Source organism: Mesorhizobium sp. M0047 (assembly GCF_040323315.1).
Taxonomy (GTDB): Bacteria; Pseudomonadota; Alphaproteobacteria; order Rhizobiales; family Rhizobiaceae; genus Mesorhizobium.
In genome coordinates, this window is record NZ_JAMYUW010000027.1 from 1 (window position 1) to 55,730 (window position 55,730).

At 63.5% G+C, this 55,730-nt stretch carries 52 protein-coding genes and 1 pseudogene (1 of these 53 running past the window's edge); 29 read left to right on the forward strand and 24 right to left on the reverse strand.

Annotated features, from left to right (window positions below; translation table 11 throughout):
* Nucleotides 1–177 (forward strand): annotated as a pseudogene (locus NKJ89_RS22995) (ISAs1 family transposase); the annotation flags it as partial.
* Nucleotides 178–519: 342 nt separating this feature from the next.
* Here NKJ89_RS22995 and NKJ89_RS23000 read toward each other — a convergent pair.
* The 5 genes from NKJ89_RS23000 to mnmE all read right to left on the reverse strand — a co-directional run bounded on the left by NKJ89_RS23000 (nt 520) and on the right by mnmE (nt 6,511).
* Nucleotides 520–1,410: a ParB/RepB/Spo0J family partition protein gene (locus NKJ89_RS23000; RefSeq protein WP_352605855.1), complete on the reverse strand. Its 891-nt coding sequence runs from the start codon at nt 1,408–1,410 to the stop codon at nt 520–522.
* Between the two features lie 78 nt (nt 1,411–1,488).
* Entirely contained in the window at nt 1,489–2,289 is an 801-nt protein-coding gene (locus tag NKJ89_RS23005; protein WP_352605857.1) for a ParA family protein, read from the reverse strand.
* A gap of 53 nt (nt 2,290–2,342) precedes the next feature.
* Nucleotides 2,343–2,975 (reverse strand): 16S rRNA (guanine(527)-N(7))-methyltransferase RsmG, encoded by a 633-nt coding sequence (gene rsmG / locus NKJ89_RS23010; protein WP_352605859.1) that lies wholly within the window; start codon nt 2,973–2,975, stop codon nt 2,343–2,345.
* Nucleotides 2,972–4,852 carry a tRNA uridine-5-carboxymethylaminomethyl(34) synthesis enzyme MnmG gene (mnmG, locus tag NKJ89_RS23015; RefSeq protein WP_352605861.1) on the reverse strand — a complete coding sequence of 627 codons (1,881 nt, stop codon included), beginning with the start codon at nt 4,850–4,852 and terminating at the stop codon, nt 2,972–2,974. Before mnmG ends, rsmG begins: the two co-directional genes overlap by 4 nt.
* Before the next feature lie 327 nt (nt 4,853–5,179).
* Complete coding sequence (gene mnmE / locus NKJ89_RS23020; protein ID WP_352605863.1) at nt 5,180–6,511, reverse strand: tRNA uridine-5-carboxymethylaminomethyl(34) synthesis GTPase MnmE; 1,332 nt, start codon at nt 6,509–6,511, stop codon at nt 5,180–5,182.
* A 61-nt stretch (nt 6,512–6,572) separates the two neighbouring features.
* Here mnmE and NKJ89_RS23025 point away from each other — a divergent pair, with 61 nt between their 5' ends.
* Nucleotides 6,573–8,585, forward strand: a complete 2,013-nt coding sequence (locus NKJ89_RS23025; protein WP_352605865.1) for a thioredoxin domain-containing protein — start codon at nt 6,573–6,575, stop codon at nt 8,583–8,585.
* A 150-nt stretch (nt 8,586–8,735) separates the two neighbouring features.
* Here the strand turns inward: NKJ89_RS23025 and rho are convergent, their stop codons facing one another.
* From rho to hemE, 3 genes are all read right to left on the reverse strand, one after another.
* A complete protein-coding gene (gene rho / locus NKJ89_RS23030; protein WP_031261426.1) occupies nt 8,736–10,001 on the reverse strand; it encodes a transcription termination factor Rho in 1,266 nt (421 codons plus the stop codon).
* A gap of 235 nt (nt 10,002–10,236) precedes the next feature.
* Nucleotides 10,237–10,773, reverse strand: coding sequence for a protoporphyrinogen oxidase HemJ (hemJ, locus tag NKJ89_RS23035; RefSeq protein ID WP_352605867.1), 537 nt, complete (start codon nt 10,771–10,773; stop codon nt 10,237–10,239).
* The gene (gene hemE / locus NKJ89_RS23040) at nt 10,773–11,804 is read right to left on the reverse strand and encodes a uroporphyrinogen decarboxylase (protein ID WP_352605869.1); all 1,032 of its coding nucleotides are present in this window, start codon (nt 11,802–11,804) and stop codon (nt 10,773–10,775) included. The genes hemJ and hemE overlap by 1 nt, the downstream gene beginning before the upstream one ends.
* 406 nt (nt 11,805–12,210) lie before the next feature.
* Between hemE and NKJ89_RS23045 the strand changes: the two genes are divergently transcribed.
* The 5 genes from NKJ89_RS23045 (at nt 12,211) to dnaQ (ending at nt 15,957) form a co-directional block, all read left to right on the forward strand.
* Nucleotides 12,211–13,032, forward strand: coding sequence for a pyruvate, water dikinase regulatory protein (locus tag NKJ89_RS23045; RefSeq protein WP_352605870.1), 822 nt, complete (start codon nt 12,211–12,213; stop codon nt 13,030–13,032).
* 117 nt (nt 13,033–13,149) lie between these two features.
* Nucleotides 13,150–13,749: a Maf-like protein gene (locus NKJ89_RS23050; RefSeq protein ID WP_352605872.1), complete on the forward strand. Its 600-nt coding sequence runs from the start codon at nt 13,150–13,152 to the stop codon at nt 13,747–13,749.
* A complete protein-coding gene (locus tag NKJ89_RS23055) occupies nt 13,742–14,584 on the forward strand; it encodes a shikimate dehydrogenase (RefSeq protein ID WP_352605874.1) in 843 nt (280 codons plus the stop codon). The genes NKJ89_RS23050 and NKJ89_RS23055 overlap by 8 nt, the downstream gene beginning before the upstream one ends.
* On the forward strand, nt 14,581–15,177 hold the full coding sequence (gene coaE / locus NKJ89_RS23060) for a dephospho-CoA kinase (RefSeq protein ID WP_352605876.1): 597 nt from the start codon (nt 14,581–14,583) through the stop codon (nt 15,175–15,177). The genes NKJ89_RS23055 and coaE overlap by 4 nt, the downstream gene beginning before the upstream one ends.
* Nucleotides 15,178–15,252: 75 nt before the next feature.
* Nucleotides 15,253–15,957 (forward strand): DNA polymerase III subunit epsilon, encoded by a 705-nt coding sequence (gene dnaQ, locus NKJ89_RS23065; protein WP_352605878.1) that lies wholly within the window; start codon nt 15,253–15,255, stop codon nt 15,955–15,957.
* Between the two features lie 285 nt (nt 15,958–16,242).
* On the opposite strand, the gene secB is transcribed toward dnaQ, so the two are convergent.
* Nucleotides 16,243–16,743, reverse strand: a complete 501-nt coding sequence (gene secB, locus NKJ89_RS23070) for a protein-export chaperone SecB (protein ID WP_023763101.1) — start codon at nt 16,741–16,743, stop codon at nt 16,243–16,245.
* A 131-nt stretch (nt 16,744–16,874) separates the two neighbouring features.
* Nucleotides 16,875–17,375 carry an FxsA family protein gene (locus tag NKJ89_RS23075; protein ID WP_352605880.1) on the reverse strand — a complete coding sequence of 167 codons (501 nt, stop codon included), beginning with the start codon at nt 17,373–17,375 and terminating at the stop codon, nt 16,875–16,877.
* A 211-nt stretch (nt 17,376–17,586) separates the two neighbouring features.
* On the opposite strand from NKJ89_RS23075, the gene NKJ89_RS23080 reads away from it, so the two are divergent.
* The 4 genes from NKJ89_RS23080 to NKJ89_RS23095 are packed head-to-tail and all read left to right on the forward strand — an operon-like array spanning nt 17,587 to nt 20,332.
* Complete coding sequence (locus tag NKJ89_RS23080) at nt 17,587–18,294, forward strand: Tim44/TimA family putative adaptor protein (RefSeq protein WP_352605882.1); 708 nt, start codon at nt 17,587–17,589, stop codon at nt 18,292–18,294.
* 21 nt (nt 18,295–18,315) lie between these two features.
* Nucleotides 18,316–19,440, forward strand: coding sequence for a murein transglycosylase A (mltA, locus tag NKJ89_RS23085; protein WP_352605884.1), 1,125 nt, complete (start codon nt 18,316–18,318; stop codon nt 19,438–19,440).
* A complete protein-coding gene (locus NKJ89_RS23090) occupies nt 19,437–19,967 on the forward strand; it encodes a Smr/MutS family protein (protein WP_352605886.1) in 531 nt (176 codons plus the stop codon). Before mltA ends, NKJ89_RS23090 begins: the two co-directional genes overlap by 4 nt.
* Nucleotides 19,964–20,332 (forward strand): helix-turn-helix domain-containing protein, encoded by a 369-nt coding sequence (locus tag NKJ89_RS23095; protein WP_352605888.1) that lies wholly within the window; start codon nt 19,964–19,966, stop codon nt 20,330–20,332. Before NKJ89_RS23090 ends, NKJ89_RS23095 begins: the two co-directional genes overlap by 4 nt.
* Nucleotides 20,333–20,418: 86 nt before the next feature.
* Here the strand turns inward: NKJ89_RS23095 and NKJ89_RS23100 are convergent, their stop codons facing one another.
* The 4 genes from NKJ89_RS23100 to NKJ89_RS23115 all read right to left on the reverse strand — a co-directional run bounded on the left by NKJ89_RS23100 (nt 20,419) and on the right by NKJ89_RS23115 (nt 23,779).
* Nucleotides 20,419–20,655 carry a hypothetical protein gene (locus NKJ89_RS23100; RefSeq protein WP_023763095.1) on the reverse strand — a complete coding sequence of 79 codons (237 nt, stop codon included), beginning with the start codon at nt 20,653–20,655 and terminating at the stop codon, nt 20,419–20,421.
* Nucleotides 20,656–21,036: 381 nt separating this feature from the next.
* A complete protein-coding gene (locus NKJ89_RS23105) occupies nt 21,037–21,654 on the reverse strand; it encodes a transglutaminase-like cysteine peptidase (protein WP_031261456.1) in 618 nt (205 codons plus the stop codon).
* Between the two features lie 255 nt (nt 21,655–21,909).
* Nucleotides 21,910–23,187 carry a polyhydroxyalkanoate depolymerase gene (locus NKJ89_RS23110; protein WP_352605890.1) on the reverse strand — a complete coding sequence of 426 codons (1,278 nt, stop codon included), beginning with the start codon at nt 23,185–23,187 and terminating at the stop codon, nt 21,910–21,912.
* 232 nt (nt 23,188–23,419) lie between these two features.
* Nucleotides 23,420–23,779 carry a septal ring lytic transglycosylase RlpA family protein gene (locus NKJ89_RS23115; protein ID WP_023763092.1) on the reverse strand — a complete coding sequence of 120 codons (360 nt, stop codon included), beginning with the start codon at nt 23,777–23,779 and terminating at the stop codon, nt 23,420–23,422.
* 310 nt (nt 23,780–24,089) lie between these two features.
* On the opposite strand from NKJ89_RS23115, the gene NKJ89_RS23120 reads away from it, so the two are divergent.
* The gene (locus NKJ89_RS23120; protein WP_352487685.1) at nt 24,090–24,275 is read left to right on the forward strand and encodes a hypothetical protein; all 186 of its coding nucleotides are present in this window, start codon (nt 24,090–24,092) and stop codon (nt 24,273–24,275) included.
* Between the two features lie 233 nt (nt 24,276–24,508).
* Here the strand turns inward: NKJ89_RS23120 and NKJ89_RS23125 are convergent, their stop codons facing one another.
* From NKJ89_RS23125 to tauA, 4 genes are all read right to left on the reverse strand, one after another.
* Nucleotides 24,509–24,694, reverse strand: a complete 186-nt coding sequence (locus NKJ89_RS23125) for a hypothetical protein (RefSeq protein ID WP_352605892.1) — start codon at nt 24,692–24,694, stop codon at nt 24,509–24,511.
* Nucleotides 24,695–24,721: 27 nt separating this feature from the next.
* Nucleotides 24,722–25,582, reverse strand: coding sequence for an ABC transporter permease subunit (locus NKJ89_RS23130; RefSeq protein ID WP_352605894.1), 861 nt, complete (start codon nt 25,580–25,582; stop codon nt 24,722–24,724).
* On the reverse strand, nt 25,579–26,370 hold the full coding sequence (locus tag NKJ89_RS23135) for a taurine ABC transporter ATP-binding protein (RefSeq protein WP_352605896.1): 792 nt from the start codon (nt 26,368–26,370) through the stop codon (nt 25,579–25,581). Before NKJ89_RS23135 ends, NKJ89_RS23130 begins: the two co-directional genes overlap by 4 nt.
* A 124-nt stretch (nt 26,371–26,494) precedes the next feature.
* Nucleotides 26,495–27,508 carry a taurine ABC transporter substrate-binding protein gene (tauA, locus tag NKJ89_RS23140; RefSeq protein ID WP_352605898.1) on the reverse strand — a complete coding sequence of 338 codons (1,014 nt, stop codon included), beginning with the start codon at nt 27,506–27,508 and terminating at the stop codon, nt 26,495–26,497.
* A gap of 440 nt (nt 27,509–27,948) precedes the next feature.
* Between tauA and NKJ89_RS23145 the strand changes: the two genes are divergently transcribed.
* From NKJ89_RS23145 to NKJ89_RS23190, 10 genes are all read left to right on the forward strand, one after another.
* Nucleotides 27,949–28,188: a hypothetical protein gene (locus NKJ89_RS23145; RefSeq protein ID WP_352605900.1), complete on the forward strand. Its 240-nt coding sequence runs from the start codon at nt 27,949–27,951 to the stop codon at nt 28,186–28,188.
* Nucleotides 28,189–28,335: 147 nt separating this feature from the next.
* Nucleotides 28,336–28,809 (forward strand): RrF2 family transcriptional regulator, encoded by a 474-nt coding sequence (locus NKJ89_RS23150; protein ID WP_023763085.1) that lies wholly within the window; start codon nt 28,336–28,338, stop codon nt 28,807–28,809.
* Nucleotides 28,810–28,840: 31 nt separating this feature from the next.
* Complete coding sequence (locus NKJ89_RS23155; protein ID WP_352605902.1) at nt 28,841–30,175, forward strand: FAD/NAD(P)-binding protein; 1,335 nt, start codon at nt 28,841–28,843, stop codon at nt 30,173–30,175.
* Nucleotides 30,176–30,507: 332 nt separating this feature from the next.
* Nucleotides 30,508–31,929: a pyridoxal-phosphate dependent enzyme gene (locus NKJ89_RS23160; RefSeq protein ID WP_352605904.1), complete on the forward strand. Its 1,422-nt coding sequence runs from the start codon at nt 30,508–30,510 to the stop codon at nt 31,927–31,929.
* Nucleotides 31,926–33,107, forward strand: a complete 1,182-nt coding sequence (locus NKJ89_RS23165) for a trans-sulfuration enzyme family protein (protein ID WP_352605906.1) — start codon at nt 31,926–31,928, stop codon at nt 33,105–33,107. Before NKJ89_RS23160 ends, NKJ89_RS23165 begins: the two co-directional genes overlap by 4 nt.
* Before the next feature lie 292 nt (nt 33,108–33,399).
* Nucleotides 33,400–34,371, forward strand: a complete 972-nt coding sequence (locus tag NKJ89_RS23170; RefSeq protein WP_352605908.1) for a GlxA family transcriptional regulator — start codon at nt 33,400–33,402, stop codon at nt 34,369–34,371.
* 193 nt (nt 34,372–34,564) lie between these two features.
* Nucleotides 34,565–35,869: a M24 family metallopeptidase gene (locus NKJ89_RS23175; protein ID WP_352605910.1), complete on the forward strand. Its 1,305-nt coding sequence runs from the start codon at nt 34,565–34,567 to the stop codon at nt 35,867–35,869.
* Between the two features lie 253 nt (nt 35,870–36,122).
* Complete coding sequence (locus NKJ89_RS23180) at nt 36,123–36,803, forward strand: isochorismatase family protein (protein ID WP_352605912.1); 681 nt, start codon at nt 36,123–36,125, stop codon at nt 36,801–36,803.
* Nucleotides 36,804–36,814: 11 nt separating this feature from the next.
* The gene (locus tag NKJ89_RS23185) at nt 36,815–37,762 is read left to right on the forward strand and encodes an alpha/beta hydrolase (protein WP_352605914.1); all 948 of its coding nucleotides are present in this window, start codon (nt 36,815–36,817) and stop codon (nt 37,760–37,762) included.
* A 356-nt stretch (nt 37,763–38,118) separates the two neighbouring features.
* Complete coding sequence (locus tag NKJ89_RS23190) at nt 38,119–39,759, forward strand: ABC transporter substrate-binding protein (RefSeq protein WP_352605916.1); 1,641 nt, start codon at nt 38,119–38,121, stop codon at nt 39,757–39,759.
* Nucleotides 39,760–40,277: 518 nt separating this feature from the next.
* Here NKJ89_RS23190 and NKJ89_RS23195 read toward each other — a convergent pair.
* Complete coding sequence (locus tag NKJ89_RS23195) at nt 40,278–40,793, reverse strand: hypothetical protein (protein ID WP_352605918.1); 516 nt, start codon at nt 40,791–40,793, stop codon at nt 40,278–40,280.
* Nucleotides 40,794–41,307: 514 nt separating this feature from the next.
* The gene (gene lepA, locus NKJ89_RS23200; protein WP_352605920.1) at nt 41,308–43,113 is read right to left on the reverse strand and encodes a translation elongation factor 4; all 1,806 of its coding nucleotides are present in this window, start codon (nt 43,111–43,113) and stop codon (nt 41,308–41,310) included.
* Between the two features lie 211 nt (nt 43,114–43,324).
* Between lepA and NKJ89_RS23205 the strand changes: the two genes are divergently transcribed.
* The 4 genes from NKJ89_RS23205 (at nt 43,325) to msrA (ending at nt 46,668) form a co-directional block, all read left to right on the forward strand.
* Complete coding sequence (locus NKJ89_RS23205) at nt 43,325–44,377, forward strand: TadE/TadG family type IV pilus assembly protein (protein ID WP_352605922.1); 1,053 nt, start codon at nt 43,325–43,327, stop codon at nt 44,375–44,377.
* Nucleotides 44,378–44,721: 344 nt separating this feature from the next.
* Complete coding sequence (locus tag NKJ89_RS23210; protein ID WP_352605924.1) at nt 44,722–45,420, forward strand: DUF1223 domain-containing protein; 699 nt, start codon at nt 44,722–44,724, stop codon at nt 45,418–45,420.
* A 103-nt stretch (nt 45,421–45,523) separates the two neighbouring features.
* Complete coding sequence (locus NKJ89_RS23215) at nt 45,524–45,826, forward strand: hypothetical protein (RefSeq protein WP_352605926.1); 303 nt, start codon at nt 45,524–45,526, stop codon at nt 45,824–45,826.
* Nucleotides 45,827–45,936: 110 nt separating this feature from the next.
* Nucleotides 45,937–46,668 carry a peptide-methionine (S)-S-oxide reductase MsrA gene (gene msrA / locus NKJ89_RS23220; RefSeq protein WP_352605928.1) on the forward strand — a complete coding sequence of 244 codons (732 nt, stop codon included), beginning with the start codon at nt 45,937–45,939 and terminating at the stop codon, nt 46,666–46,668.
* A gap of 209 nt (nt 46,669–46,877) precedes the next feature.
* On the opposite strand, the gene NKJ89_RS23225 is transcribed toward msrA, so the two are convergent.
* Together NKJ89_RS23225 and NKJ89_RS23230 are read right to left on the reverse strand one after the other, a co-directional pair.
* Complete coding sequence (locus NKJ89_RS23225; protein WP_352486105.1) at nt 46,878–47,882, reverse strand: cytochrome d ubiquinol oxidase subunit II; 1,005 nt, start codon at nt 47,880–47,882, stop codon at nt 46,878–46,880.
* Nucleotides 47,883–47,886: 4 nt separating this feature from the next.
* Nucleotides 47,887–49,248 carry a cytochrome ubiquinol oxidase subunit I gene (locus NKJ89_RS23230; RefSeq protein WP_352605930.1) on the reverse strand — a complete coding sequence of 454 codons (1,362 nt, stop codon included), beginning with the start codon at nt 49,246–49,248 and terminating at the stop codon, nt 47,887–47,889.
* A 237-nt stretch (nt 49,249–49,485) separates the two neighbouring features.
* Here NKJ89_RS23230 and NKJ89_RS23235 point away from each other — a divergent pair, with 237 nt between their 5' ends.
* On the forward strand, nt 49,486–50,412 hold the full coding sequence (locus NKJ89_RS23235; protein WP_352605932.1) for an ABC transporter ATP-binding protein: 927 nt from the start codon (nt 49,486–49,488) through the stop codon (nt 50,410–50,412).
* 14 nt (nt 50,413–50,426) lie between these two features.
* Nucleotides 50,427–51,188: an ABC transporter permease gene (locus NKJ89_RS23240; RefSeq protein ID WP_352605982.1), complete on the forward strand. Its 762-nt coding sequence runs from the start codon at nt 50,427–50,429 to the stop codon at nt 51,186–51,188.
* Between the two features lie 31 nt (nt 51,189–51,219).
* Here NKJ89_RS23240 and NKJ89_RS23245 read toward each other — a convergent pair whose 3' ends face one another.
* Nucleotides 51,220–52,257 carry a phosphatidylglycerol lysyltransferase domain-containing protein gene (locus NKJ89_RS23245; protein ID WP_352605934.1) on the reverse strand — a complete coding sequence of 346 codons (1,038 nt, stop codon included), beginning with the start codon at nt 52,255–52,257 and terminating at the stop codon, nt 51,220–51,222.
* A 356-nt stretch (nt 52,258–52,613) separates the two neighbouring features.
* Here NKJ89_RS23245 and NKJ89_RS23250 point away from each other — a divergent pair, with 356 nt between their 5' ends.
* A complete protein-coding gene (locus tag NKJ89_RS23250) occupies nt 52,614–53,804 on the forward strand; it encodes a flavin-containing monooxygenase (protein WP_352605936.1) in 1,191 nt (396 codons plus the stop codon).
* A gap of 130 nt (nt 53,805–53,934) precedes the next feature.
* On the opposite strand, the gene NKJ89_RS23255 is transcribed toward NKJ89_RS23250, so the two are convergent.
* On the reverse strand, nt 53,935–55,730 hold the 3' portion of the coding sequence (locus NKJ89_RS23255; protein WP_352605938.1) for a PhoX family protein. Its footprint extends 208 nt past the window's final position; the window shows 1,796 of its 2,004 coding nt (coding positions 209–2,004); the start codon falls outside the window, past its right edge; its stop codon occupies nt 53,935–53,937.

Sequence of the window (55,730 nt, forward strand, 5' to 3'; positions counted from 1 at the left end):
CCAAAGTGCTCATGCCCAAAAGACTGGCCGAGACCGTCAGAGCACATTGGACCATCGAGAACCAGTTGCACTGGAGCCTCGATGTCGTCTTCCATGAGGACGATGCCCGAACCCGCAAGGATAACGGGCCGCAAAACCTGGCCATCATCAGACGCCTCGCCCAAAACATCTTGCAAGCCCATCCTCTCGACAAACCCATCGCCAGCAAGATGCGAAGAGCCAGATGGAACAGAGACTTCCTCTTCAAGCTCTTTACTCATATGCGATAGCCCTGCCCGCAAGGGGGAGATGTCGCCGAAGGCGACAGAGGGGGTCGCCGGACGTGAGGCGCTGACCTCTTCTTTGCTTCCGCAAGGGCGTCGGCGCTTAATGTGAGGCGACCCCCTCTGGCCTACCGGCCATCTCCCCCTCAAGGAGGGAGATTCGCGGCTTCGCGGATTTCGCCAATCACCAACGCTGCAAAGAGAGAAGACCGGCAATCGCCAGTCATACTCGTGCCGCTGACAATGCGCCGGCTAACTACCGCTCCTGCTTCAGCCGTCTGCACAGCTCATCAAGCTGCTCCAGAGACCGATATGCGATGCGCAGCACGCCACCCTTGCCCTTGTGTTCCACGGACACGATCATGCCGATCGTATCCGTCAACAGCTTTTCCAACGCCAGCGTGTCGGGGTCTTTCTGCTCCGGACTCGGCGCCGGCCTGGCCTCCTTCGGGCTGCTGCTGCCGGCCGGCATCTGCGCCAGCGCTTCGGCCTGGCGCACCGACAGCCCCTCTTCGACGATGCGCTTGGCAAGGCCGGCCGGATCTTCCGCCGTCACCAGCGTGCGGGCGTGCCCTGCCGACAGCGCGCCGTCGACCAGCATGTCGCGGATCACCTCCGGCAGCTTGAGCAGCCGCAGCGTGTTGGCGACATGGCTGCGGCTCTTGCCGATCACCTGACCGAGATCGGCCTGGGTGTAGCCGTGCTCGTCGATCAGCTGCTGATAACCAAGCGCTTCCTCGACCGCATTGAGGTCGGTGCGCTGGACATTCTCGATGATTGCCAGTTCCAGCGCCGTGCGGTCGTTGACCTCGCGGATGATGACCGGGATCTCGGACAGGCCGGCGCGCTGCGCGGCGCGCCACCGCCGCTCGCCGGCGATGATCTCGTAGCGGCCGGCCTGCGTCGGCGAAGGCCGCGCCACCACCGGCTGGACGACACCATGCTCTCGGATCGACTGGGCAAGGTCCGTCAGTTCGGCGTCGCCGAAATGCCGGCGCGGATTTTTCGGGTTGGGGGTCAGGAACTCGATCGGCACCTTGCCGTCGGCGCTCATGCCGGGCTTTTCCGGCGCTGCCGGACGATCGATCTCGCCGATCAGCGCCGCCAGCCCACGGCCCAGTCTCTTTCTCGAAAGGTCGTCGCTCATCTTTGTTCCAAAGTCCCGTATATTCCAAGAAGCGATCGTTTCGGCCTCGAACCGACTTTAACTATGCATCCGATCTTATCAAGCGGCGCGCAATTTACGCTCGCGGCGGATCACTTCCGATGCCAATTGCAGATAGGCTTGGCTGCCCGAGCATTTGAGGTCGTAGAGGATGGCCGGCTTGCCGTAGGACGGCGCCTCGGACACCCGCACGTTGCGCGGAATGATGGTCTCGTAGACCTTGTCGCCCATATGCGCGCGAACGTCCTGCACCACCTGGTTGGCGAGATTGTTGCGGCCGTCATACATGGTCAGCACGATGCCTTGGATAATAAGCTCTGGATTGATCGAGCGGCGCACCTGCTCGACCGTCTCCAGCAACTGGCTGAGGCCTTCCAGCGCGAAGAACTCGCACTGCAGCGGCACAAGAACGGAATCGGCTGCCGCCATTGAATTCAACGTCAAAAGGTTGAGGGAAGGCGGGCAGTCGATCAGCACATAGCCAAACGGTGCCCCGCGCTCGGTCGCGGCGCGCAGCGCATTGCGCAGCTTGAGCACCCGGTCCGGCGCCGAGGCTATTTCCATTTCGATGCCAAGCAGGTCGAGCGTCGACGGCACGATCGACAGGCCGGGCACGGCTGTCGGGATGGCCGCGGCTTCCAGATCCAGCTCGCCTGTCAGCACATCATAGGACGAGACCGTCCGATCCTTGCGGTCGATGCCGAGGCCGGTGCTGGCATTGCCTTGCGGATCGAGATCGACGATCAGCACCTTTTCGCCGATCGCGGCCAGCGCGGTCGCCAGGTTGATGGCGGTAGTGGTCTTGCCGACGCCGCCCTTCTGATTGGCTACGGTGATGATTCGGGGGCCATTCTTCATCATGGGTCTATGCCAGAAATTCATTTTTCAGGTCGCTTCGGGTCGCCTGGAGCAGATCAGACAGGTCGCAAGTTCGACAATTCGAGAATGACGCCGCTAGCGTCGGTCACACTTGGATGTTCTACCAGATCGAAGGACCATCGGTGAACGCTTTCTTCCACTTCGGCGCGGTAATCCCGGCCTTTGTGAAACAGGCCACGCGCACCTGAAATCAGCCATGGCGCTGACAGGTCCAGCAGGGTCGAAAGCGCGGCGAGTGCCCGTGCCGTGACGATTTGCGGTGCCGAAACAAGCAGATGGCTATCATCGATGCGGCGCGCCACAACCCGCGCAGGCAGGCTGAACTGCCCAACGACCGCCTGCAGGAAGGATGCTTTTTTGCGATTGCTTTCAACCAGGTCGATGCTGGCGCCGTCACGCTCGGCAAGCAGGAAGGCCATTACTAGGCCCGGAAATCCACCGCCAGACCCGAGATCTACCCAGCGCGTCGCCCGGGGCTCGATTCGCGCCAGCTGGGCGCTGTCAAGGATGTGGCGCTGCCAGACATCGCCAGCCGTCGATTGTGCAACCAGATTGATGCTGCGGTTCCATTTCTGGAACATCTGCTCGAACGCCACCAGCCGATCGAATGTTTCACGTGAAACCGGGCCTGCTGCGTCCTGCAGGCTCTTCCATGAAGAAGAAGTCACGCAACATCCCTTTGTAGGCGCTGGGCGCTCTCCGCGTGGCGAACATGAGCGACGATGATCGCCAGCGCAGCCGGAGTCATGCCTTCCATGCGCTGGGCGTCGGCGATAGAGCGCGGCCGTCGCGCCTGGATCTTCTGCTTCAACTCGTTGGACAGGCCCGGTACGCCCGCGAAATCGACCGTCTCCGGGATCAGCCGGCCCTCCTCATGTCTGATCTGCGCCACATCCGTCTTCTGGCGATCCAGGTAAACCGAATATTTGGCTTCTGTTTCGAGGCGTTCCGCCGTCTTGCCGTCGATTTCTGCAAACCGCGAATCGATACCGGCCAGCCAGGTCACATCGACATCGGGATAGGACAGCAATTCATAGCCTGAACGACGCACGCCGTCCCGGTTGATCTCAAGCCCGTGCCGCGCCGCTTCATTGGGGGTCAGGGTGAGCGACTTCGCCAGCTCCCGCGCCCCATCGAGGCGATGCATGACAGCCCCATAGCGCTGCATCCGCCGCGTCGACGCGATGCCCAGTTTCGCAGCCAGGGGCGTCAGCCGCTCATCGGCATTGTCGGCGCGCAGCGACAGCCGGAACTCGGCCCGCGAGGTGAACATCCGGTAGGGTTCGCTGATGCCGCGGCTGGTCAAATCGTCGACCATCACGCCGATATAGGCTTCGGTGCGGCTGAGCACGATCTGCTCGCTGCCTGACGCGCGCCGCGCCGCGTTGAGGCCGGCGAGCAAGCCTTGCCCGGCTGCCTCTTCATAACCGGTGGTGCCGTTGATCTGGCCGGCGAGGAAGAGGCCACCGATGCGCTTTGTCTCCAGCGTCTGGTGCAGCTCGCGCGGATCGACATGATCATATTCGATGGCATAGCCGGGCTGCAGCATGGTGGCGCGCTCCAACCCCGGAATGGTTTTCAACAGGTCGAGCTGCACATCTTCAGGCAGAGAAGTCGAAATCCCATTGGGGTAGACGGTATCGTCGTCGAGCCCTTCCGGCTCGAGGAAGATCTGGTGCCCGTCCCTGTCGCCGAACTTGACGATCTTGTCCTCGATCGACGGGCAATAGCGCGGCCCAACGCCTTCGATCGAACCGGAATACATGGCGGAGCGCCTGAGATTGAGGCGAATCAGCTCATGTGTGGCCGTCGTCGTGCGCGTGATGCCGCAATCGATCTGCGGCGTCTCGATGCGGTCCGTCAGCAGCGAGAACGGCACCGGATACTCGTCCGCGGCTTGGCTATCCAGCGACGCCCAATCGATCGTCCGGCCATCGAGCCGCGGCGGCGTACCGGTCTTCAGACGTCCGAGCTTGAAACCAGCCCGGTTCATCGTCGCAGACAGGCCAAGACTCGCCTGCTCGTTCATCCGGCCGGCGACGATCTTCTTCTCGCCGATATGGATGAGCCCGCGCAGGAAGGTACCGGTGGTCAGAACGACCGCGCCACAGGCAAGACGCCGGCCGTCGGCCAGGAGGACCGCCGCTATCTGCCCGCCGGCGATTTCGAAATCCAAAACCTCGCCTTCGACCACGTCGAGATCGTTCTGCTGCCGAATCGCTTCCTGCATGGCAAGGCGATAGAGCTTTCTGTCGGCCTGCGTGCGGGGTCCGCGCACCGCAGGACCCTTGCGGCGATTGAGCAGCCGGAACTGAATCCCGGCAGCATCCGCAACCTGGCCCATCAGGCCGTCCAGGGCATCGATCTCGCGAACCAGGTGACCCTTACCGAGCCCGCCGATGGCCGGATTGCATGACATGACACCGATCGTGTCGAAGCGCAGCGTGACCAGGGCAGTTCTGGCACCGGCGCGCGCGGCCGCGCCCGCCGCCTCGCACCCCGCGTGGCCGCCGCCCACCACAACCACATCATAGTGATTGGTCATAACAAACTTCCCAGACTCGATTGAATGAGGGACACATGTCCCCGTAGGGCGGTGCTGTCAAGAAAACTCGGCAGCGAGTTTCACGTGAAACAAGGTGGAGGGGAGTTGCAGCGGTGTTTCACGTGAGTCATTTGCAGTGAGGCCGTTCGCTGCAGCCCTGCCAACTTTCGTCATCCACGGGCGGAGCGGGAGCGAAGCGGACGCGCAGACCCGAGGATGACGAGACGTTAAGCGTTTCCGCCAATTGGCAACGCGTGCAGTCCGCAGCGCCGTCAGGCCTCTGCGCCAGAAACCAACTCCTGTTCGAGGCCCACGGTTTCACGTGAGTCATTTCCCAATGCAGAACTGCGAGAAAATCACGTCCAGCATGTCCTCGACGTCGATGGCGCCGACGATCCGGCCGAGGCGATCGGCGGCGAGCCGCAGTTCCTCGGCACGCAATTCCTGTCCGACAGCCAGACTGTCTGTGGCGCGACGCAGATGGCGGTTGGTCTCGCCAAGCAATTCGACATGGCGCAGGCGCGACGGGAGGATATCGCCGGCGCCGCCGGCCGCCTCGGCGGCGCGACGGCCGATTTCCGCCAGCAATGCGTCCACGCCGGTCCCGGCCTTCACCGAGATGACAAGATCATAGTTCGCGGCCGCGTCGCTTGCCGCGCGACTATCCAGCAGATCGAGCTTTGTGCCGACCCGCAAGCTCGGCGCACCGGTCGGCAACGAACCGATGGGCCTGGGGTCCGCGACGTCCTGCAGCAGCAGCAGCAGATCGGCGCCATGTGCCTTGGCCCTGGCCTTCTCGATGCCGATGGCCTCGACCTTGCCCGGCGCATCGCGCAAGCCGGCCGTATCGACCAACCGGACGCGAATCCCCTCCAGGTCGAGCACCACCTCGAGCAGATCGCGCGTCGTGCCGGGTTCATCCGTTACTATAGCGGCATCCCGCCGTGCCAGGGCGTTGAACAGACTCGACTTACCGGCGTTGGGCGCACCAAGGATAACCACCTCGAAGCCTTCACGGATGATTTCGGCGGCGCGAAATCCGGCGCTATGCCGGTAGATTTCTTCGATCATTGCTCGGACATCGGACCAGACCATATCCGAAACGGAACCGGGGACATCGTCTTCGTCGGCAAAATCGATCTCCGCCTCGATCATGGCGCGAGCGTGGGTCAGCCGGCGCCTCCAGCCAAGATAGAGCTCGCTCTGGGCGCCCTCGGCATTTTGCACCGCGAAGCGCCGCTGCGCCTCGGTCTCGGCATTGACGAGATCGGCCAGCGCCTCGGTCTCGACCAGGTCGACTTTGCCGTTAAGAAAGGCGCGGCGCGTGAATTCGCCTGGTTCGGCATGCCTGACGCCGTCGAAACTGGTGATCACCTCCAGCATCCTGGCCACCACGGCGCGTCCGCCGTGAACGTGGAATTCAGCGACATCCTCGCCGGTAAAACTGGCCGGTCCGGGAAAGAACACGACCAGGCCGTTGTCGAGCACGGTTCCATCGGGCGCCCGCAGCCTGCGCAAAACCGCCGAGCGGTCCTTAACCGTGGCGCCGGCAATCGTTTCGACCACGAATCGAGTCTGCGAGCCGGAAATGCGGATGACGGCGACGCCCGCCGGCAGTCGACCGCTTGATAACGCAACGATGGATTCGCCTGAAATCATTTGCCCGCTTTGCTGAACCGCCCTACGTCCATATGACTACTCCCAACCGAGTTTGCCCATCGTGACGCTACCCACACAAAACCTGCTTGCCGAAGAAGCCAGCCCCTACCTGCAGCAGCACAGCGGCAATCCCGTGCACTGGCGCGCCTGGTCGCCGGCTTCGCTTGAAGAGGCAAAGGCTCTGGACAGGCCGATCCTGCTCTCGGTCGGCTATGCCGCCTGCCATTGGTGCCATGTCATGGCGCATGAAAGTTTCGAAGACGACGACGTCGCCGCCGTCATGAACCGTCTGTTCGTCAATATCAAGGTCGACCGCGAAGAGCGCCCGGACATCGACCAGATCTATATGGCCGCACTCTCCTCGATGGGCGAGCAAGGCGGCTGGCCGCTGACCATGTTCCTGACCCCGGACGGCAAGCCATTCTGGGGCGGCACCTATTTCCCGCGCGAGCCGCGCTATGGCCGCTCTGGTTTCATCCAGGTGATGGAGGCGGTGGACAAGGCGTGGCGCGAGAAGAGGGCAAGCCTTAACCAGAGCGCCGACGGCCTGACGGCCCATGTCGAAGCCCGGCTCGCCGGTTCGCATGCAAGGACGGCACTCGACCGCGATGCGCTGGCGGAGCTTGCCAAGGGCATCGACAGCATGGTCGACCGCGATCTCGGCGGCCTTCGCGGCGCGCCGAAATTCCCCAATGCCCCGTTCATGCTCACGCTCTGGCTGTCCTGGCTACGCGACGGCAACGCCAGCCATCGCGACGACGTCCTGCTCAGCCTCGAACAGATGCTAAGCGGCGGCATCTACGACCATATTGGCGGTGGGCTCAGCCGCTACTCGACCGATGCCGAATGGCTGGTGCCGCATTTTGAAAAAATGCTCTACGACAACGCCCAGTCCATCCGGTTCTGCAATTGGGCCTATGCGGCGAGCGGCAACGAACTGTTCCGGCTACGAATCGAAGAGACGGTCGACTGGCTGCTGCGCGAAATGCGCGTCGAAGGGGGCGCCTTTGCCACCAGTCTCGACGCCGACAGCGACGGCGAGGAAGGATTGTTCTACACTTGGAGCAGGGACGAAATAAAAGCCGCCCTCGGCGACGATTCCGCCTTGTTTTTCAACCACTTCACCCTGTCCAGCCCGCATGGATGGGAAGGCAAGCCAATTGTCCACCAAACCCGCTCCCAGCAGGCGCAAAGTGTGGTCGATCGGGAAGCCCTTAGGCCGCTCAAGACGAAACTTCTCACTGTGCGGGAAGAGCGTGTCAGGCCCGGCCTGGATGCAAAGACGCTCACCGACTGGAACGGCCTGATGATTGCAGCGCTTGCGGAGGCCGGCCGGGCGCTGGCCCGGCCTGACTGGATCGGCGCGGCGGCAAAGGCCTTTGCCCACATCAATTCCGCCAGCCGCGACGGCCGCTTGCCGCATTCGATGCTCGGCGCCAGGAAATTGTTCCCTGCTCTGTCCAGCGACTACGCCGCCATGACCAATGCGGCGATCTCGCTGTTCGAAGCGTCCGGCGATTGGAGTTATGTCGAGCAAGCCAGCCAGTTCATTGAGCAGTTGGACCTGTGGCATGCCGACACCGAAGGAACAGGCTATTACCTGACCGCTTCGGACAGCGCCGACGTGCCGATCCGCATCCGGGGCGATGTCGACGAGGCCATTCCGTCAGCGACGGGCCAGATCATCGAGGCACTGGTTCGGCTGGCCTCCGTCACCGGCGATCTCGACCTGCAGGAGAAAGCCTGGAAGATCGCCGAGCACGCTGCCGGCCGCGCTGCGCATCAGGCCTATGGCCAGGCCGGCATCGTCAATGCCTGCGCGCTGGCCATCGAGCCGCTCAAGCTGGTCATCATCGATGCATTGGACGACCCGAAGCTCGTTCCGGTTGCGAATCGAAGCCCGGATCCACGTCGCGTGGATATTGTCGCGGCGATCGGTACGGCTGCGAATCGACCCATGTTGCCCGGCGGAATCCTGCCGCCGACCGACAAGGCGGGTGCGTGGTTTTGTACGGGACAGGTTTGCCTGCCGGCGGTTACGGATGCTGGGGAGTTGGAGAAGCTGTTGAGATGACACCCTCCCCCTTGTGGGGAGGGTCGGCTCGCGATCGTAGCGAAGCGTAGATCGTGAGACGGGGCGGGGGTGAATCGCCAACCTCGGTGCTGACCCCCACCCCGCTCCGCTGCGCGGATCGACCCTCCCCACAAGGGGGAGGGTAAGCTCCTACGTATTCATCGAATCGAAGAAGTCCGCGTTGGTCTTGGTCTGCTTGAGTTTGTCGATCAGGAACTCGATCGCATCGGTGGTTCCCATCGGCGCCAGGATGCGGCGCAGCACGAAAATCTTCTGCAGGTCCTGCTTGGAAACCAGCAAATCTTCCTTGCGGGTGCCGGACTTCAATATGTCCATGGCCGGATAGATGCGCTTGTCGGCCACCTTGCGGTCGAGCTGGATTTCGCAGTTGCCGGTGCCCTTGAACTCTTCGAAGATGACTTCGTCCATGCGGCTGCCGGTATCGATCAGCGCGGTGGCGATGATGGTCAGCGAACCGCCTTCCTCGATGTTTCGCGCCGCACCGAAAAAGCGCTTCGGCCGCTGCAGCGCGTTGGCGTCGACACCGCCGGTCAGCACTTTGCCGGATGACGGCACCACGGTGTTGTAGGCGCGACCGAGGCGGGTGATGGAATCAAGCAGAATGACGACGTCGCGGCCATGTTCGACAAGGCGCTTGGCCTTTTCGATGACCATTTCGGCGACCTGCACGTGGCGAACAGCCGGCTCGTCGAAGGTCGAGGAGATCACCTCACCCTTCACCGAGCGCTGCATGTCGGTCACTTCTTCAGGCCGCTCGTCGATCAGAAGCACGATCAGATAGCATTCCGGATGGTTGGCAGTGATCGAGTGGGCGATGTTCTGCATGAGCACCGTCTTGCCGGTACGCGGCTGCGCATTGATCAACGCACGCTGGCCCTTGCCGATCGGCGCGACCAGGTCGATCACGCGCGCCGAGATATCCTTGGTGGTCGGATTGTCGATCTCCATCTTCAGCCGCTTGGTCGGATAGAGCGGCGTCAGATTGTCGAAGTGGATCTTGTGGCGGATCTTTTCGGGATCGTCGAAATTGATCGTGTTGACCTTGAGCAGCGCGAAATAGCGCTCGCCCTCTTTCGGGCTGCGGATCGGCCCTTCGACCGTATCGCCGGTCTTCAGCGAAAAGCGCCGGATCTGCGACGGTGAAATATAGATATCGTCGGGACCTGGCAGATAATTGGCGTTGGCCGAGCGCAGGAAGCCAAAACCGTCCTGCAGCACCTCGACCACGCCGTCGCCGATGATCTCGACGTCCTGGGCAGCCAGCTTTTTCAGGATCGCGAACATCAGCTCCTGCTTGCGCATGACGCTGGCGTTCTCGACCTCGAGCGATTCGGCATAAGCGATCAGCTCTGGCGGTTTCTTGTTCTTGAACTCGGCGAGTTTCATTTCTTGCATAGACGGACCTTGAATAGATGGAGTCTGGGTAAGCTTTGGGAAAATATCGGCGGGATGCGACAAATGCCGGGCGCGGCCGAAGACACTGAGGGGCGGCGCATGACGGGAAGGAAGACCCGTCTTTTATCGTCGGTCGGTTGAAAGAGCAAGCTGCGTTTTGCGAGGCCCGATAAAGGCCCGCAGCGCATCATGCAGCCGTCACCCCAATCAGGAGACCACCCTTGCGCGACAAGCGTCAGAACGGCTTGACGACGACCAAAATGACGATGGCGATCATCAGCAATGTGGGGATCTCGTTGACGATTCGCCAGTGCCTGGCGGGCTTTTCGTTGCGGTCCTCGGCGAATTTGCGTACCGCGCCGGCCAGGTAGCCATGAACGGCGGACAGCAAAAGCACCGCCCCGATCTTGGCGTGCAGCCAGCCGCCCTCGAAACCGAAGCCTTTCCAGGCGAGCCAGAGACCGAACACCCAAGTGACGATCATCGCCGGATTGACAATGCCGCGCAGCAGGCGCCGCTCCATCACCTTGAAGGTCTCCGACTGCACGGAACCCTTCTCGGCATCGGCGTGGTAGACCAGCAGCCGCGGCAGATAGAGCATGCCGGCCATCCACGAGATGACGGCGAGGATATGGATCGCCTTGGCCCACGGATAAAAACTGTCCGGCGCCGCGAAATACAAAAGCCCGGTGAGAACGACCAGCACGCCGATGCTGATCGTCATGCGCATCATCGCCTGCCCGGTGCTGTTCGCGTTCTTCATCTCGGCCATCAGCGTGTCGCGCTCCGCACTTGTCTCACCATCGCCTCGACATGGGCGATCGGCGTCTCCGGCGTGATGCCGTGGCCGAGATTGAAGATCAGCGGCCCCTCTCCCAGCGCTTCCAAGATCGCTTCGACGCCGTCGGACAGTGCCTTGCCGCCTGCCACGAGCCGCAAGGGATCGAGATTGCCTTGAACCGCACCTAGGCGCTGCAAATCCTTCGCCGCCTCCAGGGGCACCGTCCAGTCGATCCCCAGCCCCGTTACGCCGGTCTTCTGGCGGTAGGTCTGGTAGCGGGCGCCGGCGCCCTTGGGAAAACCGATGATAGGAACATCGGGATGAACGGCCCGAATTTGCCTGACGATCTCGGTCACCGGCTGCACGCAGAACCGTTCAAAGGAGGCGTCATCGAGCACCCCTGACCAGGAATCGAAAATCTGCACCACATCGGCGCCGGCCTCGATCTGACGGATGAGATAGGCGGCCGAATGATCGGCGAGCACTTCCAGCAGTCGTTGAAAGGCCGCCGGCTCGCGGTAAGCAAAAAGCCGGGCCGGCGCCTGGTCGGGCGTGCCATGGCCGGCGATCATATAGGTCGCCACCGTCCACGGTGCACCGCAGAAGCCGATCAGGGTCGTCTCGTCCGGCAGTCTGGCCCGCAGCCGGCGAACCGTCTCGTAGACCGGTTCGAGATTCACGTGAAACAGCTTGCTTTCCAGAGCCGCAATCTCCGGCGCCGTAATCGGCGTCAGCAACGGTCCTCGCCCCTCTTCGAAGCGGACGTCGCGGCCAAGCGCATGCGGAACGACGAGGATGTCCGAGAACAGGATCGATGCATCGAAACCAAAACGCTCGATCGGCTGCAAGGTCACTTCGACGGCAAGGTCGGGGTCATAGCAGAGATCCAGGAACGAACCGGCCCGTCTGCGTGTCTCCCGATACTCCGGCAGATAGCGCCCGGCCTGACGCATCATCCAGAGCGGAGGCGGAAAGTGAGCCTTGCCCTTCAGCACGTCCAGCATGATCCGGTTCGGGGGCATCGAGCGCTCGCTTCTCCCAGCCTCTTCTATAATCAAAGATTCTTATATCTAAGATTCTTCTGATTCTAAGAGTCTGTTGGTTCTGGTGGTTGTCACCTGTCCCGCTTTGCCCCGGAAAACACCAGCCAACATATTGTCGCGTGCTTCTTTTTCCAAACTGCAGGGTTCTGGGGACGAACAGGAATCCGCCTCTGGAGTCAAAGCGTTACGAGACGTGGGGAAAAGCCCGCCCTGTGGACAGGCGAGAGGCAGGGAAAGCCGTCCCCGGATTTGTCCCCAGCCGCCCGGCGAAGCTGACAGAGCAACGAATTGTGGACAAACCACCTTCTGATACAGTCGCGTCCGATCGGCCCGTCTTTTCATCCCGCTCTATCCACAGATGCCCACAGCCCCAGGTGACCCCCCTGTGAACAAACCCCAAAGCTTCTTCCATCTGCACCTGATTTCCGACGCGACCGGCGAAACGCTGCTCGCCGCCGGCCGGGCGGCTTCGGCGCAATACAAGGATGCGCGCGCCATCGAGCATATCTATCCGCTCATCCGCACCGAAAAGCAGGTAGCGAAAGTGTTCGAGGACATCGAGGAAGAGCCCGGCATCATTCTCTATACGGTCGTCGACCAGAAGCTGGCGCGCGGCATCGACGAGCGCTGCGCGACGATGGGGCTGCCCTGTGTGTCGGTGCTGGAGCCGGTACTGACCGTGTTCCAGTCCTATCTCGGCACGCCGGCCGGCCGCCGCGTCGGCGCCCAGCATGTTCTCGATGCCGAATATTTTCGCCGCATCGACGCACTGAATTTCACCATGGACCATGATGACGGCCAGCTGCCGCTCAACATGGACGATGCCGATGTCGTGCTGATCGGCATCTCGCGCACCTCGAAGACGCCGACCAGCATCTATCTCGCCAACCGCGGCATCAAGACCGCCAACATCCCGATCGTGCTCGGCGTGCCGGTGCCGGAAAGCCTGGTCAACGCCAAAACACCGCTGATCGTCGGGCTGGTCGCCACCGCCGAGCGCATCTCGCATGTCCGGCAAAACCGCCTCCTCGGCACCAGCAGTTCTTACGAGGCATCGGACTATGTCGACCGCGCAGCCATCGCCGAAGAGCTCGCTTATGCCCGCCAGATCTGCACGCGCCACGGCTGGCCGATGATCGACGTCAGCCGCCGCTCGATCGAGGAAACGGCGGCGGCGATCGTTGCCCTGAGGGGGAAGAATAGATAGTTGGAGCCGTGCGCAACCCCAGGCTTGAGATAGTGTCTGAAACGTCGCGCTGTCCCGCCAACCTATGGCAACCCTCTGTATTGCGGCGGTCAACGACAATTAATCAGGCGAAAAATCATGACCGAGAAAATCATCCTCGCTTCAGGCAGTCCGTTCCGCAAGGCGATGCTGGTCAATGCCGGTGTCGACGTCGAGGCGATTCCGGCTGAAATCGACGAGCGGGCGCTCGAGGCGCCTTTGCAGGACAGCGGGGTCTCGCCCGAGGATGTCGCCCTGGTGCTGGCCGAGGCCAAGGCCACCGAAGTCAGCGAGCGCAGGCCGGGCGCCCTGGTGCTGGGCTGCGACCAGACGCTGTCGCTCGGCGACGAGGTGTTCCACAAGCCGGCCGATAGGGAAGGCGCGCGCCGTCATTTACTGGCGCTGTCTGGCAAGACCCATCAGTTGAACAGCGCCGCCGTGCTGGTCCGCGACGGCGCGGTGCTGTGGCGACATGTCGGCATCGCCTCGATGACCATGCGCAAGCTCGACCCAGCCTTCATCGGCCGCCATCTCGCCCGCGTCGGTGCCAAGGCGCTGGGAAGCGTCGGCGCCTACCAGATCGAAGGCGAAGCCATCCAGCTGTTCGACAAGATCGAGGGCGACCATTTCACCATTGTCGGCCTGCCGCTGCTGCCGCTGCTGGCCGAACTGCGCACGCTCGGAGCGATCGATGGTTGAGGCGACAAGGAAGGCCTTCGTTACCGGTCACCCGATCAAGCATTCGCGCTCGCCGAAGATCCACGGATATTGGCTGGCCAAGCATGGCATCGGCGGCAGCTATGAGGCGATCGATGTCGCGCCGGAAAACTTTGCCGCGTTCGTGAAGACGCTGCAGGCCAACGGCTATAGCGGCGGCAACGTCACCATCCCGCATAAGGAGGCGGCTTTCGCGCTGGCCGACAACCGCGACCAGGCGGCGCAAGAGATCGGCGCCGTCAACACGCTGTGGTTCGAGGACGGCATCTTGTGGGGCGGCAACACCGATGCGCACGGCTTTGCCGCTAACCTCGACGAACATGCGCCGGGCTGGGCGAGCAACGGCCCGGCAGTCGTGCTCGGTGCCGGCGGCGCGTCCCGCGCCGTCATCCATGCACTGAAGCAGCGTGGCGTTGCCGACATCCGCATCGTCAACCGCACGCTCGGCCGGGCTATGGAATTGCGCGATCGTTTCGGCGCCGGCGTTTCGGCGCATGGCATGGCGGCGACCGGTGAACTGCTTGCCGATGCCGGGCTGCTGGTCAACACAACCGCACTCGGCATGCACGGCAATGAAGGCCTGTCCGCCGATCCCGCTTTGCTGCCCGACCACGCCATCGTCACCGACATCGTCTATGTGCCGCTGGAGACGCCGCTGCTTGCGGCGGCCCGCGCGAGAAACCTCAAGGCCGTCGACGGCCTCGGCATGCTGCTGCATCAGGCGGTGCCCGGCTTCGAGCGCTGGTTCGGCATCAGGCCGCAGGTGACGGCTGAGCTGCGCGCGCTCATCGTTGCCGATCTGGTACCGAAGCCATGATCGTGCTCGGCCTCACCGGCTCGATCGGCATGGGCAAGTCGACCACGGCCAAGATGTTCGTCGAGGCCGGCGTGCCGGTCCATGATTCCGACGCGGCGGTGCATCGCCTCTATGCCGGCAAGGCCGCGCCCCTTGTCGAGGCGGCCTTTCCCGGCACCACATCCGCCGGCGTAGTCGATCGGGCAAAGCTTGGCGCGCGTGTTCTCGGTGACGCCGCCGCACTGAAGCGGCTGGAAGCGATCATCCATCCACTGGTGCGCGCAGACGCCGACGCTTTTCTGGCGCGTCATCGTGCCGCCGGCGCGCCGATTGCCGTCCTCGACATTCCGCTGCTGTTCGAAACCGGCGGCCGCGACCGCGTCGACAAGGTCGTCGTCGTCACCGCGCCACCCGAAATCCAGCGAGAACGCGTTCTGGCGCGGCCTGATATGACCGAGGAAAAACTGGATTCGATCCTGGCCAGGCAGGTGCCAGATGCGGAAAAACGCAAGCTGGCCGACTTCGTCGTCGATACCGGCCAGGGATTGGGCTCCGCCCGCGCCGCCGTGGCTGCCATCATTGCCGAACTCTCCGGGGATAAGCTGCACTCCTGACACCACCGCGTCAGCATTGCCCATTGCCATTTTGTTCCGGTCTCACGATCCTGCTTCTTTGGAGCGACTGATTCGATGCGTGAGATTATTTTCGACACCGAAACCACCGGCCTCGATTCGCGCGACGACCGCGTGATCGAGCTTGGCGGCGTCGAGCTGGTCAATCGCTTTCCGACCGGAAAGACCTTCCACCACTATATCAACCCGCAAGGACGCGCGATCCACGCCGACGCGCAGGCCGTGCACGGCATCAGCGCCGCGGACCTCGCGGGCAAGCCGACCTTTGCCGAAATTGCGCAGGAGTGGCTGGACTTCACCGAAGGCGCCAAGCTGGTCGCCCACAACGCCACCTTCGATGTCGGCTTCCTCAATGTCGAATTCGGCCGTCTCGGTCATCCCCTCATCGACAACGGTGTTGTCGTCGACACGCTGGCGCTGGCGCGCCGCAAGCACCCGATGGGCCCCAATTCGCTCGACGCGCTCTGCCGGCGCTATGGCATCGACAACACGAAGCGTACCAAGCACGGCGCCCTGCTCGATTCCGAATTGCTGGCCGAGGTCTATATCGAGCTGATCGGCGGCAAGCAGGCAGCCCTCATCCTCGACAGCGCCACCGCGCCGGCGCAAGGCCGCGAGAATGTCCGCCAGATCGAGATCATCATCAGCCAGCGCCCGGCATCCTTGCCGCTCCGCCTGACCGAAGCCGAGCGCGCCGCGCACGCCGGCATGGTCGCGACGTTGGGCGAGAAGGCGCTGTGGCTGAAGGTTGCGGCTGGCTAAGCAAGACGGGACCAATGCCGTTCGCGGCGATCCTTCACACCCCCCTCTGTCCTGCCGGACATCTCCCCCGCAAGGGGGGAGATCGGATGTCGCTTCTGCTTTCGCCAATCATTGACGTTGTAAAGTGAGCACCGATGCTGAAGCTGCCAATCTCCCCCCTTGCGGGGGAGATGTCCGGCAGGACAGAGGGGGGTGCTGTCCCTCCGACGCCTCGGTTGTCCCGCCAGCCTTCAACAAAAAACCCGGCGCGAGGCCGGGCTTTTCACAATCGGTGGCAGGCAGGCCTCAGCTCACCTTGACCTTGGAAGCGGCCTGATCCTCGGCCAGCTTCTGCTGGAACATCTGCGCGAAGTCGATCGGGTCGAGCATCAGCGGCGGGAAGCCGCCATTGCGGGTTGCCTCGGCGATGATCTGGCGGGCGAACGGGAACAGGAGGCGCGGGCATTCGATGAACAGGATCGGCAGCATGTGTTCCTGAGGGAAGCCTGCGATGGCGAACACGCCGCCATAGACCAGCTCGACATTGAACAGGACTTCCTGGTCGAAGGACGCCTTGGCGTTCAGCGTCAAATTGACGTCGAACTGCTTGTCGGAGAGCGGGTTGGCGTTGACGTTGACGTTGATGGCGATGCCGGGCGCCTTGTCGCGGCCGCGCAGCGAATTCGGCGCGCCGGGGCTCTCGAAGGAAAGGTCCTTCACATACTGCGCCAGAACGTTGAGCGACGGCTGCGCCGCATTGCCGTTTCCGTTGGCTGCGCCGACCGGCGCGTCATCTTTGCTGGCCATAAGCCTTCGTCCTCTTGCCTGGGCAGCGTCGCTGACCGAATTGAAATCGGGCGTTCGCTACCATGGCAGGGATGACAAGACAAGGTTTGCCGCCTTGCTTCTCCGTTCCGGGGATAACGCCAGGGGCGGCTTCAATCGTCCTTGAGCCGGCGCCAGGGCGAGTTGTGGTCCGGTCCGCGCTTGAAGTCGTCTTCGCGCGAATAATCGCCATCCTCGAGGTCGATGGTCTTGTCGCGCTGCCGGCCGCGGAAACCGCCGGTCGAGAAACTGGTGGCCAGCACGACGCGGCCTTTCAACGCTCGCCAGGCAAGGTCTCGGACCGGCGGCAGGAACAGCAGCAGGCCGATAATGTCGGTGATGAAGCCGGGGATGATCAACAGGATCGCCGCCAGCATGATCATCGCGCCATGCGCGAGTTGCCGGCTCGGATCGCGGCCGGCGTCCATTTCGGCGCGGATACGCGTCATGACGCCGAAACCCTGATGCCTGAGCAGCAGCGCGCCGGCAACGCTCGACGCCAGCACCAGGCCGACCGTCGCCAAAGCGCCGACCTGGCGACCGACGACCACGAAGCCGGCGATTTCCAGCAGCGGAAGCGCCAGGACAAAAAGCGGAAGGAATGAAATGCGCAAGTCTTGGCAACCTTTTGGATCGTTTTGACCGTTCGATTGTTTCGGCGGCGAGCAATCGCCGCTGGCACTGAGGCCGTTAGATAGGTATGCCTGCCTTTGATTTGAATGATTGCGCCTTGCGTTCTATATGCTTTGAATGTTGAACGCTATGCGACCGCGGCCATTGGGCCTGACGGTCCGGCCACAGGGCAGGGATTGATTGGCGGAAGATATGGGTTTCTTCGACTTCGGCACGATTTTCTTCCTGATTGCGGCGGTGGTCATCTTTTTCCAGCTGCGCAATGTGCTGGGCCGTCGCACCGGCAGCGAACGGCCGCCCTTCGATCCCTATACGGCGGCCCGCGGCGGCGACAAGGATGCCGCCCAGAAATCCGAGAACGTCGTCTCGCTGCCGCGCAAGCGTCTGCCGGGCGAGCCCGCGGGCGATACCTATGCGGCGATCGACGCCTTTGCCAAGCCCGACACCGACTTGAACAAGGGTCTGCGCTCCATCAAGGACAATGATCCGTCCTTCGAGCCGAAGAGTTTCGTCGACGGTGCCAAGATGGCCTATGAGATGATCGTCATGGCCTATGCCGACGGCGACCGCAAAACGCTGAAGAACCTGTTGTCGCGCGAGGTCTTTGACGGCTTTGTCTCTGCCATCGGCGAGCGCGAGGCCAAGGCGGAAAAGATCCAGTCGTCTTTCGTCGGGATCGACAAGGCCGACATCGTCTCGGCCGAGATGAAGGGCGGTGAGGCGCATGTCACGCTGCGCATCATCAGCGAATTGATTTCGGCGACTCGCGACAAGGCGGGCGCCGTTATCGACGGCGACCCCGAAACCGTGGCCGAGGTCAAGGACGTCTGGACCTTCGCCCGCGACACCCGCTCGCGCGATCCCAACTGGAAGCTCGTCGCCACCGAGGAAGAAGACTAGGGAACACGCGGCGAGGCTCCGGTGTCGCTATCGCCCCTCTTTGTCGAAAAATCTTTTGCCGACCTCCCCGGCTGGAACGATGACGACCATCTGGCGGCCTTCGCCGCCTTTCGCCGCTCGGCCTTTCACGTCCTGACCAAACCGTATCGCAGCGGTGCGCTCGGCATCAATTTTGATGCCTTCACCAATGCCTACGCCGAGGCTCGCACCATTTCGCCGGCGAATCGGTCGCCATTTCTGGATCGAAAGGAAGCCCGGGCTTTCTTCGAGCGCCATTTCTTGCCCATGCATATCCCCGCCCAGAACGGTGGCGCCGGCCTCGTCACCGGCTTTTACGAGCCCGTGGTCGAAGCGTCGCCGGTGCGAACCCGGCGATTTTCGGTGCCATTGCTCAGCCGTCCGGCCGATCTCGTCGATATCGACGACAGCAACCGGCCGCCCGGACTGGATTCCTACCTCGCCTTCGCCCGCCGGACGCCGGACGGGCCGGTCGAGTATTTCGATCGCGGCGAGATCGAGCGCGGGGCGCTTGATGGCAGGGGCCTGGAAATCGCCTGGCTGGCCGACAAGGTCGATGCCTTCTTCATTCACGTGCAAGGCGCGGCCCGACTGAACATGACCGACGGCCGGCTTGCCCGCGTCACCTATGCCGCCAAATCCGGCCAGCGCTTCACCGGACCCGGCAAGCTGTTGAGCGAACTGGGAGAAATCCCGCCGGCGGAGGTGACGATGCAGTCGATCCGCGCCTGGTTCAAGGCGCATCCGGACCGCGTCGACGAGATCCTGTGGCAGAACCGCTCCTACATCTTCTTCCGCGAGGCCGATGTCGATGACGCGTCGCTGGGTCCGATCGCCGCCGGCAAGGTGCCGCTGACGCCGGGACGATCGATTGCCGTCGACCGCCTGCTGCACACTTTCGGCACGCCGTTCTACATCGACGCACCGTCGCTCACGGCGTTCGACGCAAGACCGTTCCGGCGCCTGATGATCGCGCAGGACACCGGTTCGGCAATCACCGGGCCCGCGCGCGGTGACCTGTTCGCCGGTTCGGGCGACGCGGCCGGCGAGATCGCGGGCGTGGTCCGCAATGCGGCGGATTTTTACGCGCTGGTGCCGCGCGCGCTTGTTTCGGGGTCGAATCGATGATCCGCCGGCCGGACAAACTCAGCGAAGACGACCGCGTTCTGTGGAACCTGGTGGCGCGGACGGCCAAACCGCTAAAGGGCAGGATCGCCGTCGATATTCCCGACATCGCCAATGAGGCCAGATCGACACCGCCGCAAGCTGCGCCGGCCGCTGCCAATCCGCCCGGCGCGGCAAAGCCGAAGACCCAGCATGTCGCGCATGCGCTCGACGAGCCGACGCTGGACAAGCTGTCGAAGGGCCGGCTGCCGATCGAGGGCCGCGTCGATCTGCACGGCCTGACCCAGGACGAGGCCTATTCGCTGCTGTTTTCGTTCCTGCACCGGGCGCACGCCGGCGGCATCCGCTATGTCCTCGTGATCACCGGCAAGGGATCATCCTCCGGCGGCGACGGCGTGTTGCGGCGCGCCGTGCCGGCCTGGCTGTCGACGCCTGCTTTCCGCCCGCTGGTCTCCAGCCACGACCACGCCGCCCGCAACCATGGCGGTTCGGGCGCGCTTTATATCCGACTGCGGAGGGCGCGTTCATGACCCCGTTCGGCGAGAAGCTACGGGCGCTGAGAAGCGAACGCGGCGTCAGCCAGAAGGACATGGCGGCGGCGATCGGCGTCAGTGCCGCCTATCTGTCGGCGCTCGAGCATGGCAGGCGCGGGGCGCCGACCTGGACGCTGATCCAGAAGATCATCGGCTATTTCAACGTCATCTGGGACGACGCCGAGGAACTGGCGCGGCTGGCCGAAGCCTCGCATCCGCGCGTGAAGCTCGATACATCCGGTCTTTCCCCCGCCGCCACCGAACTGGCCAATCTGCTGGCCGAGAACATCGAGAAAATCGACGAAGCGGAGCTTCGCCGCATCACCGCATCGATCCGCGCGGCGCTGGGCCGGCGGGTGTGACCTGTTTCAGCCGGATCTTGCGACGGGCGTCGGCCTGATCGCAAAGAGTGCCCGCCGGCGAACCGCCAGCGGGCAACTGTCTGAGATCATTTCTTGCCGGCCGTGCCGCCATTGTTTCCCCGGCCACCTTTGTCGTGATGCTCGTGGTTACCTTTTTCGCCGCCTAGGCAGTCCGATGTGCCGATGCCGCAACAGCGGCCGCTCCACAGGTTATTGAGTTTGCTGTTGGCGCAGCCTGGAATGGTCTGATCGGCCAAAGCGGATCCGGCCAGGCCCGACACGGCGATGGCGGCGAGAAAGGTGTTGCGCAGAAAGGCAGTCATTTGAAGTCTCCATGGTTGGGTTCGGTTCACGGCTGTGTGTCGTCGGCCGGGACGGAATGGTTCACGGAGGGATGTGAAAATTTGCTCGGCGGTCTCCCCCGTGTTCGTCATCCACGGGCGGAGCGGGAGCGAAGCGGACGCGCAGACCCCTGGAGCTGCTCCGCAGCCCAAGGGACATGCCGCGAGTTACGAGCGCCGCGGCAGTGCGGAACCTTGCTCATACAGGTGGTTGGGAAGGATCGCTACGGAACAGAGCCTTTATTCTACGCGGCTTGTTCTTCATCGGCCTCACGGCATGTATCCTAGGGTCTGCGCCGCTTCGCTTCGCTCCTTGCTTCGCCCTAGGATGACGAAGCGGGGAGGCTGCGTCACGACTGTCGGCTACTGGACCGCGCCGACAAGCACCTGCTGGCCACCGCGGATCGAGACCCAGCGGCCGGTGTTATCGATCGCCTGTCGTTTGAGGAAGCGGTAACCGGTCGCGTCCCATGGCTTGACCTTGTCGGTCAGATTGTCGAGCACGTAGTCGCCCATGTCGGTGCGCACCGTCAGCACCGCGTGGCCCTCGCCGTCGGGCTTGCGCACGACGGTGATCAGCAGATCGGCAAGCGAGATGCTCATGCGCGAAAGCTGGCGCCGCTTCTCCAGCACGTAGTCTTCGCAATCGCCGACGCCCTTGTCAGGATAGGCCCAGACCTCGTCCTTGCCGTAAATGTCCATGTCGCTCATCGGCTTGACGGCAGCGTTGACCCTGGCGGTGACGTTGAGAAGCTTGCGCATCAGCCCGTCGGTCATCGGGGCCGGCGCGAGATCGGTCGGGTGGATCGAGCATTCGCTCGGATGCAGCTTGCAGAAATCATAGTGGCCGATCGGCTGCGAGGTGAGGCCCCCGGTCGCCATCGCTCCGGCCGCCAAAGCCGGTGCCATCCAGCATCCCGTTACTGCCAGACCGGCCGCCGCGTACACGCGCAGCCTTCGCGCCACTGATGAGGAAATCATTGTCCCCGCTCACCCTTTGTTATTAACGAAAGGTTAAGGGGGATTTACAGTCCATGTCAATTACGACGACGGTCGGATTGTCGGCATGGTTACCCGAGGGGCTGGACGGCGGCACTTGTGCAACAGAATCGCCTGCGGTTTTTGCCCGCCGAATCGCCCGAATGGTCGCCTCCAAGCCTTGTTTTATGTATGTCGTGGCCCAAAACCACTGCGACCTCGGGTCACGCCCATGGGCATGCCTTTGTGCGACATGGATTATCTTTTGGCGGTACGAACCAGCTTCGGCTTCGCCGCAACGCGGTTCTGGCGTCCATAGCTGGTGATGAAATCGACGATGCGCGGCACGATTTCGGAGCGGAAGCGCGAGCCGTTGAACACGCCGTAATGGCCGACCGCCGGCTGCATATAGTGGGCATGCCGTTCAGCGGGGATGTTGGGGCACAAATCATGCGCCGCCTTGGTCTGGCCAAGGCCGGAAATATCATCGTTCTCGCCCTCGACAGTGAACAGCGCGACATTGCGGATATCAGACGGGTCGATCCTGGTGCCGCGATGCGTCATCTCGCCCTTGGGCAAGGCCTGTCGCACGAAGACGGTGTCGACGGTCTGCAGGTAGAACTCCGCCGTCAGGTCCATGACTGCCAGATATTCGTCGTAGAAGTCGCGGTGCTTCTCGGCATTGTCGCCGTCATGCTTCACCAGGTGCATGAAGAAGTCCTTGTGGGCGATGATGTGGCGGTCGAGGTTCATGCTCATGAAGCCGGACAGCTGCAGGAAGCCCGGATAGACCTCGCGGCCGAAGGCCGGCACCGGCCAAGGCGCGGTCATTATGACGTTGTCGCGGAACCAGTCGATGCCCTTTTCCTGCGCCAGCAGATTGACCGCCGTCGGATTGCGGCGGGTGTCGATCGGCCCGCCCATCAGGGTCATCGTCGACGGCACGAAGGGATCGCCCTTGGTTTCCATCAGCGCCACGGCGGCCAGCACCGGCACTGAGGGCTGGCAAACCGCCATCACATGCGTGTCGGGGCCCAGCGCATGCAGCATGTCGATGATGTAGTCGATATAATCGTCGAGATCGAAGCTGCCGTCGGCCAGCGGCACCATGCGGGCATCGACCCAGTCGGTGATGTGCACGTCGGCATGGGGCAACATGGCTTCCACGGTGCCGCGCAGCAGTGTCGCATAGTGGCCCGACATCGGCGCCACGATAAGAAGCTTTGGATCGGGCTTGCGCCCGGCGGGAACGGAGCGTTCGAAGCGAACGAGATTGCAGAACGGCCGAGACCAGACCGTCTTCTCGCTAACATCGACGCTCTTCCAGTCGACCACGGTCTTGTCCAGGCCGAAGGTCGGCTTGCCGTAGCGGCGCGTGGTGCGCTCGAACAGTTCGGCGGTCGCCGCGACCGAACGGCCCCAGGACGTGTGGGAAAACGGATTGAGCGGATTGGTGTAGAGCAGGCGCACCGCATCGGCATAGAGGCGCGCCGGCTGCATGGCGGCGTGGTTCATTTCATAGAGCTGGTAGAACATCGAGAACCCCGCTGCTGCTGCGACCGAAGGAACGACGAGCAGCGCCGAGCCTTAAATGTCCCGTGGCGAAGTTAACAACTAATTGCTGCGATGCAATACGTCACGTGGCGTGATGAATGCTTCTTTGGTTCAAGGCTTTGAAAATCGGCCCTGAACGGCGCGAGCCGGCTCAGTGTGCGGCTGCGAAGACGCCGGTATCAGCGGGTCCGATCCGAGCCGGACCCGAGCCTGATCAGACGCGCGCCATGCACACGGCGGTATGACCGGAGCCGATGAAGCCAAGTTCGCCGGCCGCACCCTTCGACAGGTCGAGCACGCGACCTCTGATGAACGGTCCGCGATCGTTGATGCGCACGATGACGCTGCGGCCGTTGTTCTTGTTGGTGACCCTGAGCTTGGTGCCGAAGGGCAAAGTGCGGTGCGCGGCGGTCATTGCCGACGGGTTCATCCGCTCTCCCGAGGCGGTCTTCGAGTGCAGGGCGTACCAGGAGGCGCGTCCGCACTGTGCCGCGGCGGTTGCCGAAGACGCGCCGACCATCAGGCCAGCAACGACCGTTACCGCGACAAGCGCGGTCTGTTTCGAGTTCTTCATATTTGGGGGATGGCTCCGTTTTCTTGCAGACCCCAGCCGTTAGGAGCCAAATAAGGCAGGAAATGCGGCAATCATCTGTCGGTTCCGTGGCGAGATCACACGTTTGGAGTCGCTGGGTAACAGTCTGTCAGGGATTTTCCGGCGCGAGATGATCAATTCCTGATGATCTTCGTGCCGGTATCCGGGATTTGTTTGACAAGATCGAGCATAAATATCCAAGTAGAAGTTGACGCGATCGGGCCACTTCCTTTGGCTCGTCCATCGCGGCCGTAGCGGCGTACTCGATCGACTTCAAAAGGGAGATCCGGCAATGAGACTAGCCAAAAATCTGCTGGCGTTGATTGTGCTTGCCATCGGCGCGCTGTGGGCACTGCAAGGCATCGGCGCGATCGGCGGCAGCTTCATGACCGGCCAGTCGCAATGGCTCTATGTCGGCCTCGTCACCGTGCTGGTCGGACTGGTGGGGCTGGTCTGGGCGAACCGGTCGCGGGGGTGAGCTGCAGAACCAGCCCTGGCGATCTGTGGCGCCCCCCTCTGTCCTGCCGGACATCTCCCCCTCTAGTGGGGAGATTGGCCGTCATCACTGCTTTCGCCAATCTCCATCATCGAAAGAAGGCAGCGAGGCTGAAGCTGCTAATCTCCCCCCTTGAGGGGGAGATGCCCGGCAGGGCAGAGGGGGGCGCGAAGGATCGCCGCTCATCTCCATCGCTGCGTTGGTGCCCCGCCCCTTCACTGCGACCAATACTGCCAGGCCCAGTAAAAACTCTCGTCGCGCGGCGGCAGCCGGTCGCGCTCGGCGTCCCAGCGCACCGGCGCCGGCGATTTCGGTTGCTGGTCAAGCGACGGTTTGTCCCTGGTCAAGGCGAGAAGCCGGTTGCGGACCTGGGCGAACAGCACGGCGGTGGAATGCGTCATCACTCTCTCCTGCTCTTCCGGTTCCAGTCACTCCCGTCCCGCCCACGGGACAAGCACGCGCTCGATCCTGCGGATGGTGAATTCGAGCACGAAGGCGATGGCCGCGATCACCAATATGCCCATCACCACCACGTCGGTGACGAGGAACTGGGCGGCCGACTGGATCATGAAGCCGAGGCCGCGCGTCGCCGCGACCAGTTCGGCGGCGACCAGCGTCGACCAGCCGGCGCCGAGCGCGATGCGCAGTCCGGTCAGGATCGCGGGCAGCGCGCTGGGCAGGATGACGTGGCGGACCACCTGTCCTCGTGTCGCGCCAAGCGAGCGCGCCGCGTTGATGCGCTCCTGCGAGACGCCGCGGACGCCCGAGGCGGTCGACAGCGCGACAGGCGCCAGCATAGCGATGGCGATGACCAGGATCTTCGACGGCTCGCCAATGCCGAACCAGATGATGACCAGCGGCAGATAGGCAAGCGGCGGGATCGGCCGCAGGAATTCCAGCAGCGGATCGAAGATGCCGCGCCCAATGGCACTGATGCCGATGGCGAGACCAACCGGCACGCCGACGACAATGGCGGCGACCAACGCGGCAAAGACTCGACCCAGGCTGGCGACGACATGCTGGAGCAGCGTCGCATCGACGAAGCCGTCGCGGGCGACGACGATGAACCTGTTCCATACGGCCACGGGCGACGGCAGGAACACAGGCGATACCAGTTGCAGGCGGGCCGACAGCGCCCACACCGCCAGCACCACCAGGATGGTCACAGCGCTGACCGCGCGCGCGGAAATGCCATTGCGCTTCGGGCTTGGCCGCGACCACGGCACCGAAAGGCCGTCGGCCTCGTCGATCTTGTGTGCCGGCCGTTCCGTGTAGGAGGAAACGGTCATGCCGCCTCTCCTTCGAAGATCGCATCGGTCAGTTCGCCTCGAGCCGCGGCAAAAGCCGGATCGGCCTTGATGGTGCGAATGGTTTCGCCAGACGCGTAGCGCCTGGAGAAACCGGGCTCGAAGCTCCGCACCACGCGGCCCGGCCCGGGCGCGAGCACGACGATGCGGGTGGCGAGCACCAGCGCTTCCTCGATGCCGTGCGTCACCATCAGCACGCCGACATCGCTTGCCGTCCACAGATCGAGCAGCGTCGTCTGCATACGTTCGCGCGTCAGCGCATCGAGGGAGCCGAGCGGTTCGTCGAGCAGCAGGAATTCAGGTTCGGCGGCGAGCGCCCTGGCTAGGCCGACGCGCTGGCGCATGCCGCCGGAAAGCTCCCAGATGTGCTTGTCGCCGGCATCGGTGAGCTTCACCAGCTCAAGCAATTCATTGGCGCGGCGCGCCCGTTCGGCTGGCTTGATGCCACGCAGCCGCAGCGCGAAGGCGACATTCTCGCGCGCGGTCAGCCATGGAAACAGCGCATCGTTCTGGAACACCACCGCCCGGTCCGAGCCCGGTGTTGTGATCGACTTGCCGTTGATGGTAGCACGCCCACGCGCCGGCGCGACAAGGCCGGCGGCGACGTTGAGCAGCGAGGTCTTGCCGCAGCCGGAGCGGCCGACCAGCACGACGAAGTCGCCCTTGGCGACATCGATCGAAACCCGCTCGACGGCAGGTGCCGGCTGGCCGTCATAGTGGATCGAGACCTTGTCCAGGGCGAGATGGGGGTCGAGCACGAGATGCGGCATGGCTGCCTCGCAGATTTGAAGGAAACTCAACTGCCCCGGAGCCGCTCCTCGTCGGCGGTTCCGGGGCAGTCAGCACACGGCGTCTGGGAAGAAGATCCGCGCGCGTTCGTTTGGCGTCAGGCCCTCAGTTCAACGCCAGCGCCTCGGTGACGTATTTCGACGACACGTATTTCGAATAGTCCGGCAGCACGGCGTCGATCTTGCCTTGCTCCTTGAGGAAGGCAGACGCGGCTTCGATCGCCTTGACCGTTCCGCCGCCGAGGAATTTGTCTGAAGCCTGCTCTTCCAGCGTCGGGAAGACATAGCCCTTGAGCAGCTGCGGCACCTCTTCCAGCTTGGCGCCGGTGAGCTTGGCGATCGCGGCCGCCTGCGGCGACGACACCGACCAGGCGTCCGGCTTGGCGAGGAATTCGGCATAGGCCGCACCAGTCACCTTGACGAAGTCGCGCACAGCCTCGGGGTTCTTTGCGGCAAAGTCGGTGCGCACGATCCAGGCGTCGAAGGTCGGCGCGCCCCAGGCCGCGACCTGCGAGGAATCCAGCACCACCTTGCCGCTGGTCTTGATCTGGCCGAGTGCCGGATCCCAGACATAGGCCGCGTCGATGTCGCCGCGCGAAAAGGCCGCCGCGATTTCCGGTGGCCTGAGATTGAGGATCTCGACCGATTTTGGATCGACGCCCTCATGCTTCAGCGCCGCGAGCAGGCTGTAATGCGTCGTCGAGACGAAGGGCACGGCGACTTTCTTGCCGGCAAGATCGGCGACCTTCTCGATGCCGGCGCCGTTGCGCGCCACCAGCGCCTCGGATTGCCCGATCAGGCCGACGACGAAGATGGTCTGGATAGGCAGCTCGCGGCTTGCCGCCGCCGCCAGCGGGCTCGAGCCGACATAGCCGATATCGACTGAGCCGGATGCGACCGCGGCGATGACATCGGCGCCGGAATCGAACTTGCGCCAGTCGATGGTGGCCTTGGTCGCCTTTTCATAGGCGCCGTCGGCCTGCGGCACCTTCGAGGGTTCAACCACCGTCTGGTAGCCGATGGTGATCTTGAGGTCGTCGGCAAGGGCCGGGCCGAGGAAGGCAGCACCGGCAAGTGCTGCCGACGAGAGCAGAACAATGCGTCGCGAAATGGTGGACATGAAGGGCTCCTGAAAAGAGAAAAACCGGAATGCCCCATGATAGTCAGCTAATTCTATCGTTCTTGTAGAGTTAAATCCTTCCAAGCAAGGCGGGCTTGTTAGAAAAAAGCTGTCGGTGCGGGGTGGCGAAGCGGATAGGGCGGCTGCGGCGGGCAAACATCAGGCGTCGCGACAGGGCGAACCTTTTTAATGCCGGCGGGACAGCACCCCCGCAAGGGGGGAGATTGGCAGCTTCGGCGCTCCGCTCTTCTTGCAACGCTGGAGATTGGCGAAAGCCGGGATGACAGCCGATCTCCCTCCTTGCGGGGGAGATGTCCGGCAGGACAGAGGGGTGCCGTCCCGCCGGCCTCTCAATTCTGCGCCGCCGATCACGAACCTAAATTCCCCCATCAATCCACATCAGGCAAATCCATACCCCAAACAGGCCTCGATTCGAAAACATGTTCCGCGAGTTCGAAGCTAAGTATAGTATTCTTATCGACATGAGAGGGTTGGATTCGGCGATGAGCGACCACCACGTCACCATGATCGTCAGCGGTGTGAATCGACTTTCGCCGCCGCGTCAGTCGATGCCGGCCACATCCGGCCCTGGAGGACCGTTTGCCATTCCGCTGGTCTCAAAGGGCATTTTTGTGCTTTCGAGGGCACAAAGTAAGGCTAAAACGGCCGCAGCGGCTTGAAAACGAAGCAAAATCAACATTTCTCGGCTTGTACATCATGTCACTAGAATTTATGTGTCATGGCAGTCTGGACGCGGCGGGGACGCGTGCCAGGCGTTGCGCAACCGATGGTTCCATGCCGTCGCATGACAGAGAAATTTTGATTTCATGCTCACCAAAAAAGGTAAGTACGGCCTCAAGGCGCTCGTCCACCTCGCGCGATTGCCGGCCGGACAGCTCGCCTTCGTCAACGACATCGCCACCGGCAACAACATCCCGAAGAAGTTTCTCGACGCCATCCTGGGCGAGCTGCGCAATGCCGGCTTCGTCCAGAGCCGCAAGGGCAAGGATGGCGGCTACCGCCTGGCGCGCCCCGCCGACGAGATCAAGGTCGGCCATGTCGTGCGCGTCCTCGATGGGCCGCTGGCGCCCATTCCTTGCGCCAGCCGCACCCAATACCAGCGCTGTGAAGATTGCAACGAGGCGACATGCCAAGTCCGACATCTGATGCTCGAGGTCCGGCAGGCGATCGCCGAGGTGCTCGATCAGCGCAGCCTCGCCGAAATGCGCGACATCGCCCTCGACGACCTTCCGGTCGCGAGCGAAGTGGACCTGGCGGTCGGCGTGAAGGTCCAGGCCTGACACTGGCGCCGCGCACATTGCGGGCATGCTTATGACCGGGCGCGCCAACTCGATCATCATCGTCGGCGGCGGCGCCAGTGGCGTCGTGCTGGCCGCGCATCTGCTGAAATCGCCCAATCCGGACCTGCGCGTCACGCTGATCGAAAAGCGCCCGCATTTCGGCCAGGGCATCGCCTATTCGACGCTGCTGTCGGCGCATGTGCTCAATGTCAGCGCCGCCGGCATGAGCGCCTATGCCGACGATCCCGGCAATTTCTGGCGCTGGCTGCTGGAGCGCGGCCTGGCAAGACCGGACCAGGCGCCGGTCTACGCGCCGCGCAGCATCTATGCCCGTTATCTCGGCGAGTTGCTCGACGATCTGGAAGCGCGCGAAAAGCAGAGCGGCCGCCTGCGTCTGATCCACGAGGAAAGCCTGTCGATCACGCCCACCGCTTCCGGTGTCGAGGTCGCGCTGGCCAATGGCACCAGCGTCGTTGCGCATCTGGCCGTGCTGGCGACCGGCCATGACGAGGAGCCGGCACAAGGGCATGCCATCAGGATGGGCTCGGAGGCCGATACCGCACTTGCCTCGGACGCGAGCGTGATGGTGCTTGGCACCGGCCTCAGCATGGTCGACGCGTTCCTGGCGCTGGAGCAGCGCGGCCACCGCGGTGACATCATCGCGGTGTCCAGGCGCGGCCTGCTGCCCTCGCCGCATCGCAAGGGCAATCCGATCAAGCTCGACGTCGCCGACATTCCGCTCGGCACCCAATTGTCCTACTTCGTCGGCTGGTTCCGCGACCTGATCAAGGAAAACCAGAAGGCCGGGATCGACTGGCGCGACGTCGTCGACGGCTTGCGGCCGTTCAACCAGAAGATCTGGCAGAACTGGCCGGCTTCCGCCAAGCGCCGCTTTGTCGAGCATACCAAGGCCTGGTGGGACATCCATCGCCATCGCATGGCGCCCGAGGTCTATGCGAGGGTGACCGAAGCCGTGCAATCCAGGCGCATCCGCCTAATCGCCGGCCGCGTCGTCGACATAGCCAAGGGCGATGAATTCACCGTCCAGGTCCAGTCGCGCCACACCCAGCGCCTCGAGACATTCGAGGTCGCACGCATCTATGATTGCTCTGGTATCGTCAGGGACATTTCCACCTCGTCGAACAGCGTCGTGCGCTCGCTGGTCGATCGCGGCCTGGCGCGGCCGGATCCGCTGCGCATCGGCCTCGACGTGTCGGCCAATTGCGAGATCATCGCCGGCGACGGCAGCGCGTCCGACAAGATCCTCGCCGTCGGCCCGCTGACCCGCGGCACCTTCTTCGAGATCGACGCCATTCCGGATATCCGCGTCCAATGTGCGAGGTTGAGCAACCAGCTTTTGGGGTAGACCGCCAAAGGCCTCGCTCTACGGCGCCCCCCTCTGGCCTGCCGGCCATCTCCCCCACCAGGAGGGAGATTGGCTGTCACCACGGCTTTCGCCAATTTTTGACTTTCGGAGGCGGGCGGGACCCTGAGGCTGCCAATCTCCCCACCCGTGGGGGAGATGGCCGGCAGGCTAGAGGGGGGCGTGCCCCTCTAACCATGCCACAGCCCGGAATTTCATTCCGCATCTGGCCGGTTGATTGGCACGATCTATCTTCTTTCCGAGAGCAAAGGGCTGGAAAAGAGGACACGCTACCGCTCTGCCCCGAGGCGGTCGCTTGGTCATGGAGCATCGATATGAGCGAGCACAAGATCGCCGCAGCCGACGCGTTGTCGCGCCTGCGTCCGCCCTATAAGTCGGTTCTCGACCTGATCGGCCAAACGCCGGTGGTCGAGCTGACCAAGTTCGACACCGGCAAATGCCGGCTGTTCATCAAGCTCGAAAGCCAGAATCCCGGCGGCTCGATCAAGGACCGCATCGCGCTGTCGATGATCGCCGCCGCCGAGAGAGAGGGCAAGCTCCGGCGCGGTGGTACCATCGTCGAGGCGACCGCAGGCAATACCGGCCTCGGCCTTGCCCAGGTCGGCATCCCCAAAGGCTACCGCATCGTGCTGGTGGTGCCCGACAAGATGTCGCGCGAAAAGATCCAGCATCTGCGCGCGCTCGGCGCCGAGGTGCGCATGACGCGCTCGGATGTCGGCAAGGGGCATCCCGAATATTACCAGGACATGGCCGAAAAAATCGCGGCGGAAGTGCCCGGCGCCTTCTATGCCAACCAGTTCGCCAACCCGGCCAACCCGCTGGCGCATGAAACCACCACCGGTCCGGAGATCTTTTCGCAGCTTGACGGTGATGTCGATGCGGTGGTGGTCGGCGTCGGCTCGGGCGGCACGCTGACCGGGCTCGGCCGCTACTTCGCCGAGGTCTCGCCGAAGACCGAAATGGTGCTGGCCGATCCGGTCGGCTCTGTGCTGGCGCCGCTGATCAAGACCGGCAAGATGGAAGCGGCCGGCAGCTGGACAGTGGAAGGCATCGGCGAGGATTTCGTGCCGCCCAATGCCGATTTGTCGCTGGTCAAGAAGGCGTACTCCATTCCCGACAAGCAGAGCATGCTGGCCGTGCGCGACCTCCTGTCCAAGGAAGGCATCCTGGCCGGCTCATCCTCAGGCACGCTGCTGTCGGCCGCCCTGCGCTATTGCCGCGAGCAGACCTCTGCGAAGCGGGTCGTCACCTTCGTCTGCGATAGCGGCAACAAATATTTGTCGAAGGTGTTCGACGATTTCTGGCTGGCCGAGCAGGGCCTGGCCGAGCACGAGCAGCATGGCGATCTGCGCGACCTGGTGATGCGCTCGCACCGCACCGGCGACACCGTCTATGTCGGCCCGGACGAAAGCCTGCTCAATGCTTATGGCCGTATGCGCCGCTCCGATGTCTCGCAGTTGCCAGTGCTCGACAATGGCAAGCTCGTCGGTATCGTCGACGAAAGTGACATCCTGGCCAAGGTCGACGGCCCCTATGACGGCCGCTGGGAGCGCTTCAACGGTCCGGTGCGCACGGCCATGACTTCCAATCTGCACACGTTGCAGGCCAGCCAGACGCTGGATGCGCTGTTGCCGGTATTCGACCGCAACGAGGTCGCCATCATCTTCGACGGCGACGAGTTCATCGGCCTGATAACCCGCATCGACCTGATCAATCATCTGAGGCGCGCACGATGACTGCTGAAACACCACCACCGGGCAAGAACCGCCTGGCCTTCTCGACGCGCACCATCCATGGCGGCCAGAGTCACGACCCGCTGACCGGCGCGGTGATGGTGCCGATCTACGCCACCTCGACCTATGGCCAGCAGTCGCCCGGCGTTCACAAGGGGTTCGAATATGCCCGCAGCCAGAACCCGACGCGCTTTGCCTTCGAGCGGGCGGTGGCCGATCTCGAAAGCGGCTCGGCCGCCTTCGCCTTTGCTTCTGGATTGGCGGCGATCGCCACCGTGTTGGAGCTGCTCGATTCCGGCGCCCATATCGTCGCCACCGACGACATCTATGGCGGCTCCTTCCGCCTGATGGAGCGGGTGCGCAAACGCTCGGCCAATCTGCAGGTCAGCTTCGTCGATTTCACCGACCTCGCCGCGGTCGAGGCGGCCATCCGCCCCGAAACGAAACTGCTCTGGGTCGAGACGCCGACCAACCCGCTGCTGCGCATCGTCGACCTCGAAGGCGTCGCCGCCCTTGCCAAGCGCAAGGGGGTTCTCACGGTCGCCGACAACACGTTTTGCAGCCCCTATATCCAGCGGCCGCTCGAACTCGGCATCGACATGGTCGTCCACTCTACGACGAAATATCTCAACGGCCATTCCGACATGGTCGGCGGCGTCGCCGTCGTCGGCGACAACAAGGATTTGGCCACCCAGCTGAAATTCCTGCAGAACGCCATCGGCGCCATTTCAGGCCCGTTCGACAGCTTTCTGGCGCTGCGCGGCCTGAAGACGCTGGCGCTCAGGATGGAGCGTCATTCCGCCAACGGCCTCAAGATCGCGCAATGGCTGGAAGCGCGCCGCGACGTGCGCCGCGTTATCTATCCCGGCCTCGCCAGCCACCCGCAGCATGAGATCGCTGTCAGGCAGATGCATGCCTTCGGCGGCATGATTTCAGCGGTGCTCGACCGCGACCTCGCCGGCACCAAAAGGTTCCTCGAACGCACGCAACTGTTCACCCTGGCCGAAAGCCTCGGCGGGGTGGAGAGCCTGATCGAGCACCCGGCGCTGATGACGCACGGCTCGATCCCCGCCGAGAAGCGCGACGAGATCGGCATTTCGGATTCGCTGGTGCGGCTGTCGGCGGGCATCGAGGATGGCGATGATCTGATCGCGGATCTGGATCAGGCGCTCAGGGGTTAGCGGCCTGATGTCGCGGCGAGGAAGATGCTACGGCGCAGGGTAAACTTGTTTCTGTAGCGATCCTTCACACCCCCTCTGTCCAGCCGGACATCTCCCCCTAACGTTGCAAGACGAGCGGCGACATTGAAACTGCCAATCTCCCTCCTTGCGGGGGAGATGGCCGGCAGGCCAGAGGGGGGTGCTGTCCCGCCGACATCTGACAGGTCTCTTCGCCGCGCGACGGGCAAGATTAAACCACAGCTCGCCAATTGCCGTTGACCCCGACCCGCATCTGCCCGAAGTGTAGCGCGCCATGGCCACGCACGCTCCACCCAAACCGACCGAAACACCCCTCACCTTCGCGGTGCTGGTCTTTCCCGGCTTTCCGATGATGGCGTTCAGCTCCGTCATCGAGCCGCTACGCGCCGCCAATGTCCTGGCGAAACGGCCGTGCTATCGCTGGATCATCGTCGGCGGCACAAAAGGCCCGGTCGAGGCGTCGAACGGCGTCGTCATCCAGCCTGGTTTTTATGCCGAGGACGCGCCGAAGGTCGACCGCATCGTCGTCTGCTCGGGCGGCGATGCCGATCACCTCGTCGCCGAGGACGCCGCGAGCTGGATCCGCCAGAGCCTGCGCAACGGCGCCCATATCGGCGCGGTGGCGGATGCGGCGTTCTTCCTCGCCCGGGCCGGCCTGCTCGACGGCCACGCCTGCACCTTGCACTGGACCAGCCAGGCCGCCTTCACCGAGGCCTTCCCCAACATCGAGCTCAGGCGCGACCTCTATGTCATCGACCGCAAGCGTTTTACGTCGGCCGGCGGCGTCGGCAGCCTCGACATGATGCTGGAGATCATCACCCGCGATTACGGCGCCGAACTTGCCGCCGGCGTCGCCGAATGGTTCGTGCACAGCCAGCTGCGCTCCAGCATCGACCGCAAGATGATGCCGCTGCGGCTGCGCACCGGCGTCCGCAACGAGTTGGTGCTGTCAGCCATCGCCATCATGGAGGATGCGGTCGAAGAGCGGCTCGGCATGGCCGAGCTGACCGCGAAGCTCGGCGTCTCCTCCGACAAGCTCGAGCGCAGCTTTCGCTCCGAACTCGCCATTTCGCCCAATGGCTACTACCGGCGCTTGCGGCTGAAGCGCGCCGCCGACCTCCTGGCGCACTCGACGCTCGCCGTACGCGACGTGGCGCTGGCCTGCGGCTTCGCCTCGATGTCGAGCTTTGCCCGGGCTTTCCGCGAAGAGCATGGGCATCCGCCGAAATTGGCGAGAAGGCATTAGGGGTGCGCTCGCTGACGCGATGAGATGTTAGCGGGACAGCACCCCCTCCGGCAGGCCAGAGGGGGGTGCTGTCCCTCCAGCGTTCCGCATTAGGCTCCTGCGGCATCCCGCACAACACACGCGGTTTTCCGCACAATCCCCTTGCCCCGCTTGCCTCATGCTCATCCCTCGCAACTCAGCCAAGGCCGTACCCATGAGCATCGTCGTATTCGATCCCGACAGCACCGAGGACGTGGACTTCAAGGACCGCATGCGTCACCCTGCGGCGGCCGATCCGGCGGGCGGCATGTGGCTGTCGGATACCGAGCCGTCCTTCATCGATGCCGATGCTTTGCGAAAAGGCCGGCTGGCCAAGCTGCGCGGCTGGATGCGCGAGGCCGGCTATGGCGGCGTGGTGTTGTTCGACCCCTACAACCAGCGCTACGCCACCGGCTCGCGCAACATGTTCGGCTATTTCCTGCGCAATTCGACCCGCTATTTCTTCATCCCCACCGACGGGCCGATCGTGCTGTTCGAATACCCGCAGAGCTACCATGTCTCGATGGTGCTCGACACGATCGACGAGGCGCGCCCTTCCAAGCTCGTGTGGTCGTCGGTGTCGGGCCGCGACGACGAGACCGCCGGTCCGTTCGCCGACGAGATCGCCGAGCTTTTGAAGCAGCATGGCGGCGGCTCGATGAAGCTCGGCCTCGACCGCTGCAGCCATCTGCAGGCGCTGGCCCTGGAAAAGCGCGGCTGCGAGGTCCGCGATTGCCAGGGCGAAATCCTCGCGGTGCGCGCCGTCAAGACGCCGGAGGAAGTCAAATGCCTGCAGGTGTCGATGGCCGGCGCCGAGGCCGCCGTCTATGCGGTGCGCGAGGCGATCAAGCCCGGCGTCTCCGAAAACGATTTGTTCGCCATCATGTATGGCGAGGTCATCCGCCAGGGCGGCGAGTTCATCGAGACCCGGCTGCTTACCTCCGGCCAGCGCACCAATCCGTGGTTCAACGAGGCCAGCGGCCGCAAGATCCGGCCCGGCGAATTGTTGGCGCTCGATACCGACACGATCGGCTGCTACGGCTATTATTCGGATTTTTCCCGCACCTTCCGCTGCGGGCCGGGCAAGCCGACCCCCTACCAGAAGTCGCTCTACCGCATGGCGCACGACCAGGTTCAGCACAACATTTCGATCGTCAAACCAGGCATGGCGTTCCGCGAAATCGCCGAAAAGGCGTGGAAGATTCCGGATCGTTTCGTCGACCAGCGCTACACCTCGGTCATGCACGGCGTCGGCATGCATGGTGAGACACCGTTCATCGCGCATGCCATGGACTACGAAACCTATGGCCGCGACGGCCATATCGTGCCAGGCATGGTGGTGAGTGTGGAAAGCTACATAGGCGAGAAGGGCGGCCGCGAGGGCGTCAAGCTGGAGGACGAGATCTTGATCACCGAAACTGGTACAGAGCTTCTGTCGCGCTTCCCGTATGAGGACGAGTTTCTGGAGAAGCAGGTTTGATACGCGCAACCGATGAGCGCCTCGTTACCTGGCGCCCCCCTTTGTCCTGCCGGACATCTCCCCCTCAAGGGGGGAGATTGGCAGCGTCGCCTACGGCGCTTTTTCCTGCAGTTTTGGTGATTGGCGAAGGCATTCGCGACGGCCGATCTCCCCCCTTGAGGGGGAGATGCCCGGCAGGGCAGAGGGGGGTGCTGTCCCACCGGCATACGAAAGGGTCTTTGACTGCCTCGCCCATGCATCAGGCAGGCGCGGCATGAAAACCCCCATCGCCATCAAGCGCGGCACCGCAGCCGCGATCTTCATCGACCTGCAGGAAGAGCACCGGCAGGACAAGCGCTACCTCGTCGATGGCTACGCAACGGTCCTCGCCAACGTCCAGCGCCTGCAGGCGGCGGCGCGGCAAAACCATGTGCCGCTCTACCACTGGGCCTACATCGTCGACCTCGACAGCCAGGAGCGGCCGTTCCATCCGGTCGGCGAGGACGGCAAGTCCGCCTTTTCCGACAAGAGCGATCCGCTGACTGAGATCTGCCGCGAGGTGGCGCCGGCTGATGGAGAGGCGCTGCTGGTCAAGGCCGAGGCCAGCGCCTTCCGTTCGGGGCCGGCGGCGCGCGACATCAAGTCGGCCGGCATCGAATGGCTGGTCGTGTCGGGCGTCTGGACCGAGGCCTGCATCGACGCTTCGGTGAAGGACGCAGTGGCGAAAGGTTTTCGCGTGCTGCTGGTCAAGGATGCCTGCGGCAGCGGCAGCGCGGCCATGCACCAGACCGGCATTCTCAACCTCGCCAACCGGCTCTATGGCGGCGCCGTCACCGACACCGATGGCGCCTGCCGGCTGCTGGCGGGCGAGACCGTCACCGCCTGGCAGGTCGAAGGCTCGGTGCCGCTGCGCTTCACCTTCGACAACGCGGCCGCGCTCTACGCAGACCTATGACTGCCGAAAGCATGACTCGGGGCAAATACGAAACCCGGCTCGACCCAGAGCTCTGGGCCTATATCGACGCGGTCAACGCCTGGTATCCACCCGAGATGCCCGGCCTGCCGATCGACAAGCAGCGCGCCGTCTATGACCGGATGAGCCGTGCCTTCCATCAGGGCCGCCCGCCCGGCGTCACGGCCAGCGACAGCCTGATCGCCGCGGCCGGCCGCGACATCCCGATCCGCCGCTACCGGCTCGCCGGCGCGGCCGCGAAGGCGATGGTGGTCTACTATCATGGCGGCGGCTTCATCCTCGGCGGGCTCGACAGCCATGACGACATCTGCGCCGAGCTCTGCGCCGGCACCGGTTTCGACGTGCTGTCGGTCGACTACCGGCTGGCGCCGGAGCATTTGCACCCCGCAGCCTTCGACGATGCTGTCACCGCCTTCGAATGGGCGGCCGCCGCCACCGACCTGCCGCTGGTGCTGTGCGGCGAAAGCGCCGGCGGCAATCTCGCGGCTGGCGTGGCTCAGGCGACCCGCCGGCACGCCAGTGCGGCCATCGGCCAGGTGCTGATCTATCCCGACCTCGGCGGCGACGAGACCGCCGGCTCCTATGTCGAGCACGCCGAAGCGCCGCTTCTGTCGCTGCACGACATCGCCTTCTATCGCGACGTCCGCTCCGCCAGGCGGCAATCACCCGGCGATCCGACCTTCCAGCCTTTGCGCGACACCGACTTCTCCGGCCTGCCGCCAACAGTGATCGTTACCGCCGAATGCGACCCGCTGTCGTCGGACGGCGAGACCTACCGCGACCGGATACTTGCCGCCGGCGGCAAGGCGTGGTGGCACGAGGCGCCGAAGCTGGTGCACAGCTTCCTGCGCGCCCGCACGACTGTGCCGGCCGCGGCGGAAGCGTTTGCGCGGATTGTTGCGGCGGTTGGTGCGCTGGGCCGGGGTGATCTCCCCCCTTGAGGGGGAGATGTCGCCGAAGGCGACAGAGGGGGTCGTCGCACGTAGAGCGCTAGCATCATCTTTTTGAAAGTACGAGGTCGCGTCCCGTCGTGCCGACCCCCTCTGGCCTGCCGGCCATCTCCCCCTCAAGGAGGGAGATTGGCGCCGCGCCGTTGGCGCATCTCTCCCAGCGCGGCTGCAAAGTATAAGCGCACTGCCGACTCCCCCTGCGGAGCACCGCACAATCACTGCGGAAAACCGAACACTCCCCAGCGTCACCCCGCTCTATCATTCCCTCAGGCAATGGCGTCCCGGCGATCGCATCCGTCCCCCGCGCCTGTCGATCGGCCGGGGCGCCCAACAACAGGGGAACGACGATGAAATTCATGCTGACCGACCGCAAATTGCACCCGCAGGCAAAACCCGTCGCCGACGACTTCAAGAGCGGCGGCATCAACCGCCGCGAATATCTGGCCTTGATGGCCGGCCTTGGTGTCAGCGCCGCCGGCGCACTGGCGCTGGGTGGGCTGGCCCCCACGCCTGCCCGCGCGGCGGAACCCAAGAAAGGCGGCGTCTTGCGCGTCGCCATGAACGTCAAGGGTTTCAAGGACCCGCGCACCTTCGACGGCGTCGAAATGTCCAACGTCGCCCGCCATTGCAACGAATATCTGGTGCGTTGGAACACCGACTTCTCTTTCGAGCCCTGGCTGCTCGAAAGCTGGGAGGTGAGCGACGACGCCAGGACGCTGACGCTGCATGTGCGCAAGGGCATCTCCTGGTCGAACGGCGACGCCTTCAACGCAGACGATGTCGTCCACAACCTCACCCGCTGGTGCGATGCCTCGGTGGCAGGCAATTCGGTCGCCGCGCGCATGGGCGCGCTGGTCAATGCCGACACCAAGAAGGTTGTCGACGGCGGCATCGCCAAGGTCGACGACTTCACGATAAAACTCAATCTGCCCAAGCCCGACATTTCGCTGATCGCCGGCATGGCCGACTATCCCGCGCTGATCATGCACCGCTCCTATGAGGGCGACGGCGATCCGATGAAGGCGCTTGCCATCACCACCGGCCCCTGCGAGCTGGTCAGCTGGGATGCCGAGACCGGCGCCGAGGTGAAGCGCAAGGATAAGCCCTGGTGGAAGGGCGAATTCCACCTCGACGGCATCAAATGGGTCGATTACGGCTCCGACCCCAACGCCATGCTGTCGGCGTTCGAATCCGGTGAGATCGATACCGACCACGAGACCGCCTCCGATGCCGTCTCGCAGACCGATCAGATGGGGCTCAAGAATTCCGAGATCGCTACCGGCTCCACCATCGTCGCCCGCTTCAATGTCGGCAACGCGCCCTATGACGACGTCAAGGTGCGCCGCGCCGCCCAGCTCGCCGTCGACAATTCCGCCGTGCTGGCGCTTGGCCTCGGCGGGCGCGGCAAGCCCGCCGACAACCACCATGTCGGCCCCATGCACCCCGAATATGCCGATATCGGCCCGGCCAAGCGCGACCTGGACCAGTCGAAGAAGCTGCTCACTGAAGCCGGCAAAGCCGACCATGAGTTCGAGCTCATCTCCGTCGATGTCGAATGGCAAAAGAGCACCGGCGACGCCATCGGCGCGCAGATGCGCGAGGCTGGCCTCAAGATCAAGCGCACCGTGCTGCCCGCCGCCACCTTCTGGAACGATTGGAGCAAATACCCCTTCTCCTGCACCGAATGGCTCGGCCGCCCGCTCGGCGTGCAGGTGCTGGCGCTGGCGTACAAATCCGGCGCCGCCTGGAACGAAAGCGCCTACGCCAACAAGGAGTTCGACGAGCTTCTCGACAAGGCGCTGGCAACCCCGGACGCCAAGGCGCGCAAGGAGATCATGGCCAAGATCGAGCAGAATTTGCGCGACTCAGGCATCATCATCCAACCGTACTGGCGCTCGGTCTACCGGACGTACCGCAAGGGTGTGGAGGGTTGCGAACAGCACCAGGCGCTGGAACAGCACTTCGAGAAGGTGTGGATTGAGAGTTGAGCCTTCGCCATTCTTGGGTTCCTCGCCCCCACGGAAGTGGGGGAGAGGTGGCCCGGCGAAGCCGGGACGGAGAGGGGGACGCCCTCCGCAATATCAAAGCCGCATGATGGGTAAGAGCCGAACGATAAATTCCATCGGGCGCTTTCAGGCGATAGACCTCCCAACGTCGCGCAGGCCCCTCTCCGTCCCGGCTTCGCCGGGCCACCTCTCCCCACATCGTGGGGCGAGGAACTAGGCAGCGCCTACGGCCCGACCATCACAAGGCGGCGCAGCCCCTCCGGAAACGGCTTTCCGGCCGCAACGCCGGCCTTTCGGTTTGCAACGCTGGTGATTGGCGAAAGCAGCGATGACAGCGTCCTTCGCCCCGTTTACGGGGAGTTGAGGAGTGGTCCGCGTAGCGGACGAAAAGCCAACTGCTTGGCTTTTCGAACGACGAGTGGCGGCAGCCAAATGAGGGGCGGCGCCAGCGTTGGTCTTCCGTTCTCCCACCGCGGAGAAGGGAAGACGCGCCGACCCGTTCACCTCTCGGTCTTCACCAAAGTCCAGATCCAGCCGACGAAGGTCAGCACCAGGAACGGATAGCCGGCGGCGGGCAGCGGCGACGAGGTCGGCAGTAGGCGCGCGCCCCACAGGATCATGCAAACCGAGACGACAAACAGCCCTGCGGCCACGAGCGCTGTGAGCCGCATCCATAGGGCGAAAGTTTTCGGCGCGCTGACCATGACAAGTGCGGCCGCCCACAGCGAGATGCCGCCGACATAGGAGGGCACGCTGGCCTCAAGCCCTGCCGCATTGCCGGCCAGCAGCAGGCTCTCGCCGGCGAGGAAGGTCAGGAATCCGGCAGCTATGCAGTCATTGCCCAGCCGCTGGTATTTCATCGTCAGCAGCGCGGTCGCCACCACCAGCGCCACGCCGTCGATCGTCCACAGCGTTTCGCGCAGTTCGGCGCTGGCGACGAAAGTGCCGGCGAGCCCGAAAGCGCCACCGATGGCCAGGCCGGTCGCGGCAACGATGTCCAGCGGGTTGGAACGCATTTGAAATCTCCCCCAAGCCCTGCTGAGGATACTCCTGGGCGGAACGTTCTCAAAGGGGTAGCGCGAAGCGGAAAACGGAGAAAGTGTCGAGACGTGTCTGCCCTCGGGCGATCCGGCCTTGTCACGCCCTCGCCTGCGGTCGAGAAGTGGCCGACGCGAATGCCGGTGAGACAGTTGCCTGAGCCCGCGTCGGCCACTGGCGAACCGAGGTCCGCCGCCCGATTTTTGTAGCGCCCCATCGCGGCACGAGCAACCAAGCCAAGGCCATCGGTACGTATTCGTACAAACGTGATCTCCGCGTGCCGATGCCAACAGCGCGGGGACCCTGGAACATTCAAAAAAGCGCTCGGTGCCCAGATAGCCTGGGCGCCGCCTCCTGGAGAGTAATCTACACCGCTCTGCGTCAACGCATCGCTAGCGGGGCACATTGCCCCCGGCAACTCCACCGCTTTCGAAGCCTGCCATCGATCCACCGGATCGATGAATTGGCGCGCTTCGCGCGCCAATCGGCTTCTCAATCCCCCATCTTCAGCGCCTGAATAAACGCCTCCTGCGGGATATCGACCTTCCCAAACTGGCGCATCCGCTTCTTGCCTTCTTTCTGCTTGTCCAGCAGCTTGCGCTTGCGCGAGACGTCGCCGCCGTAGCATTTGGCGGTGACGTCCTTGCGCAGCGCCGAGATGGTTTCGCGGGCGATGACCTTGCCGCCGATCGCGGCCTGGATCGGGATCTTGAACAGATGGTTCGGGATCAGCTGCTTCAGCTTCTCGCACATCTGCCTTCCGCGCTTTTCGGCCGCCGTGCGGTGCACCAGCATGGAGAGCGCGTCGACGGGCTCCTCATTGACCAGGATCGACATCTTGACGAGGTCGCCCTCCTTGTAGTCGGTGAGGTGGTAGTCGAACGAAGCGTAGCCCTTGGAGATCGACTTCAGCCGGTCGTAGAAATCGAAGACGACTTCGTTGAGAGGCAGATCGTAGATCAGCATGGCGCGCTTGCCGACATAGGACAGGTCGGCCTGGATGCCGCGCCGGTCCTGGCAGAGTTTCAATATGCCGCCGAGATAGTCGTCGGGCGTCAAAATGGTGGCGCGGATCCACGGCTCCTCGATGGCCGAGATCTTCACCAAATCGGGCATGTCGGCCGGGTTGTGCAGTTCCTTCATCGAGCCGTCGTTGAGCAGCAGCCGGTAGACGACGCTGGGTGCCGTGGCGATCAGGTCGAGGTTGAACTCGCGCTCCAGCCGCTCCTGGATGATTTCCAGATGCAACAGGCCAAGGAAGCCGCAGCGATAACCGAAGCCGAGCGCCGCGCTGGTTTCCATTTCAAAAGAGAAAGAAGCGTCGTTGAGGCGCAGCTTGCCGACCGCGGCGCGCAGATCCTCGAAATCGGCGGCGTCGACGGGGAACAGGCCGCAGAACACCACCGGCTGCGCCGGCTTGAAGCCGGGCAGCGCCTTGGCGGTGGCGCGCTTGTCCTCGGTGATGGTGTCGCCGACGCGGGTGTCGGCCACTTCCTTGATCGAACCGGTGAAGAAGCCGAACTCGCCGGGGCCGAGTTCGTCGACATTGATGCGCGCCGGCGTGAACACGCCGGTGCGCTCGACCAGGTACTTGGCGCCGGTGCCCATCATGCGGATGGTCTGGCCCTTTTTCAGCACGCCGTCGATGATGCGCACCAGAACGATGACGCCGAGATAGGCGTCGTACCAGCTATCGACCAGCATCGCCTTCAGCGGCGCTGAAGCATCGCCCTCGCGCGGCGGCGGCAGCTGGTGGACGATGGCTTCGAGAACATCGGGAATGCCAAGCCCGGTCTTGGCCGAGATCAGCACGGCGTTGGAAGCGTCGATGCCGATCACCTCCTCGACCTGCTCACGGATGCGCTCGGGCTCGGCGGCCGGCAGGTCGACCTTGTTCAGCACCACGACGATCTCGTGGTTGTTGTCGATCGCCTGGTAGACATTGGCCAGCGTCTGCGCCTCGACCCCTTGCGAGGCGTCGACGACCAGCAGCGAGCCCTCGCAGGCGGCCAGCGACCGCGACACTTCATAAGCGAAGTCGACATGGCCGGGCGTGTCGATCAAGTTGAGGATATAGTCCTCGCCATTGTTGGCGCGGTATTTCAGCCGCACCGTCTGGGCCTTGATGGTGATGCCGCGCTCGCGCTCGATGTCCATCGAGTCCAGCACCTGCTCCTTCATGTCGCGCAGCTCCAGCCCGCCGGTCAGCTGGATCAGCCGGTCGGCAAGCGTGGATTTGCCATGGTCGATATGGGCGACGATGGAGAAATTCCGGATGTGGTCGAGGGGAGTGCTCATGGCGCGCGTTTAGCAGGGGCGGCTTGCTGCGGCAAGCGGCACAGCCACTGCCGGGGCGAGCGTTGCGGCCCGTTGCAGAGCAAGTGCCGCCGGCGCTTGTCGCTCATTACGCGCTTTCGCGAAAATCAATAAACATTAACCAAGTCCGTTAGAGCATAATTGTGGACTGACATGTTAGCCGGTGAGGATATTCCGATATAAGGATCAAGGCATGCGGGGGCTGGCAGGCAGGTTTATCGGGTCGCGGAGCGGCGCGTTCGCACCGATACTCGTTCTCGTCATGATTCCGCTGATCACCGCGATTGGTTTTTCGGTCGACTACACCTCGGCGGTCCAGACCAGGTCGACCGAGCAGGCGGCGCTCGATGCCGCGATCCTGTCGATCACCACGATGGATACCGCCTCGACGAAGGCGCAGCGCCAGGTGGCGATGCAGGCTTCCTACTTGGCCAATGGCGGACAGGGCACCGCGACGCTGAACACTTTCGATGTCAGCGCCAACGGCACCGCCACGGCGCAGGCCACGGCGAGTTTCCCCATGCCGACCGTTTTCATGCAGATCGCCAGGATCCCCACGGTGGCGATCGGCGTCTCATCGGCGGTGAGCAAGACGCCGGCGTTGGTGGAGGCGACCTTCAAGGTCACCGGTGTGTCGGGTTACTGGAACAAGACAATGACGCTCTACGGCACGATGTTCGGTGCCGCAAAGGGCAAGCCGCTGATGACGATCAGTTACGTCTACGGCGGCGGCACAGATCCCAAAGGTTACGGCACCACCACCGTCAGCAAAATCGACAGTTTGGGCGTCCCCACGGTGGCCCAGACGCAGGTCTGCAAAGTCGGCAAAAAGGCGCCCACCGGGGTCACGCTCAACACCGACAAGTTTGGCACGACATATTACTGTGTCGACACGATGTCTCCTGGCAGCACCGCCGGTGCGTCGATCGACGTCAGCCAGATGGCCGGGCTCTATCTGCAGATGCACGTGCCATCGGGCAACCCGCAAGACCTCTATTCGAACGATCCCGCCACGTCCAACCGGCTCTACAGCTCGATAAGCAAGGACGTCCTTCCGTCCGAGATCGCGACCGGCCAGGTCGTCGATATCTTCGGCGCCGTGCCCTGCGGCTCAACCGGCTACCAGGCTTGGGAGGACGGCGGCAACTCGGTTCCGGCGCCAGTCGGCAACGCCGACTTCTTCTACAACGTGACCGGCAAGTGCGACTTCAACAAGCGGCCCAACAACACGGTGCTGACGCAGTAGAGGTTGAAGGCTCAACGCCCTGCGGGCTTATGAGGCCTGGCGATCCTTTGCACCCCCCTCTGTCCTGCCGGACATCTCCCCCGCAAGGGGGGAGATTGGCAGCTTCGTTGGCCGCGCTCCTCTCGCGAAGTTTGGTGATTGGCGAAAGCCGTGATGAGGGTCGATCTCCCTCCTTGCGGGGGAGATGGCCGGCAGGCCAGAGGGGGGTGCTGTCCCTCCGGCCTTCCCTGGAATCTCCCGAACTCTCATCACAAACCGGTGAGCGCTGTAACGAAGCGGCAGACAGCGGCGAAGTGGGGACATGAGCGGCGCATCCAGGCGCCGGCGCCCACGGAGCAAGCCGAATGTCGGGGTCCAGCAAGTTCGTAACACTGTCCAGCCTTTGCGCGCTTGCGCTGGCAGTGTCGCTCGGCGCGGCCGCTGCCCGGCCGCTCAACGTGGTCGAGCTGTTCACCAGCCAGGGCTGTTCGTCCTGCCCGCCGGCCAACGCCAATCTGATCAAGGTCAAGGACCAGCCCGGCGTGCTGGCGCTGTCCTTCAACGTCACCTACTGGGACTATCTCGGCTGGAAGGACACATTCGGCCGCCAGGAATTCACCCAGCGCCAGGTCAGCTACGAGCCGCCGCTCGGCCATGACGGCCCGTTCACGCCGCAAGTGGTGGTCAACGGCCATGCCGATGTCGTCGGCGCCGCATCCGGTGAGATCGAAAAGCTGATCGCAAGCACTGGCCGCATCAGCGGCCCGTCGCTGTCGATCGACCACGGCAAGGTCAGCATCGGCGCCGGCTCGGTGCCTGGCGGCAGGGCCGATGTCTGGCTGGTGCGCTATCTCAGGGGCGTCGTCCAGGTGCCGGTGGCGCGCGGCGAAAACACCGGCCGCACTTTGCCGCATGCCAATGTCGTGCATTCGCTCAAGAAACTCGGCAGCTGGACCGGCGCCGCTGCGGCGCTTGATCTGCCGCCGGCTTCGGACGGCCTGAGCACCGCCGTGCTCGTCCAGTCGCCAGGCGGCGGGCCGATCCTGGCCGCCGCGACCAACTAGATCACGCTTCAAGAGAGATTGCGCAAACGCCGCACGCGCGGCGCCGCATAGAACGGCCGCCAAGACAGCGCGCCCCACGACCAACCCCAAGGAGACCACCATCATGACCACTCTGTTTCGCCTGACGCTGCCGGCCCTCGCTTTCGCTCTGTGCTCGACGGCGCTGTTTGCCGGCGGCATCGCCCGTGCCGACGACGCGATCAATGCGATGAAGCCGGCCGCGAATGCCATGAAACCCGCCGCCGATGCCATGAAGCCGGCCGCGGACGCCATGCAGCCTGCAACCGATGCGATGAAGCCCGCCGACCCGATGGCCACCAATTCGATGAAGCCGGCCGCCGACGCCATGAAGCCGGCGGTTGACGCGATGAAACCGGCAACCGATGCCATGAAGCCAGCCAACTAGGCAGATTGCCGGCGGCGCACGCGAATGTGAGCCCCGCCGCAACTCATGCGTCGCGCCGCCGTCCCTGATCCAATAGACTGATCCCAATGGAAGCCATGAGGAGTGCAACCATGACCGACATCAAGACACCAAACCGTTCGCTTGGCTTTGTCAAAGGCGCGCTCGCCGCGCTTGCGCTGGCCGCCGCGGGCGCCGCCTTCTGGCTGACGCCGGCGGTTTCTGCCGAGGACGCGGTGAAGATCCCGCCGCCGGCTTTGGACGAAAAGGCGGCGGCCGGCAGTGAAAAGGCAATCTTCGCCGGCGGCTGCTTCTGGGGCGTGCAGGGCGTCTTCCAGCACGTCAAGGGTGTGACCAAGGCCGTCTCCGGCTACACCGGCGGCGACAAGGATACCGCCGTCTACGAGACCGTCGGCACAGGCCGCACCGGCCACGCCGAATCCGTCGAAATCACCTACGATCCGTCCAAAGTGACCTATGGCCAGCTGCTGCAGGTCTATTTCTCGGTCGCTCACAACCCGACCCAGCTGAATTTCCAGGGACCGGACTCCGGCACGCAGTACCGTTCGACGATCTTTGCCGAAAACGATGCGCAAAAGAAGATCGCGCAGAGCTACATCGCCCAGCTCGACCAGGCCAAGGTCTTCCCGGAGCCGATCGTCACCACGCTGGAAACCGGCAAGACCTTCTATCCGGCCGAGAATTATCATCAGGATTTCCTGACGCTGAACCCGAACTATCCCTACATCGTCTACAACGACCTGCCAAAGGTGGCGAACCTGAAGGCGCTGTTCCCGGCGCTGTACAGCGAAAAGCCGGTGCTGGTGCTGTCGGCGAGCAATTGAGTTCTCTCGAAACGTCGGCGCGAAGCACCCCCCTCTGCCCTGCCGGCCATCTCCCCCTCAAGGGGGGAGATCGGCAGCTTCGCTGTTCCACTCACCTTACTGCGTTGATAGTTGGCGAAAGCGGCTGAGCGCGTAATCTCCCCCCTTGAGGGGGAGATGGCCGGCAGGCCAGAGAGGGGCGCCTCGCGCTGGCGTGCGCCGCTGGGCGCTCAATCATACGTCAAATCCGTCGCCTTGCCGCCGAACACGCGGTAGGCATAGAACGAATAGAAGATGATGATCGGCAGCACGACCACGGTGCCGGCCAGGATGATGGCCAGGCTTTCCGGTGCCGAGGCCGCTTGCCAGATGGTCAGGCGATCCGGCACCACGAACGGATAGAACGACCAGGCCAGCCCGGCAAAGCCGAGCGCGAAGATCGCGGCCAGCGTCAGGAACGGCGTCAGCGAATGGCGGTCGTCGGGCTTCGGCAGGTGGAATGTCTGCCGCCACAGCCACAGAAACAGCAGCGCCGACAGGATCGGCAGCGGCGACAGATAGAGCATCGAGGGCCAGACGAACCATTTGTCGAAGATGCGCGGGCTGGCGAGGGGCGTTGCCAGCGAGATGGCGACCATGCCGAGCGCGGTCAGCACCAGCGTCGTGCGCAGCCAGCGCACCGCCTTCTTCTGCAACTCGCCCTCGGTCTTGTAGATCACCCAGGCCGCGCCCATCGCCGCGTAGGCCGCGGCCAGGCAGAAAGCCACCAGCACGCCAAACGCCATGCCGCCGAAGCCGACATCGAGGCCGAGCACGTAGACGCCCAGCATATAGCCCTGCGCCAGCGAAGCGATAATGGAACCCAGGAAGAAAATACGGTTCCAGCGGTGCTTGTGCTCGGTCGGCACCTTGGCGCGGAAATCAAAGGCGACGCCGCGCAGGATCAGCCCGACCAGAAGCACGAACACAGGAATGTAGAGCGCGGTCAGGATGACGCCATGCGCCTGCGGGAAGGCGACCAGCAGCAGGCCGACGGCCAGCACCAGCCAGGTTTCGTTGGCATCCCAGAACGGGCCGATCGCCGCGATCATCGTGTCCTGCTCGGCATCCTGCGCCGCGGCGAACAGGATGCCGATGCCGAGATCGAAACCGTCGAGAATGACGTAGATCAGGATGGCGAGGCCCATCAGACCGGCGAAGATGAGGGGGAGCGCGGTTGGCCAGTCGAAGGTCATTTTCTTACTCCCCCGCGGCCGGCTGCGACATCGGCGCGTTGAGCACGCCCGGCAGCGGCGAGTTATCGCCATCCTTCGCCGCCTTCAGCGCCAGGTGCACCAGCACGCCGAGAAAAGCGATCAGCAACAGCACATAGAGGACAAGGTAGATAGCGAGCGTCAGCGCGACGTGGCTGCCAGCCACCGGGCCGACCGCATCGGCGGTTTTCAGCACGCCGGTCACCAGCCAGGGTTGGCGGCCGATCTCGGTGGTGTACCAGCCGGCCAGCGTCGCCAGCCAGCCCGACAGCGCCATCGGCACCATCAGCAAAGCGAGCGGGTTCGGCAGGCTGTGCCGACGCTTGAGGAAGAAGGCGGCCGACCACGAGACGAGGAGCATCAGGATGCCGGTTCCGACCATGATGCGAAAGCCCCAGAACACCGGAAACACGGGCGGATGGTTTCCGGGATAATCGTTGAGGCCCGGCACCACGCCGCTGGTCGAGTGCCGCAGCACCAGGCTGGCGCCGTCGGGAATGGCGATCTCGAATTTGTTTTCGCGGGCCGCCTCGTCGGGGAGCGCAAAAAGGACCAGCGGCACGTTGGGGCCGGTGTTCCAGTTGGCCTCCATGGCGGCGATCTTCTGCGGCTGGTGCTCCAGCGTGTTCAGCCCATGCTGGTCACCGGCGAAGATCTGGATCGGGATCAGGATTGCCGCGGTGAAGACACCGGTGCGCAGCGCCTTCCACATCGATTCCGAGCGGTCGCCGTTGAGATAGCGCAGCGCCGACAGGCCCGATATCAGGAATGATACCGTCAGCCCGGAGGCGAGCAGCATATGGGTCAGCCGGTAGGGCATCGATGGATTGAAGAGGATCGCCCACCAGTCGACGGCATGCGCCACGCCGTCACGGATCTCGAAGCCGGCCGGTGTTTGCATCCAGGAATTGAGCGCGATGATCCAGAAGGCCGAGACGGTGGTGCCGCCCGCCACCAGCACCGTCGCCAGCGTGTGGATGCGGTTGGAGACGCGGCGGAAGCCGAACAGCATGATGCCGAGGAAGGCCGCTTCGAGAAAGAAAGCGGTGAGGATTTCGTACGCCAGCAGCGGTCCGGCGATGTTGCCGACCGTTTTCATATAGCCCGGCCAGTTGGTGCCGAACTGAAAGCTCATGGTGACGCCCGACACGACGCCCATGGCGAACGACAGCGCGAACACCTTCACCCACGTGAAATAGGCGCGCATCCAAGCGGAATCATTCGTCGCATTGTAGCGCAGCTTGAAGAACAGCAGCACCCAGCCAAGCGCAATGGTGATCGTCGGAAACAGGATGTGGAACGAGATATTCGCGCCGAATTGCATGCGCGACAGGACGAGCGGGTCCATGGTGGGCTCCGGCTGCTTCGAATGCCTGGAAGAATAGGGCGCGAGCCGTGCCTGGTCAAAGCGGCGTCGCGTCGCGCAGGGCGGAACGCCGCAGGGCCCCCGATATGGCGTCGGCGTGCCCGGCCTCGACGCCCGCAATCGTCGTCGAGAACTGTCAGCAACGGCATTGACTTGCAGTTGCATGGGACGACATTCGGCCTATATCAGGGGACCTCTTTCAAGCAGCCGTTTTCAGCCATGTCTTCCATCCTGTCTATTTCCGGGGTCTCCAAGACCTACGCTACTGGTTTCACCGCGCTCAAGGAGGTCAATCTCGACATCCAGCGTGGCGAGATATTTGCGCTGCTTGGGCCCAACGGCGCCGGCAAGACGACCCTGATCTCGATCGTTTGCGGCATCGTCAACCGCTCGTCTGGCACCGTCACCGTCGACGGTCACGACATCAACAGGGATTATCGCGCCGCGCGCAGCCTGATCGGGCTGGTGCCGCAGGAGCTGACCATCGACGCCTTCGAGAGCGTCTGGGCGACGGTCAACTACAGCCGTGGCCTGTTCGGCAGGCCGGCCAATGCGGCCTTCGTAGAGAAGGTGCTGCGCGACCTGTCGCTGTGGGACAAGAAGGACGCCAAGGCGATCACCCTGTCGGGCGGCATGAAACGCCGGCTGATGATCGCCAAGGCGCTGTCGCATGAGCCGCGGATCCTGTTCCTCGACGAGCCGACCGCCGGGGTCGATGTCGAGTTGCGCCAGGACATGTGGGCGATGGTGCGCCGGCTGCGCGAGGACGGCGTCACCATCATCCTAACCACGCATTACATCGAGGAAGCCGAGGCGATGGCCGACCGCGTCGGCGTCATCAACCGCGGCGAGATCATCCTCGTCGAGAACAAGGCCGAACTGATGCGCAAGCTCGGCCGCAAGCGGCTGGTGCTTGAACTGCGCAATCCGCTGCCCGCAATTCCGGAAGCGTTCTCGCACTACGCGCTGGAGCTGTCGGGCGATGGCGGGCAGCTGACCTACACCTACGACAACCAGGCCGAGCGGCCGGGCGTCGCCTCGCTCATCCGCGACCTCGAGGCGGGCGGCATCCATTTCCGTGACATCGACACGCAAAACAGTTCGCTCGAGGAGATCTTCGTCAACCTGGTGAGAAGAGAGCCATGAACCTGCCCACGGCCATGAATCTACGTGCAGTATGGGCGATCTACCGTGTGGAAATGGCGCGTGCCTTCCGCACCGTGCTGCAAAGCATCGTCTCGCCGGTCATCTCGACATCGCTGTATTTCGTCGTCTTCGGCTCGGCCATCGGCTCGCGCATCACCGAGATCGACGGCATCAGCTACGGCGCCTTCATCGTGCCGGGCCTGATCATGCTGTCGCTGTTGACGCAGTCGATCTCCAACGCCTCCTTTGCCATCTACTTCCCGAAATTCGTCGGCTCGATCTACGAATTGCTGTCGGCGCCGGTCTCCTATCTGGAGATCGTCATCGCCTATGTCGGCGGTGCCGCGACGAAGTCGATCATCCTCGGCCTTATCATCCTGGCGACAGCGTCGCTGTTCGTGCCGCTCACCATCCTGCACCCGTTCTGGATGGTCGCCTTCCTGGTGCTGACGGCGGTGACCTTCAGCCTGTTCGGCTTCATCATCGGCATCTGGGCCAAGAGTTTCGAGCAGTTGCAGCTGGTTCCGCTGCTGATCATCACGCCGCTGACTTTCCTCGGCGGCAGCTTCTATTCGATCAACATGCTGCCCGGCGTCTGGCGCACGGTGACGCTGTTCAACCCGGTCGTCTATTTGATCAGCGGCTTCCGCTGGAGCTTTTACGGCAAGTCCGACGTCTCGGTCGGCATCAGCCTCGGCATGACGGTCGTCTTCCTGGCCATCTGCATAACGATCGTCGCCTGGATCTTCAGGACGGGTTACCGGCTGAGAAACTGAGCGGCGAAAGTATACTGAGCCGCAGGCAGGTCTAGATCGCCTTGACCAGCCGCAGCAACCCCAGCATCTCGACATGCGTCCCCTTGCGGAAGGCGATGTAGACAGGCTCCTCGACACCATGGAAGCGGCGCTTGAACGCCGCCTGGCCTTGCAGGTTGAACCTGCGGCGGTTGACCCAGGCAGAGTCGTAGGCGCGCTGAAAAGTGTTGCGCCAGAAGTCGCTCTCGGCAAATCCGCTCGGCCCGATGTCGACGAGCGGCGACAAGCCAAGCGTGACCACCGATATGCCCTCTTCGCGAAACCGGTCGACGGCGAACTTGGTCAGGCCGATCTCGGCATGCGGCGAGGCATCGATATGCTTGCGCTTGAAGGCGGTGGTGTAGCCGATGACCTTGCCATCCCGATACAAGGGGTCGAAGTCGAGCAAGGCGACCAGCTCTCCATTGGGACCATGCAGGACGAAACGGCGCATATCGGTGCCCAGATGGTCGGCGAACGGGCGGTTGAGAAAACCCATTTCCCTACGCTTGACGATGCGGTCGCCGCGCCAGTTGTCGGAAAGCCGGGCGATCTCGTCGAGATGGATCGTGCGCTTGTCCTCTTCGAACGAGAAGCCCTTCTTCAAGAGCCAGCGCTCGGAGTAGCGCACGGTCTCGTTGCGCTTTCCGGAAAAATCATGATCAGGCAGGGTGAGGCGGGTATCGATGCCGAGCCGATTGACCTTGTAGCCGAGCCCGGCCAGCACGCGCGCGGTCTCCTCGCCGATCTGCACGAACCACGGGCTGCCGCCGGTCTCGACGAAGCGTCTGATGTAGTCGGGCCGCAGCATTGGAGCCGCCACCGGATCGCCGAGTGCGAAATGATGCTTCATCTTGGTGCCGAAGGCGATGTAGCCGTCGGAGTCGCCGAAATAGGAAAGCTTGTTTTGAACGGCGCTTGAATAGGCGAGCGAGAAGTCGCCATGGCGGCGAACCAGCGCCAGGCGCTCGACATGCGTCAGCTCCTGCCGCGCCACCTTGGGCGCGGCGCCCTCGAGGATTTTGTCGAAATAGATCCGCAAGGAGGGCATGGCCGAGATTCCGCGTGCCGCCACAGCGCCGTGCGTTCAAGACGCGCAAAGGTGCTGTAACACTTTGATTCTGCGCATGACCTCGAAAATCGAACCCTTCCGGGCATGCGCGTGAGGATGACAAAGACCAGCCAGCCCCCCAAGGCCTCGAATCAATCACATTGCCGCGACCTGATTACCGCTGATATCGCGCATATGCCATATAGAGCGCAACCGCGGCCCAATGGATGGCTCGAAAATCGTATATGGCTCGAAAATCGGCAGCAGTTTGTTGTATGGATACTGCGCGGGGTCAAACGGTTACAGTGTTCTGCGAGCCATGCGGAAGGACGGGTCGAATGGGGATTCGAGGGTGAATGACTGATACGACAATCCGGTCGGTTGCGGACCTGCCGATAACGGTCGAGCCGGCAATCGTCGTCGGCGCCGGTGTTGCCGGATTGGTCGTGGCGCATGCCCTGATGAATGCTGGCGTGCCGACGGCGATCCTGGAAAAGGAAAGCCGGCTGGCCGAGCCCTGGCACCGGCGGCACCAGCAGTTGCATCTCAACACCCACCGCGATCTCTCTTCGCTGCCCGGCCTTGCCTATCCCCCCGGCACGCCTGCTTTTCCGCAAAGGACGGCCGTCATCCGCCATATGAACGATTTCAGTGGGGAGAACCAGCTGCCGGTGCAGTTTGGCGTCGCTGTCGAAGAGATCACCTTCAAGGGCGATCATTGGGCGCTGCGGACCAGCGCCGGACTGCGCCTTGCGCGCAATGTCGTCATTGCCACTGGCCGCGACAGGTTGCCATTCATTCCCGAATGGAAAGGCATGAAGGATTTCGCCGGCCGCATCATCCATTCGGCGGATTTCGGCGACGCGCAGGGCTATGCGAGCCAAAAAGTGCTGGTCGTAGGCGCCGGCAATTCGGGTTTCGACGCGCTCAATCATCTGGCCGGCATAGCCACGGCAGCCATCTGGCTGTCGGCCCGCAACGGCCCCGCTTTGCTGCCCAAGCGGATCAGCAAGATCGCCGTGCATAGGCTTTCGCCGCTCATGGCGCGCTTGCCGTTGCGGATCGCCGATGCGGTGATGGCAGCAACGCAGCGCCTGGTCTTCGGCGACCTGACCAAATTCGGCCTTCCGCCAGCGCCCTCGGGCGGCGCCAGCCGGTTGACCTCGGACTACACAGCGATCGCCGCCGACGACGGCGCCGTCAGCGCCATCAAATCGGGCAAGATCACCGTGGTGCCGGCCATACGGGAATTCACCCGCGACGGCGTGATACTGGCCAATGGCAGCCTGGTCTATCCCGACATCGTCATTGCCGCGACAGGCTATCGCACCGGGCTGGAGCCCATGGTCGGCAAGCTCGGCGTGCTCGACGGCAAGGGCGTTCCTCTCTTCAATGGCGGCCAATCCGATCCGAAATTCCCCGGCCTGTGGTTCACCGGCATGCGGCCAAGCATTCGCGGCTGTTTCGCCAATGCCGGCATCCTGGCCAAGGCGATCGCCAAACGGATTGCAGGTGCCGCTGGCGCCTCGTCCGGTGCCTCACGCTGATTTCGGTTCGAGCCGCCGGGACTCGACGACCTCCATCATCAAGTCCTCCTCGACCATTTCGGCATTGTGCATGGAAACAAAGACCTAAAGCGCGGCGCATGGATCCATTTCGACGCGACGCGCTTTAGTATCAGACCGCGATCTTGCCGCCGCCCTGTTTGGTGATCGCGACCACCGCCGGCCGCACCGGCATGTCGGGCTTGAAGTCGGGCCAGCGCGTCGACAGGTCCTCGTAATAGGACGGGCGGCCGAACGGCTCCCAGTCCTCGCCGCCGTCGCCCGGATGCTGGACGGCGACAAAGGCGGTCTGGTCGTCGGGCGCGAACAGCGGGCCGCACATTTCGGCGCCGATCGGCACGCGGAAGAACAGTTTCGAGGTCGCCCGCGCCGTGCCTTCAGTGTCGACCGCCCACAGGCCATCGGTGCGGCCGGTGGTTTTCGGGCTCTGGCCGTCGGTGGCGACCCACAGGCGCCCAGCCGAATCGACCGCGCAATTGTCGGGCATGCCGAACCAGCCATTGGCCGTCGTCGCCGTCGAGAAGGTGGCGCCGACGTCGGCGACCGAGGGATCGCCGCATTTCAGCAGCACTTCCCACTTGCCCTTGATGGCGGTGAAATCGCCGTCATCTTCCGATATTTCGATGATGTGGCCGAAGGCGTTGTCGGCGCGCGGATTGGCGGCATCGACCTGGTCGGCCTTGCGCTTCGAATTGTTGGTCAGCATGACATAGACCTTGCCGTTGACGGCATTGGGCTGGATGTCCTCGGGGCGGTCCATCTTGGTGGCGCCAAGCAGGTCTGCGGCGCGGCGTGTTTCGATCAGCACGTCGGCCTGGCTGGCGAAGCCGTTCTCAGTCGTCAGCGGCGCCTTCCCGAAGACGATCGGCAGCCATTCGACCGAACCGTCTTCGGCGAACTTGGCGACATGCAGCGTACCGTCGTCGAGCAGATCCTTGTTGGCGGCATGGTCGTTGGGATTGAACGCCGCCTTGGTGACGAATTTGTACACATAGTCGAAGCGCTCGTCGTCGCCGAGATAGAAGACAACGCGACCGTCCTTGGCGACGATCGATTCGGCGCCCTCGTGCTTGAAGCGGCCCATGGCGGTGCGCTTCCTCGGCGTCGAGGTCGGATCGTTGACATCGACCTCTACGATCCAGCCGAAGCGGTTGGCCTCGTTGGGCTCCTTGGCGAGGTCGAAACGATCGTAATGGGCGGCCCATTCATAGGCGCTTTCGGGAATGCCAAGGCGTTTGTAATTGGCGGCCTCCTTGTGGCCCTCAGGCAGGTCGCCGGAGAAATAGCCGTGGATGTTCTCCTCGGCCATCACATAGGTGCCCCAGGGGGTGACGCCGCCGGCGCAGTTGTTGAATGTGCCGAAAACCTTGGTGCCGGACGGGTCTGCATTGGTCTTGACGCGATCGTGGCCGGCGACCGGACCAGACAGCGCCATTTCGGTGCTGGAGGTGATGCGACGGTTGAGCTTGCCGTCGCGCACTACCTGCCATTTGCCCGAGACCTTGCGTATCTCGACGATGGTGCCGCCGTGGGCAGCCATCTCGACATCGACCTGCTCCTTCGAGAGCGGTGCGACTTCGGCTGATTTCTTACCGTCCTTGTCGACGATCTTGACGATGCCCGGGAACATCAGATGCGGGTTGGTGTATTCGTGGTTGACCACCAGCAGGCCGTGTTCGGCCGAACCGTCGATCGGGAGATAGCCGACATAGTCGTTGTTGTAGCCGAACTGTTTCGCCTGAGCCTGCGCCGACTGTTTCGTCGGGTCGAACTCCGGCGAATCGGCAAACAGCGGATCGCCCCAGCGCAACAACACATCGGCATCGTAGCCCGGCGCGACATGGTGTTTGTCGTCGATGCCGGCCTCCAACTCGTCGAACGCGAAGGCGGAGCCTTCTGCGGCCCGGG

What these genes read in the sequence shown, in the direction of transcription:
- NKJ89_RS23170 (WP_352605908.1), top strand. Translation starts at nt 33,400, where the DNA reads ATGGCCACGCACGCTCCACCCAAACCGACCGAAACACCCCTCACCTTC.
- NKJ89_RS23190 (WP_352605916.1), top strand. Translation starts at nt 38,119, where the DNA reads ATGAAATTCATGCTGACCGACCGCAAATTGCACCCGCAGGCAAAACCC.
- NKJ89_RS23155 (WP_352605902.1), top strand. Translation starts at nt 28,841, where the DNA reads ATGACCGGGCGCGCCAACTCGATCATCATCGTCGGCGGCGGCGCCAGT.
- dnaQ (WP_352605878.1), top strand. Translation starts at nt 15,253, where the DNA reads ATGCGTGAGATTATTTTCGACACCGAAACCACCGGCCTCGATTCGCGC.
- NKJ89_RS23115 (WP_023763092.1), bottom strand. Translation starts at nt 23,779, where the DNA reads ATGAAGAACTCGAAACAGACCGCGCTTGTCGCGGTAACGGTCGTTGCT.
- tauA (WP_352605898.1), bottom strand. Translation starts at nt 27,508, where the DNA reads ATGTCCACCATTTCGCGACGCATTGTTCTGCTCTCGTCGGCAGCACTT.
- NKJ89_RS23135 (WP_352605896.1), bottom strand. Translation starts at nt 26,370, where the DNA reads ATGCCGCATCTCGTGCTCGACCCCCATCTCGCCCTGGACAAGGTCTCG.
- NKJ89_RS23210 (WP_352605924.1), top strand. Translation starts at nt 44,722, where the DNA reads ATGTCGGGGTCCAGCAAGTTCGTAACACTGTCCAGCCTTTGCGCGCTT.
- rho (WP_031261426.1), bottom strand. Translation starts at nt 10,001, where the DNA reads ATGCAAGAAATGAAACTCGCCGAGTTCAAGAACAAGAAACCGCCAGAG.
- NKJ89_RS23180 (WP_352605912.1), top strand. Translation starts at nt 36,123, where the DNA reads ATGAAAACCCCCATCGCCATCAAGCGCGGCACCGCAGCCGCGATCTTC.
- NKJ89_RS23205 (WP_352605922.1), top strand. Translation starts at nt 43,325, where the DNA reads ATGCGGGGGCTGGCAGGCAGGTTTATCGGGTCGCGGAGCGGCGCGTTC.
- lepA (WP_352605920.1), bottom strand. Translation starts at nt 43,113, where the DNA reads ATGAGCACTCCCCTCGACCACATCCGGAATTTCTCCATCGTCGCCCAT.
- NKJ89_RS23165 (WP_352605906.1), top strand. Translation starts at nt 31,926, where the DNA reads ATGACTGCTGAAACACCACCACCGGGCAAGAACCGCCTGGCCTTCTCG.
- NKJ89_RS23240 (WP_352605982.1), top strand. Translation starts at nt 50,427, where the DNA reads ATGAATCTACGTGCAGTATGGGCGATCTACCGTGTGGAAATGGCGCGT.
- NKJ89_RS23225 (WP_352486105.1), bottom strand. Translation starts at nt 47,882, where the DNA reads ATGACCTTCGACTGGCCAACCGCGCTCCCCCTCATCTTCGCCGGTCTG.
- msrA (WP_352605928.1), top strand. Translation starts at nt 45,937, where the DNA reads ATGACCGACATCAAGACACCAAACCGTTCGCTTGGCTTTGTCAAAGGC.
- NKJ89_RS23250 (WP_352605936.1), top strand. Translation starts at nt 52,614, where the DNA reads ATGACTGATACGACAATCCGGTCGGTTGCGGACCTGCCGATAACGGTC.
- NKJ89_RS23245 (WP_352605934.1), bottom strand. Translation starts at nt 52,257, where the DNA reads ATGCCCTCCTTGCGGATCTATTTCGACAAAATCCTCGAGGGCGCCGCG.
- NKJ89_RS23160 (WP_352605904.1), top strand. Translation starts at nt 30,508, where the DNA reads ATGAGCGAGCACAAGATCGCCGCAGCCGACGCGTTGTCGCGCCTGCGT.
- NKJ89_RS23005 (WP_352605857.1), bottom strand. Translation starts at nt 2,289, where the DNA reads ATGATGAAGAATGGCCCCCGAATCATCACCGTAGCCAATCAGAAGGGC.
- hemJ (WP_352605867.1), bottom strand. Translation starts at nt 10,773, where the DNA reads ATGGCCGAGATGAAGAACGCGAACAGCACCGGGCAGGCGATGATGCGC.
- mnmE (WP_352605863.1), bottom strand. Translation starts at nt 6,511, where the DNA reads ATGATTTCAGGCGAATCCATCGTTGCGTTATCAAGCGGTCGACTGCCG.
- NKJ89_RS23105 (WP_031261456.1), bottom strand. Translation starts at nt 21,654, where the DNA reads ATGATTTCCTCATCAGTGGCGCGAAGGCTGCGCGTGTACGCGGCGGCC.
- NKJ89_RS23130 (WP_352605894.1), bottom strand. Translation starts at nt 25,582, where the DNA reads ATGACCGTTTCCTCCTACACGGAACGGCCGGCACACAAGATCGACGAG.
- NKJ89_RS23215 (WP_352605926.1), top strand. Translation starts at nt 45,524, where the DNA reads ATGACCACTCTGTTTCGCCTGACGCTGCCGGCCCTCGCTTTCGCTCTG.
- coaE (WP_352605876.1), top strand. Translation starts at nt 14,581, where the DNA reads ATGATCGTGCTCGGCCTCACCGGCTCGATCGGCATGGGCAAGTCGACC.
- NKJ89_RS23185 (WP_352605914.1), top strand. Translation starts at nt 36,815, where the DNA reads ATGACTCGGGGCAAATACGAAACCCGGCTCGACCCAGAGCTCTGGGCC.
- NKJ89_RS23145 (WP_352605900.1), top strand. Translation starts at nt 27,949, where the DNA reads ATGTTCCGCGAGTTCGAAGCTAAGTATAGTATTCTTATCGACATGAGA.
- NKJ89_RS23120 (WP_352487685.1), top strand. Translation starts at nt 24,090, where the DNA reads ATGAGACTAGCCAAAAATCTGCTGGCGTTGATTGTGCTTGCCATCGGC.
- NKJ89_RS23095 (WP_352605888.1), top strand. Translation starts at nt 19,964, where the DNA reads ATGACCCCGTTCGGCGAGAAGCTACGGGCGCTGAGAAGCGAACGCGGC.
- NKJ89_RS23080 (WP_352605882.1), top strand. Translation starts at nt 17,587, where the DNA reads ATGGGTTTCTTCGACTTCGGCACGATTTTCTTCCTGATTGCGGCGGTG.
- NKJ89_RS23150 (WP_023763085.1), top strand. Translation starts at nt 28,336, where the DNA reads ATGCTCACCAAAAAAGGTAAGTACGGCCTCAAGGCGCTCGTCCACCTC.
- NKJ89_RS23100 (WP_023763095.1), bottom strand. Translation starts at nt 20,655, where the DNA reads ATGACTGCCTTTCTGCGCAACACCTTTCTCGCCGCCATCGCCGTGTCG.
- NKJ89_RS23235 (WP_352605932.1), top strand. Translation starts at nt 49,486, where the DNA reads ATGTCTTCCATCCTGTCTATTTCCGGGGTCTCCAAGACCTACGCTACT.
- NKJ89_RS23090 (WP_352605886.1), top strand. Translation starts at nt 19,437, where the DNA reads ATGATCCGCCGGCCGGACAAACTCAGCGAAGACGACCGCGTTCTGTGG.
- NKJ89_RS23000 (WP_352605855.1), bottom strand. Translation starts at nt 1,410, where the DNA reads ATGAGCGACGACCTTTCGAGAAAGAGACTGGGCCGTGGGCTGGCGGCG.
- NKJ89_RS23050 (WP_352605872.1), top strand. Translation starts at nt 13,150, where the DNA reads ATGACCGAGAAAATCATCCTCGCTTCAGGCAGTCCGTTCCGCAAGGCG.
- NKJ89_RS23195 (WP_352605918.1), bottom strand. Translation starts at nt 40,793, where the DNA reads ATGCGTTCCAACCCGCTGGACATCGTTGCCGCGACCGGCCTGGCCATC.
- NKJ89_RS23175 (WP_352605910.1), top strand. Translation starts at nt 34,565, where the DNA reads ATGAGCATCGTCGTATTCGATCCCGACAGCACCGAGGACGTGGACTTC.
- NKJ89_RS23125 (WP_352605892.1), bottom strand. Translation starts at nt 24,694, where the DNA reads ATGACGCATTCCACCGCCGTGCTGTTCGCCCAGGTCCGCAACCGGCTT.
- hemE (WP_352605869.1), bottom strand. Translation starts at nt 11,804, where the DNA reads ATGCCCCCGAACCGGATCATGCTGGACGTGCTGAAGGGCAAGGCTCAC.
- NKJ89_RS23055 (WP_352605874.1), top strand. Translation starts at nt 13,742, where the DNA reads ATGGTTGAGGCGACAAGGAAGGCCTTCGTTACCGGTCACCCGATCAAG.
- mnmG (WP_352605861.1), bottom strand. Translation starts at nt 4,852, where the DNA reads ATGACCAATCACTATGATGTGGTTGTGGTGGGCGGCGGCCACGCGGGG.
- NKJ89_RS23230 (WP_352605930.1), bottom strand. Translation starts at nt 49,248, where the DNA reads ATGGACCCGCTCGTCCTGTCGCGCATGCAATTCGGCGCGAATATCTCG.
- secB (WP_023763101.1), bottom strand. Translation starts at nt 16,743, where the DNA reads ATGGCCAGCAAAGATGACGCGCCGGTCGGCGCAGCCAACGGAAACGGC.
- NKJ89_RS23110 (WP_352605890.1), bottom strand. Translation starts at nt 23,187, where the DNA reads ATGTTCTACCAGCTCTATGAAATGAACCACGCCGCCATGCAGCCGGCG.